This is a genomic window from Parafrankia irregularis, assembly GCF_001536285.1.
Taxonomy (GTDB): domain Bacteria; phylum Actinomycetota; class Actinomycetes; order Frankiales; family Frankiaceae; genus Parafrankia; species Parafrankia irregularis.
Window position 1 is genome coordinate 151,118 of sequence record NZ_FAOZ01000008.1, and the last position, 57,671, is coordinate 208,788.

Here is a 57,671-nt window from a genome sequence, read left to right on the forward strand (position 1 = left end):
GACCACGTCCTCCCCACGCCCGTGGGGGTGATCCGTACCTGATCAAGACTGGTTCGCGGCTCGGGATGTCCTCCCCACACCTGTGGGGGTGATCCGATCGAACCGATCAACAGGCCACACAACAAGGCGCTGGCTCTGCTCGTGAGATCCGACTGCAGTTGGTCGTGAGCGCTGACTGCACCGCATCGGGACCGGCGGCTTGTGCTCACGACTTCTGGATGAACCCCTCGTTGCCGCTCTTGACCGCTGCCAGCAGGCACTTCGCCCCGGCGCTGGAGGCACTGCAGTTCGCTCTCGCGAACATCGATCGGCAATCTTGATCGTGAGATGCGGTCGGATGGCGCGAACATCTGCAGCCCGTTCTCACGAACAGGCCAAAGGCGTCCTCCCCACGTCCGTGGGGGTGATCCGGCTTTGATGGCGGCCCGAGTATCTGCCTCATCGTCCTCCCCACGCCTGTTGGGTGATCCGAACATTGAGGTGGACAACACCATTTTCCGCCGGTGACGCAAATCGCAAGTACCCCGAGGGGTCGGCCTGGTTGCCATGTAGAGGATCAGAACGGGTCGATCCCGGGACCCGGGGGAACGATGTCCGCCGGGTTCCAGCCATAACTTGCGAGATCGACGGTGTCGGCCGTGTCCGCGTAACCGGGCCCGTCTGCGGCTTCCCCGGGATCCGGGGATTCGTCCGGGCGACCGGGGACGTGAGGCGTGCTCGGAGCAGGGGCTGCGGGGTCTGGCGGGGACCCTGGAAACGGAGTTGGCGCGCCTGGCGGACGGCGCGGTGAAACTGGCGTCGGCCCAGAAGCGTCAAGCGGGTCGCCGACTCCGGCGGTGGGGCCGGTCGCCGTGAAAGGTGCGGTGGGTGAGGCGCCTTCTCGGACCGGTGGTTCCTCCGGCCCGGCCGGTGTGGGGTCGGGATGCTCCGGGATGTCCACGAAGACCGGCGTTGCGCTCGGAGGGTCAAGCAAGCCGGGGAGCTGGTGGGGGATGTGGCGGGCGGCGAGGGCCGCGACGGTGACCTGGGGTTCGCGGCCGTTGAGGTGAGGGACGTGGCGGCGCAGGTGCTGGAGGAGTTCGTGGCGGGGCAGCATCAGGGCGCTGGCGAGGTCGCGGCTGTGGACGGTGATCCAGCCGTGGTAGGGGTCTCCGACGGTGGCGGAGTCGCCGTGGTAGTCGAGGCTGACGGCGGCTGGCGGTGCGGCCGGGTGGAGCGGTTCGGCGTGATGCGCGGGCTCGCGGGTGGTGTCGGTGCGGGCGAGGTCGATCTGGAGGGCTCGTTGCGCGGCGTGGTAAGCGGCTTCGGGTGTCTGGTAGGGGCCGCGGACGATCAGTGAGGTGCGGGTGATGCCGTGGAGATACCCGAACCAGGAATGCACCGTCTGTGGCTGCTGGGTGTCAGGCGGCCCTGGCGCAGACCAGACGTTCGCGGTCAGCTCGCGCTGCGGCGTCGGGGATTCGGCGGCGAACTGCAGGACGTCGCCGACGTCGGTCAGGCCGGGGACGAAGCCGCGCCCGCCGGGTCCGATCGCCCAGTGGTCTGCTCCCCAGCCGTGCGCGGAACGGGAGTCCGGCCACAGGGTGGCGGCGCGGACGTTCCAGCCGGGCGGCGGACGGAACGGCAGGTCGAGGACGACCGATCCGGCGGCCACCCGGAAGGAGTGGAACGGGGTGTTGTCCGGTGCGGTCGGCGAGGGCAGGCTCACCAGAGCCGCCGGTGGCCCCGGGGCCGTTTCCGACGCGCCCGGCCGCCACTCGGATCACGATCTTGCTGGGGCGGTGGCGGAAGCCCGGCGGCAGGCCTCGACCATTCCCGGAATACGTCCCACGGTGCTTCCCCGGCCAGGTCACCCGTCGGGAACGTCGTCCCCTGGCCGGCCCGGGCGGTCGGGAATCCCGGCGGGGTGTCACGGTCGTCGGTGCTGATCCGGCCGCGGGCGGCGGCCTGGCGGGCGAGGTCACCGTGGGAGAGCCGGCGGCCGGTCGCGAGGGCGTGGAGGTCCTCGTCCAGGTACCAGTAGCGGCCGAACAGGTGGGCGGGCGGCAGGGTGTTGTGGACGAGCAGCGCCTGGCCGGGGGCGACCTGGCGCAGCAGCGCGGAGGGCAGCAGTTCCACCCGGGTCGGGCTGCGTGAGACCCCGCGCCGGCCGGCCGGACCGCCCAGCCCGGTGCTGTCGACGGAGGTGGACGTCTGCAGGATGTGCTCCTGGCCGAGCAGACCCGCGGCGTAGTCGAGGGTGGAGCGGTCGGAGAGGCCGGCGAAGAACACCTTGGTGACCGCGTTGGAGATGACGACGTCGGCCTTCGGGCCGTAGGCGGCGTCGATCTGGGCCTTGCTCTGGTAGATCAGCAGCAGTTGGATGCCGATGCCGGCGCAGGTGGAGATCCGCCCGGGCAGGTTACGCATCGGCCAGTTGCCGGCCTCGTCGACGACGACGAGCAGCGGCGGGTCCAGCGGGGTGCCGGTGTGGCCGACGTGGCTGTAGGCCTGGCGCATCAGGTCGTCGAGCAGGCCACCGAGGACGGGGGCGAGGCGTTCGGCGTCGTCGAGGTCCGCGCTCAGGTACAGGGTGTTCGCCGCCCGGCCGTCGGGGCCGCGGTCGAGCAGCCAGTCGAGATCGATCTGGGACACCGCGGCGGAGGCGGCGATCCGCGGCTCCTGCCAGGGCTGGATCATCTGGCGGGCGACGAGGTAGGTGGACGAGACCTGCTTGCGGTCGTTCGCCCAGATCCCTTCGAAACCGGCGAAAACCTGCGCGCCGTCGGTGGCGATGGCCTGGTCTCGGTGGGACGCCAGCGGGTTCAGCAGGCCGCGGACGGTGTCCCGGTCCATCCTGACGACCCAGCCGACAACCGTGTCCATGCCGAGGTCGACGGTGGCCGCGGTCCAGAACAGCTGGCCGAGCAGGTCTTCGGCCGCGGACGTCCAGAAGCTCATATCGCCGGAGGAGGTGGACGTCCACGAGGTGGCGTTCGCGATCGAGCGGGCGGCGCGGCGCGCACCGGCCAGGGTGCGGGCCGCGCCGAGCGGGGACCAGGACGCACCGAGCTCACCGGTGGCCCCGGCGGGGTCGAACACGGCGACGTCGCCGAGCTGGCGGCGCCGGGCGATCGTGGCGCCGAGCAGGTCGTTCTTCACGCTCAGGGCGATCAGTGGACCGTCCCATTCCAGGATGGCGGGGATCGCCAGGGCGGCGGTCTTGCCGCACTGGGACGGGCCGAGGACGATCACGCTGCCGCGCGGGCCGCGGCGGCGCTGCGCGCGTCGCACCAGCCAACCTGGCACCGCCGGGTCCAGCGGGCTGTGGGAGTCCTCGGTGGCGACGAGCCGTCCACGGGGGCTGCCGACCCGGCCGATGATCATCCGTCCGCGGCGAGGGGCACCCACCCACAGCGCGGCCAGATCCGCCGGGCGGGCCAGCCGGGCTTCGGGATCGATCCCGAGCCGGCGCCGGTCCGCCACCCCCGCCCGGTCGCGGACCATCACCAGCGCCGCCAGCCCACACAGCAGGGCCAACACCACCAGCGGCAGGACGGTTGCCGCCCAGGAGCCCAACGGTCCTGGACTCATGCCGCACGTCCGTCCGGCCGGGCCTGCCGACTGCCGGGCCGGTGGTGTGGGTACGCCTTTGCACCGGCGCCGGCGGCCCGCGGCGATGCGCTTCCGGTGCTGTCGCGCAGACCGAGCAGGGTGGCGAGTTCCGTGACGGCCCGCTGCCTGCGCAGCCGAACCGCCCGGTCGGTCACGCCGTCGCGGGCGGCCACCTGATGCGAGCTCAGGCCGTCGATGCCGAACTCGACCAGGATGTTCAGCGCGGCGTCCGACAGCCCGAGGCGACGTCCCGCGGCCAGCAGGTCCACCAGCTCCAGCAGCGGGTCCCCGACTCGGTCGTCGTGGGAAGCGGACGCGGTCCGGTGGATCGTCAGGTGTTCGGCGAGCACCGGTGGCGGGACCAGAGTCGTCAGCCGATCCACGAGCCGCTGGCGACCGAAGACCGCGCGCTCGGTGTCGAGAACGATGTTGATCCAGGTCTTCTCGGGTCGGCGCTCCACCGGGTAGGTCGTGACGACGATCCACGCCGAGGCCAACAACTCGTCGAAGACCGTGTCGAAACCGCGGCCGGCGGTCCGGCAGTGCGCCGCGGTCTTCATGACCAGTGCCGGGACCACCCGGGCAACGGCGACCCTGGCGGCGGCGACGTCCCCCTGCGTTGCACGGCACAGCAGGAACAGCAGCCGGCCGTTCGCCACGACGTCGGGGACCGACCGGTCACGGCCGCAGCCGTCGACTACCTCCTCAGCCCCGGTGAGCCCGGCCATCAACGGGGATGCCTCCTGCCACCGGCGCACCGCATCGATCGAGTCCGCGCTGTCCGTCCAAGCGGCCCAGTCACGCCGCCACCGCGCCAGGCACGGCGACACAGACCGGTTCTGGGTCCCATGAGCGGTATTCGCGCCCGTGGAGATTCTTTTCGTCATGACCGCGCAGGCTCGCGACCGGTGTCCCCGCGCCGTTCCCGGACGAGCTCCCCGCCACCGTCCGCTCGGCTTTCTCCACCGGTGTTCTCGTCGCCCCCACGACACCCGTGCCGGGATCCTTCCCCATCAAGGCCTCGAGCGACGTCCGGGCGTTCGTGACTTCGTGGCGTCGTTCGCTTCCAGCGGGGCTCCCGCAGGCGCTTCCTCCTGCGTGCGTGTCCCGCGCACCACTCCCGCGGCTCACCGACGCCTACCTGCGCGGGGAAGGACCCGAGACATCGTGGTGAACAACGATGCCAGCCAGCCCGGCCAGCGCCCCCCAGGTACGGCGCACGTCGAGATCCAGGTACCCGCGGGCGGATGGCGGTTCCGCCGCTCCCCCGGTAACACCGGCCGCATCACCGCGGAACTCGTCATCCGAGGCGAGAACCCGGCGGACAGAATTTCCGTCTACGGCGCCGAATCAACCCCGTGGGGCATCGAGACACAGCTCGGGTTCCCCATTCCCGCCACCGTCCGGGAGGCGCTACGGCTCATACCTCCCGCGGCCACGAACCCAGGGCTCAGGATCTCGGCACCCGCGCCTTGGATAGGCGCGAGCGACTATCAGCCCACACGCGCCAGCATGGTCCACCTCCCCGACACGTTCAACGTCTTCACCTACGGAACACTCCTCCACATAAAACCGCCGATACGCACCTGGGAAGAGGGGCCGTACCGCATCGACGTAGTCGGCACCGAGCTAACCTTCGAAAACCGGGATAGCCCGACTCTGCAGGTCGCGTACCGTATCTGGCACGACCAGCGCGTCGTCTTCGCCTCCGGTGATCTTCCAGTGCCCATCGGCTCCGGCATCCAGGCAGACGCCACCCTGCGAAGCATCGCCGACCATGCGCTCACAGCAGGAACCGGTCGGGAGCCAACCGACCTGCAACGAGAATTTCTCGCGAAACACAGCGCCGAGCTCCGCTCCGTGCTCACCCCACCGACTGCGCCATACCCGATCGGAACACGGGTGAAGGTCCGAGGCCTGGCCGGTGCCACACCTGCCAGTGGCATCATCACCGACGCGATCGTCGACGACGACGGCTCGCTGCACTACGGCTGGCGCCCCGACGTCGCACGCCTTCCCGGCCACCCCATGGGGCAACACCTCGATCAGCAGCTCGTCGCCCCGGCGCAGAACGTCCAACCCACTTTGCACTCCCCCGACGCGGGCCTCAGCAGCACCCAGGAAGCCGAAGTCCTCGTCTACGGCGCCAGGGTCCGTGCCATCGACGACCCCCGATTCGCCACCGGAACCGTCCTGCGCGCCATCCTCAAACCCGGCGGTCAGCCGACCTACGACATCCAGCCCGACCAGAGCTCGTACGCGCCGATCCGCATCCACGCCGCCGACGTCGAACCAATCGCCGGAACCGCCTGGCCCACCCTCCAGGCCCTCCTCGACGCCCGCGCCGACGCCGGCATCTCCCTCGAATCCGGCGAGCTCCTCATCACCCTGCGCGAAGCCACCTTCGTCCGCGACGGACCCACCGGCCCGCTGCCCGCCTTCCCCCCGCAGGAATGGCCGTCCCAGGACCCAATTCTTGACCCCGAATCACCCGACATTCCCATCTCAGCCCCGCCGCACCGCGGGCACCCGACCCCCACCCCGGCGCCCAGAATCGTCATCGAGGATGACTACACCCGTGTCTACGACCCCCGCCACGAACTCCTCATCGCCCACAAACAGCCATTCGAAATCGCCATTTCCCAGCCTCGAGAAAAACTTGTCGAACTCCTCAACACCCTCCCAGATCTTCACCTCGGCGGGGACGAATCTCTCGTCACCCTCGCAGCCCTGGCCGCCCAGCACATGCCCGACGAAGTCAACTCCATCTTCACGGCAGGACCAGTAGCGGACACGAGAAACCCGGGCCAGGTCCCCGCTGCCGATCCAGACTTCGACGATATTCACCCTCCATCGGCAGGCGATACAGAGCCACCCGACATAGATCTTGACCTGTAGAGCTACTGTAGAGCGGCCAAGGTTTCTGACCGCACACCCGACGCCAACCGGACCCACGTTCGCGTTTCTCACGCGCGGGCCGCCACAAAAATCCGTGCAGCCTTCCAGTTCGATACCAGGCCGAGAGCCACGGCCACCCGCACTCAGACGCCTTCCTGTCCCGATCCGATCTTTCGGCGAGGAATGGGGGTCAAACCATTTGCCACAACCGAACCATACCGCCACTGCTCGCGATAGCGAGGAGGCGGCCGTCTGGCGAGAATGCCACCGATTGCGCACTGCCGGGCAATGGCCGACCGAGTAAGCGAGGAGCCTCCGGGTCGCCCACATCCCACACCCCCGTCCCATCACCGCCGCCACCTGCGAGGGTGCGGCCGTCCGGGGAGAATGCCACCGACAGTATTCTGCGAGTTTGGCCGTTCACGAGTGGCTGACCGAGAGAACGCGGGTTGGCCGGATCGGTAACATCCCACAACCGCACCACCTCGTCCGCGATGGCAAGGACACCACCCTCTGTGGAGAATGCCATCGACATGACCGGCCACTCGGTGCCATTGCGGCCGTTCAGTATCGAGCCGAGGCAGCTGGGGGAGGTCGGATCGGTGGTGTCCCACAACCACACCGCGCCGTCATCGCTGCCACTGGCCAGAATGTGGTCGGTCGGAGAGAACGCCACCGGCCGCATTCCGCGAGTTTGGCCGTTCATGAGTGGCTGACCGAGAGAACGCGGGTTGGCCGGGTCGGTAACATCCCACAAGCGCACCATCTTGTCCGCAGTGACAAGGACACCGCCGTCCATGGAGAAAGCGGCCATCAGCGAGTGGGAAGTGCCCACAAATAGTCGGAACATCGTTGCCGGCTTGCTGTGGTGGGTCAGCGTCCCACCAATCCGACGCGGGGATGCCGGGTCCGTCACATCCCACAGCCGCAGGCTGAGATCGTTAGCGATAGCCAGAATCGTGTCATCTGGGGAGAATGCCACCAACGCCTGGGTGGCGAAGCCGGAAGCGCTGCCGAGCGAGTCACCGAGCTTGCGGGGAGCCTCCGGATCCGTCACATCCCACAGTTGCACCTTCCCGTCGTTATTGCTGGCGCTGGCAAGGGTGCGGCTATCCGGGGTGAATGCCACGCCGTGGCCGGCGAGCGGCTGACCAAGTGGACGGGGCCTGGGTGGCCTGTGAACGGCGAGTCCTGCTGCCCGCGGCTCCTGTGCCGCCGGGGGAAAGATCGGTTCTGCTGCCGGTTTCACACGGCCTGCAAGGGCTGTCGCGATCGTATCGAGGAGATGTTGGCGGGCGACGTCGGCTGAGCGGCCGAACAGGTCGATCGATACGATTTGGCTGAGTAGCCCCGGGCGAGGGCAGTCCTCTAGCCGGATCGGTAGCAGCTTACGGGCGAAACCGAGAGGATCTGCCGCGTGGGCGGCCTGCCACTCACTCTGCCCGTAGACCGACTTCAAGTATTCGGTCGACAGCAGGGCGATGGTACGCTGCGCGTGGACGACACCCTGCTGCATGCGGACCGCCCAGTTCGATCCGGGAACGAAATCCCAGGCCTGGACGAGCACCCGGTAGTCGGCGGCCTCCAGTTGCCAGGAGATCCATTCGGCCCAGCGCTTGTCGGCAGCAGTGTAGGAGACGAAGAAGTCCCACCGCGGTGCGGGGTCGCTGCCGTCTTCACTTCCGAGGACGTCCCCGGCCCGATCCCCTGTGCTACCCATATCTCCTTAGCTTGCCATCCGCACCTCGGGCTCCGGTCATCAGTCCGTGACTCCAGCGCCAGCGGTGACCTCGAGGCGCCGTTGACGGCTTCTCCGCTGGTGTGAACTACGCGAGCCAGGTCGGATTTGCACGCACAAACGCGGCGCGTAGCCGCAGCTCGCGGACCTTCTCCCACGCCGGTCCGGGCGGCAGCTCGGTTCCACCTTCGATGGTGACTAAATGTGATCTAACCGGGTCCCGCCCGCGGAGATCCGTAGTCACATGGAGGTCGTCCGAGACGACGTTGTCACCGCGAGGCGTCGTCGCTCGCGGCTCGATGGGGCAGCAAGGGCGCGAAGAGCGATCCCGATCTAGTGTCCTGCGCCTGAAGTTTCAGGGTCTTCCTTTTCCTTGTTGTCGTTGCTGGTCGGCAGGGCGATCTTGTTGAGGTAGTCGGCGAGGGAGGTGAGGATCTCGTCGGCGGTCTTGGTCCAGGTGAAGGGCCGGGGGTCGCGGTTCCAGGTGTCGATCCAGGCGCGGATGTCGGCTTCGAGGGCCTGGACGGAGGTGTGGACACCGCGGCGGATGAGTTTGTCGGTGAGCAGGCCGAACCAGCGTTCGACCTGGTTGAGCCAGGACGAGCCGGTCGGTGTGAAGTGGACGTGGAAGCGGGGGTGGCGTTCCAGCCAGGTCCTGATCTCGGCGGTGTTGTGGGTGGCGTAGTTGTCGCAGACCAGGTGGACGTCGAGATCGACCGGGACGGCCTTGTCGATGCAGGTCAGGAAGCGGCGGTACTCGATCGCGCGGTGGCGGCGGTGGAGTTCGCTGATGACGGTGCCGTCGGCGATGTTGAAGGCGGCGAACAGGCTGGTGATACCCCGGCGCAGGTAGTCGTGGGTGCGTCGTTCGGGCATGCCGGGCATCATCGGGAGCACCGGTTGGGAGCGGTCGAGGGCCTGGATCTGGCTTTTCTCATCCACGCAGAGCACGACCGCCTTCTCCGGCGGGTTGTGATACAGGCCGACGACGTCGACGACCTTCGCGACGAACTGCGGGTCGGTGGAGAGCTTGAAGCTGTCCTGCAGGTGCGGTTTGAGGTCGAACCGTCTCCAGATCCGCCCGATCGTCGAGGGTGACAGGCCGGTGCGTCTGGCCATCGATGCTCGGGACCAGTGCGTGTCCGCGCCGGGGGCGGATTCCAGGGTCGCGACGATGACGTCCTCGACCTGGTCGAGCAGGATCGAGGGTGGCCGGCCGGTCCGCGGCTCGTCGGACAGGCCGGGGAGACGCTGCTCGGTGAACCGGGTCCGCCAGCGCAGCACGGTCGACTCGTCGACACCGAGTTCGTCGGCGACCCGCCGGTCGGTTCCTCCCTCGGCGCAGCGCAGCACGATCCGTGCCCGCAGCGCGAGGAACTGCGCGGTCTTCGCCCTGCGCGTCAGCCGCTCGAGCTCGACACGCTCGGCCTCGGACAGCACAAGCTCGGTGGCCTTTGAACGGCCGGACGGGGCGGCGTCGTCCAGGCCGGCCAGCCGGTCGCGGGCGAACGACCGCCGCCACCGGCCCGCTGTCCGCAACGACACCCCGACCGCCGCGGCGACCTGCACGTTCGACAGGCCCTCCGCTGCTGCCAGCACGATCCGAGCCCGCTCGGCCGCACGGCGGTCGACATCCTCGACCCGCCGGTCCAGCTCGACACGCTCATCCTCGGACAGCACGATCGGTACGGCGGCAGGGCCAGAATGCGCCATACCAGACAGGGTACTATTCACCTGCGAAACTTCAGGCGCAGGACACTAGTGCCGCATCAGGCAACGTTCGCCCGGTCGACGATCCGCTTGAGTTGCTGATCGTGGGAGTGGTTGTTCCGCCAGATGATGTACCGGTGGATCATGCTGGCCTGGGCACGGTGGTTGCTGTGGTCGGTTCCGTCCAACGCAAAGTAGCGCAGGGCGGTGAACTGGGCCTCGCAATGGTTGAGCCAGGAACTGTCGGGGCGTAGGCGATCTCGACGTTGTTCGCCGTGGCCCAGTCCCGCCCCGACTGTCGACGCGGGTCGTCAGGTGCGGGCTGTAGATGCCCCTATGACGTGTCAAGCGGCTTGCAGTGTGGCAGACGGGTCCGCTCGGATGTGCCGGTAGGTCTCACGAGCGACATAGCGTTCAAGGCAGCGGACGATCTCACGTTTGGACTTACCTTCGGCCGCGCGTCGTTCCAGGTAGACACGGGAGTGGCAATCCCAGCGGAGCCGGCTGGTGACAATGCGGTAGAGCGCGGCGTTCGCCTGTCAGTCGCCGCGATCTTCACCGGGGTCATGCCTGCGTCGAGAGCTGGACCATCTACGCTCGTCCAGCAGAGCACCGACGTGTTGCTACGCTACGCCGGCCCGCACCGAGCCGAACACCGACCGCCCCGCCCGCCGTGGGGCGTGACATGACCATCCGTCGCCGCAGCTGACTGCCGGGGCGACGATGTGGCGATGCTACGAGGTGCGTAGCATCGCCGCATGCGCGATAGGTCGACCGAATATCCCTCGACGGTGTTGGCCTCTCGGACCGCGCCGGCGATCAGGCTGTCACCGGCTATGCGGACGCGCTGACCTATGTGCTGCAGGCCGCGAGCGATCCGCCCGCGTCTCGATCACCAGCCAGCCGCTCCGCGAGGGCGGCTCACTCACCCACTTTCCGGGTCAGTTGATTCTTTGATCGTCCAGAAATCAGAGCTGCGGGGAGGCGCCGGGCGCACGTTCCAGGACGACCGGTCCGCGCTGCGACTCCAATCTCGGACATCTTCATCAAAATAGATGAAGAGAGCCCAGTAGTAACTGTCCTCGTGGAGTATTATTTCGCTGCCCTCGAGAAATTCTTGATTTTCCCACTGTGCGTTTATGCGCGCAACAGCTTCAGCTCTGCCGATATCGAAAAGTTTCGTCATTTCAATTGCAGTCTCGCGAAGCAGATCAATTACTTCGTCGGTAGCTCTCGCGAGAAATTCAGGCAATTGACACCTCACTGCAATCCGGCATCTAGAATCCATCCCGTATCGTCGAAGAAGACAACCTGATTGCCACCCCAATCCGGGCGAGCCCCCTTTATGAATTTTCCCGGATTCATGAGCATCGGACCTTCGCCAATATCATACGGAGTGTCGGAGCGACCACGGCGGTATCCGCGAGATGAATGTCGCGCGAGTAGCGGGAAGGCTCTACTCGGACGCCCGGAGGCCCCACTGGAAGCAGTTCAGTGGGGCCTCATGCTTTAGAGAAAGGTGCTAGTTCCGGAGGCCAACACTGTCCTGTTGACTCCAGACGCTGGAATTCTCCAACGTCATCGCTTGGACCTCCTGAGCCCCAGCCACGAAGACTGCCCACCATAGTTCTTCACACGGAATGTGCGCCTCACCCTCTGTGTCGACCCAGATGCAGACGACCTCGTCGTCGACAACGGTAATATCCCACCACGACCATTTTCTAAGATCGGGATCGAAGCGATAGATCCACTCCCCGGCATCCCAGGCGCGGTCATCCCTTACCTCTAGGTATCGACTCTTCCCAGCACTGCCGACAGCATCGCCATATGCCCTATCCTCACTGCCATCCGACAGCTTCAAGAACCACGATGGGAGCCCATCCTCCGAGACGTCGTCGCGCTCAAAGTCAGCAGCCATGCAAATCTTGATGGCCGCAGCGAGCAGACTCCGGAGACGCCCCGAATACGCGTCGGCATCCGCTACAGGCCTAACTACCAGCAAGCCAAGGAGGCTGATCGGATCCTCGGAGGGACGCTGCGCAAGGCGTCGCCCCTCATTCTCAAGATCGGAGAGTGTCCGATGACCGGTGGATCGGGTCGTGGCGGTTGGTGATGGGTTAGTTGGTGGTGGTCGGGGTGAGGCGGCCCTCGAAGGTGATCGCGAGGGCGTTCAGCGCGGGCTTCCATCTGATCATCCAGCGGGCCCGGCCACGGCCGGTGGGGTCCAGGGCCCGGGTGACCAGGTACAGGCACTTCAACGCGGCTTCCTCGCTGGGGAAGTGACCGCGGGCACGGACAGCACGCCGGTAGCGGGCGTTCAGCGACTCGATCGCGTTCGTCGTGCAGATCACCTTCCGGATCTCCACGTCGTAGTCGAGGAACGGGATGAATTCTTCCCAGGCGTTGCGCCACAGCCGGATGATGGCCGGGTAGCGGTCGCCCCAGGTCTCGGTGAAATCAGCGAAACGTGCCTCGGCTGAGGCCACGGTCGGTGCAGTGTAGACCGGCTTGAGGTCCTTCGAGATTTTCTCCCAGTCCTGTCGGCCGGCGTAACGAAAAGAATTCCTGAGAAGGTGGATGACGCAGGCCTGGACGGTGACCTGCGGCCACACCGTGGTGATGGATTCTGGGAGGCCTTTCAATCCGTCACAGACGGCGATGCACACGTCCTCGACACCCCGGTTGCGGATCTCGGTGAGGACCTGGAGCCAGTACTTCGCGCCTTCGTGGCCGTCGCCGGCCCACAGGCCCAGGATGTCCCGCTCGCCGTGCACGGTCACCCCCACGACGGCGTAGAACGGCCGGTTGGCCACCTGGCCGTCGCGGACCTTGACCACCACCGCATCAACGAAGATCACCGGGTAGACGCGGTCGAGGGGCCGGTTACGCCACTCGGTCATCTCGGCGACGACCTTGTCGGTGATCCGAGAGATCGTGTCCTTCGACACCGACGCGCCGTAGACCTCGGCGAAATGCGCCGCGATCTCACCGGTGGTCAGCCCGCGGGCGGACAGGGACAACACGATCTGATCGATACCGTTCAACCGGCGCTGCCTTTTACGCACGATCACCGGCTCGAAACTGGCGTCCCGGTCCCGAGGAACATCGATCTCGACCGGGCCGATCTCGGTGAGGACCGTCTTCGTGCGGATCCCGTTCCGGGAGTTCCCGTTGTCACGGCCGGCCGGGTCTCGTTTGTCGTAGCCCAGGTGCGCGCTCATCTCCGCTTCCAAAGCGGCTTCGAGCACGGTCTTCGTCAGCCCGGTCAGCAGGCCCCCGGGTCCGACGAGGTCCACACCCTCGGTCCGGGCTCGTTCCACGAGCTCGGCGGCCAGCTGCTGGTGATCGATCGGGGTCGGCATGGGATCGAGCGTCCCGCTCATGATCGTCCCTTCGCGCCGAGTCAGCCTCGGCGGCACGGGCCAGACCACACCCACCGTTGATCGGACACTCTCCACGGCGACGCGGCCAGGCCTTGCAGGCGGTTCTGACGCAAAATCTGCGGACAAGAGAACTGATCTTTAAGGATCGAGGGGGCCGCGTTCGCGGAGCAGGCCGCCGCCGAGTTCAACGTGCGGCCCGCAAGGTCCTCGACGGAGAGCTGGAAGGCGGGCGCCCGTAATCGCCTCGTCAGTATCGGCAAAGGTGGCCCACTCCCAGGGGGCGACGATGTGGTCGACTACGGCTGCCCTGCTTCCGATCTTCCACAGGGCCTGGAGTGGGTCGAGGTGGCGCAACAGGGTGGTCTCGGTGCTGGTGAGGCCGAGGTCGGCCAGGAGCCTGCGCGCCTGTTCGGGTTCTGGTGCATAAAGACCCGGGCCGAGGTGGTGGTGAGCAGCCCTTCGGCGATCTTGCCTGCGGCGGCACCGTCGTCGACCTGGGAGCTCAGGTCGGCCAGGGCGTGAGTGATGAGGATGTTGGCGGTGCCCCACTGTCGGCCCAGGCGCCACTGGTCCTGCAGGAAGCGGGTGATGGCCAGGTCTTCGAGCGCGATCCAGCCTTCGTCGAGGATCACGAGCTTCGGCCGGTCGGGCTGCTGGTACATGACGCCCTGCAGCCAGCCCGCGGCCGCCGCGAGAACGAGCTTGAGGGTGCGGCGGCGCGTGAGGAGCGCCGACAGGTCGAGCACGAGCCCGGGGCTGTCTGTCCAGCCGAGATCGACGCTGGTGGCTGTATCACAGATGCCGCGTAGGTCGTGTTCGACGAGCATCGCGCAGGCGTCCAGCAGGGGGCGCCGGCGTTCGGCGAGGTCCGCGGGTGTGGTGTCCAGCGCCGTGGCGAGGGCCGCGGGCGGATCGGCCAGCAGGTGTCGCAGGTCGGTCAGGGTCGGGCTCGCGGCCGAGGCCGGGATAGTGCTGGCGAGGTGACGCAGTGCCTCGTGGAGGAGACGCTGCTCGCCTGCGGCCAGTTCCGTCCTCGCGAGCGCGATCGCGAACAGGGTGTTCGCGACGGTCACCCGCTGCGCGAGCAGCTCGGTGACGGTGAGGGTGTGCTGGGCAGGGCCACGGTCGAACGGGTTGACGATCAGGTCCCCGCCGGGGCGCAGGCGCAGGGAGGACCAGCCCAGCGCCGTGCCCAGGGCCGTCCACTCGCCTTTCGGGTCGATGACGGCGACGAACCGGTTCGGGGTGAGCGCGGTCGAGCGGTAGACGTAGGTCTTGGCGATGGCGGACTTGCCGTAGGCGCCGGCGCCGCAGATGACCATGTTGGGGCCGTGGAGCAGGCCGGCGGCGTAGGCGTCGTGGAGGTCGAAGAAGAAGCCGCCGCCTGCCAGGCGGTTCGCGCCCAGGAAGGCGCCCGTCGCGCCGGTGTCGGCTTCCACGGTGAACGGGTAGGCCGAGCACAGGTGGGCTGTGGTGGCCAGGTCGCGGGGCAGGGTGAGCCGGCGGTCTCGGAGGTGCGCCGGCAACAGGGCACGGTTCGTCCGCGGCAGGCTCAGTGGTCGCCGGGCGCCGGCGCGGTGACGCTGGTGCCGGCGCCCGACCCCGGTCACGGCAGCTCCGCGACGATCTGGGACGGGATGTCGGGGCCGGCGCGACGGATCGCGGGCAGCAGGAACGTCGCCTGGGCGCCGGGCAGGTTCTGAGCGTGGGTGAACACCAGCTCCGACACCAGCGGTTCGTGGGCGTCGACGCAGACGACCCACTGCGCGGGGTCGGCCCGGCGGCCACCGCTGGTGCGGCCCCAGACCTGCCATCCCATGTACACGGGGTTCGTCACGATCCGGCGCACGGAGTCGGGCGTCCACAGCCGTGACCGGTCGGTGCCGTTTCCCTGCGGGGTCAGGGCGGCGGTGATGAGCTGGTGGGCAATCAGCGCATAACTGCGGAACTGGCACGCACGCAGATGGAAGATCAGGGTGATGGTGGGTGCGGTGACCGGGTCGCGGTGGAGACGGCGGCGTAGATGCGCTCGCCCAGCCCCGTCCAGAATCGGCACCGGCAGCGCACGGTAGCCGAAGGGGACCGGGCCGAGGTGATAGCCGGCACGGACCAGGTCGGCCTGTGCCCGCTGCCCCGCCCGGCCCAGCTCCGCGTGGTACTCGGAGATGATCGTCTCGCGACGAGAGGCGCGCCGGGAGGCGATCGGGTGTGCCCATCGCCGTCCGCGTGGACCGTTGCCCGGCCGGGACGTCGTCGCCGGGAGGCTGGTGGTGTCGTGGGGACCCATCCGAACTGTCTCCTGTCTGTCGACCTGTCGAACCGTCGAAGGATGCGAAGCCCGCGGACCGGACAGCGCCGGGCCGCAGGGGGCAGCGGGAACCCTGCTCAGCGGTCAGGGCGTGTGCGCGCAGTCAGAACGAGCCGCGAAGGAGGCTGGGGGCCGGCCCTCGTCCGGTGGGTAGCGTCGCGGCCCAGGCAAGGTCGTGACGGCCGTGCAGGGGGCGGATCTCGCCGATGCCCGCGAACGCCGCGGCGTTGACGAGCTGGCGGCTGGCGTCGTCGAGCTCGTCCCGGGTGGGTGCGGCGACGTCGACGAGCGCGAGGAAGCCGTACTCCGCGTGGCCGGCGTGCAGCTCGGCTTCCCGTTCGTCCACCTGCTGCTGAGCCCCCGTCAGATGGGTCGGCACCCGGAAGCCGTGCCTTTCGCGCACCGTTATCCGGCTTTCGACGTCCACCGCATCGGTGTTGATCCGCCGGCGGGAGGAACGCGCGGAGAGCGGTTCCAGCAGGAAGGCGACGGTGCGCGCGCAGGTCGGCTCGAACAGCAGCGGATCCAGCCAGCCGGGGCGCAGGCTGGTCACCGGCCACTGCGCCACCCAGAAGGCCCGATGCCACACGTCGTCGACACGCACGGCGTCCCAACGGGTGTGTATCGACAGTGGTCCGGCGTGGACGCCCTCCAGGACGCTGGCGGTGCCCGTGTGCTGGGCGAGAGTGCGTCGCAGACCGGCGAGCGTGCCGGCCACGGACGGATCGGCGCGCAGGCGCAGCGCCTCGGCGATCTCGACTGGCGAGGCGGGCTCGCTGACGACGAGGCCGGCCGCGCGGCATCGATCGGCCAACGTGCTCGCGGACTCCAGCGCGGCGCCGGTCGCCTCCGCTCCCCCGCGGCCAGGCAGCCGGCGGATGTCGAGTGACAGCCACAGCCGCAGGTCGTGGCGGGTGAGTGTGGGCGCGGCGGTCTCGAGCAGCTGCTGGTAGTCCTCCGCGGCGCGGGTGGGCCCGGGGCCCGCCGAGGCCAGGTCGGGACGCCGGTCACGCAGCCAGTGCAGATGCTCCGACGGTGGCGCCGGGCCGGACCAGAGCGACCAGCCGAGCCGCAGCATGCCGCGGTCTCTCGCCGTATGGGCGAGGACCTGAGCCCAGGCCGACAGGCGACGGTGCTGGTCCGCGGGTTCGAGCAGCCCGAACTCGCTGCCACGGCAGGTCAGCACGACGGTGAGTGTGCCGGCCCGCCGGTCGTGGATCAGGCCGACCGGGGCGACGCTGTCGGTAGTTCCCCGGCCGGCATCGCGGGGTGCGGTGACGATTCCCAGGCCGCGCAGCGGCGGCGGAAGAAGCCGGCCGGCGTCGTCGTCCGCTCGCGTCTCGGCCGCCGGAGCTCCGGCAAGGAGCGGCAGCGGGGCGGTCCAGCGGTCGCGGGCCGTGCCCCGGCGTGCGAGGTGCCGCACGGCCAGCGGAACGGCTTCGTGGATGGAGCCGCCTCCCGGCGCGGGCGCGAAGGCGACCAGCCCGCATCCGGCGGCGACGGCGATCCCGGCGACCACGCTGCCGGTCAGCAGCGGCAGCACGATCAAAGCGGTGAAGCCACCTGCGGTCAGCAGCAGCGGCACCGTTGCGATGCCGAAGTGGGTCCCGCCGGCGCGGCGGCGACCGAGCCGGAACAGCGGCGGGGCGGTCACGACCGGGTCCTCGGGCCCGCAGGGCCGCGCCGGCCGCCAGGTCCTTGCCGATCAGGGCGTGGCGGTGGCGGTGGCGGCGGATCATCGGCCGGGGCGGCACGCCCGCCCGGTGGCCGATCGCCCAGCACACGCTCCGCCAGCACCGGCCCGCTCTGGCGATTCACCGACCCGGGTATGCCGGCCTGGCCCGCCCCCCGCCGTTGATCGCCCAAACCGTCGCTCTCGCGGGTCATCGGACGAGTGGACCGGCTCGAGGAGGACCCTGGACCGGCCAGCGTCCGAGGAGGGCCCAGCCCACCCTCACGGTTGCCCCCACTGCCGGGCTTGCTCCCCGATCCGCCGGACCCGCTCCGAGCGCGACCGGCCAGCGCGGAGCCGAAGTACGCAAGCTGCATGGCCTGCATACCGGCGCGGAACGGCGCGCGGGAAAGCCCCTGCGCGATCATCGCCTGTTCCGCCATCGGCACCAGACGCCAGATGATCCACGGCACGAACGCGGCGATCAGGACGATCGCCAGCCCGACGAACGTCTCGCCCCACACGCTCTCGTCGGGTGACGGTCGGCCAAGGCCGGGGCGGCCGAGGTCGAAGCCGACCCGGAGCGCGACGAACACCCCCGGCTTGATCAGGATCACCGCGACGACCAGTTCCACGGACTTGCGCGCCGCCGCCTTCGCCGCGGGCATCGTCATTGCCATAAAGGACAGTGGTGCAAGCGCGACCACAACATAGATCAGGCTGTTGCGGACCACGAGCTCGAGATAGATCAGCGCGATTCCGAGGTAGACGATAACGACAGGAATCAGGCGGCCGATGGTCCCACCTATCCCCCCGTCGAACGGCACCAGGAAGTCACTCGCCAAATCCGGGTCGCGCAGCTCGCCACCGAGAACCCAGTCCGCCATCACATCGGAAATCGCGATGAGCTGGTCAACAATCCACGGGAAACCCAGAATGGTAATGACAGCGACATCGCCATTTGAAGTTCGTGTTCCCCACGCACGTGGGGAGGATGAGAATTGGACGACGCTCCGACGCACCGAATAGGCGGCCGGTTCGACGCACCCGGGTGGGGTGCCGACCGGAGGGAGGCAGGGCCCCATCCCGGTGCGCGGTCGGGCCGGACGGGGTCCCGTTCGGCGCGGCGTGTGCGGCGCTCTCGGTCTCGATGTCCGGCCTGGTCGGGCTTGGGGTTGCCGCTGGGCGGGGATCGCACTGGGGCCGCCAGCGCGGGCGCGACCCCGGGCTGTACGGGCTTAGACTCTTCGGCCGCCCCGGAAGGGACCGTGTCTGGGCCTGGCGGTTCGGCGGCCACCACATCTCCCTGAACTACTTGGTCATCGACGGACGACTCGTTGCGACAACCCCCTTGCTTCATCGGTGCCGACCCGGCAAGGAGCGAGCTCCTGGGAAGCACCCTGTGCCCTCTTCAAGGTGCCGAAGATGCAGGACACCAACCGATACGGATATTTAGGACACACCAATTCCATCGAGCGCTGCTCCATCCGTCGGCCATGTCCAACATCGTCTCCGTGACAATTCTGTTCTCTGGATCATCGGCCGGTGGTGATGGGGCCTCTCCGCGGGGCCTGCATTGGGCGCCGCCGGACCCGTGTGAATCGCGCTGGGTGACCAATATGGCCGCATCGCATGGCCCGTAGCTACGGTGCCGGTCGATCTCGCGCTGATGAAGCTCAACGTGGTGCTCTGGCATGCGAGGCAGGCGCCCGGCGGCGCACGCGCCTGCCCGCCCTGATCTCGAATCCGCGCGCTGGTCGATGAGGGCGCAGGCTTCCCGAGGGACGGCCCGGCCTGGCCGGGGAGACCGCGGATGTGGTGGATCTGCGGGCTGGTGACTACCGATGCGACGCTGGCATGCACAGCAATCGCACAGCTGGCGCACAGTGCGGGCACGGTGCATCGGGTCACGCTGAACAGCAGGATCAGCCGGTCTCCGAGGGAGTGCACATGGTGGGCAAGCGGAAGGCGAGCCGAATCCGGACGTACGAGGGGCGTGCCTTGGCCCGGCCCGAGGAGGACATTGTCGATCAGGGGCTGGGGTTCGATGTCGGGACGTTGGTAAGTCGGCGGCGGATGCTTACCTTTCTCGGTGTGGGTGCCGCGGCAGCGGGTCTGGCTGCCTGCACACCGGGTGAGGTCGGGTCCTTGGGGTCGTCAGGCACGACGACTACCGCTACGGCTACCGCGGCGGCGAATGCGGCCGTCGGGGAGATTCCCGAGGAGACAGCAGGCCCCTACCCGGGCGACGGGTCGAACGGGCCAGACGTGCTGGAACAGAGCGGTGTGGTCCGCAGCGACATCCGGTCCAGTTTCGGCGGGGCGACAGGCACCGCCGAGGGCGTTCCCATGACTCTGGTGCTCACGGTCACCGATCTTGCGAACGGTGGCACGCCTTTCGCCGGAGTGGCCGTGTACGTGTGGCACTGTGACCGCGAGGGTCGCTACTCCCTGTACTCCGAGGGCATCACCGACCAGAACTACCTGCGCGGGGTCCAGGTCACCGACGCCACCGGCACGGTCCGCTTCACCAGCATCTTCCCGGCCTGTTACTCGGGGCGCTGGCCGCATATCCACTTCGAGGTCTATCCCGACCAGGCCAGCATCACCGACTCCACCGCGGCGATCGCCACCTCCCAGGTCGCGCTGCCCCAAGGCGTCTGCGCCACGGTCTACGCCGAGCAGGGCTATGAGGCGTCGGTGACGAACCTGGCGCAGGTCAGCCTCTCCAGCGACAACGTCTTCGGTGACGACTCGGGCGCCAGCCAGCTCGCGACCGTGACCGGCGACGTCACCAGTGGCTACACGGTCGCCCTCGCCGTCGGTGTCGACACCACAACCACCCCAGGTAGCAGCGGGGCATCCGGCGGCCAGCCCCCGTCCGGCGCGCCCGGAGGGCAGCCTCCGGCCACGGCGAGCTGACCGACCCACCGAAACAGAGGAGAACACCGATGAACCTCGGAGCCGCGGAAATCGGCCTAATTCGATGGCCATGAGTGTGCCATGGTGGCTCACTCATGGCGACGGTCCAGGCGGTGTGGTTGGCGAGCTGGTGTTTGACGTGCGCCCAGCCTCCTTCGCTCGGGTTGAGTTCAGGGGCGTAGGCGGATAGCGCTACGACGGTCAGCCAGGCCGTGTGGGCGGTGAGGAACTGCCGCATGGTCTGGCTGCGGTGGGTGTTGAGGTTGTCCCAGCACAGGCTGATCGGGGCACGGAGCTGGTGGTGCGCGGCGGTGATCAGCGTGGCGTAGTCGTTCTCGGCGAAGCTGCGGCGTTCCCCGGGCCGGACCCAGGGTTCTGGTCAGGTCCAGGTCCCCGATGTGCCGGTCCTTGACCTCGACGAGGCCAAGGACCGGCTCGGGCCCGACCTCGACGCGAAGAAACGTTCAGCGGACCGTCCTTCCTCGCGGCCCACTTCCTCCGTGTCGACGTGGCGGGTTCGGCGAAACTCACCCACTCCGTGGGCGCCGGTCATGTAGTGCCGCGTCTTCACCTGTGCCTCTGCTGGACATAGGCCGCATCCGGGCCAGCCCCCGTACTCATGAGGCCGTGTCGCGGCCGGGCGGGCACGCCAGGTTCGGGGCTGCCGTTCCCTGCCACGCCCGCCCGGTATCCGAGGTGGCTACTCGCGGCCGAACGGCTGGCCCTGCCGCCCCTGATCAGCCTGCTCACCGCCGAAACGCTCGCCGGACTGCCCGCTCTGGCCAACACCGACGCCGACGCCGACCAGTTCTCGCAGCCGGTTCTCGACGTACCGCTCGCTGTGGTTGGACTTGTCGGCGATCCGCGCGATCAGGTCATTGACACCCGTCGCGGCATCCACATCCGATGCGCTGATCTGGCCGAACTGGTCGAGCAGACGGTAGCGAAGCTGCCGCCAGTTCTGACGCAGCTGCTGCTCCACCTGCCGACGCTGCTGCTGCTCCTGCTGCTCCTGCTGAGTCATCGCACTCCTCTTTCGCCTCAACATTTATTCTCTGGAAACGACCCGGGGGGAACGCTACCCAGCGGTTCACTGATTCGCGAGCCCGACCGTAGCAGCGGCGTGGCTACCGCCATCGCGCGCAACGGGAGCGTCTCACACTACAATCCCACATAGGACCATGAAATCGATGGGCATGCTGCCCGTAAAGAATAGTCCTGTCCGAGCTCAGGCGATCCCCCGGCGGCGGGGCCACGATCACACATATACTTCGTTCCGCTCGTCTGCGATATACCATGCCACGGAGGCCGCCGCTGCGATCATGGTAACGGCGGCAGGAGGCGAAGGACCGGCACAAGTCGCCAGCACCGGTCTAGACCCACGGAAGACACGAATCTCGAGCGCCCGGCCGGGAACAGGGGAATTCTTATCCGGAGCCGTCAAGGAGGGGGCGCGGAGAACAGGTGTGGGGCCGCCGGAGCGGGTTCACATACCGGGAGATCGACCTCTCGGAATAAAGCACGACCTCCGTGGGATCAGCTTCCAAAAGACCGCCATTTCTCCCTTCCGGCTCGCAGCTTTACCCGAGGATAACTTCCATTATTTTCAGCGCGCCCCCCGAGCCCTTCGTGGACAGCCTTCGACCATCACTCGGGATGACAGCTAGGATTCCGCTTCCTCCTAGAAGTCGGAGAGTCCACCCGCTCCGACGCCGGCCCCGCCAAGGTTGGCCTGCCCAGCCCTGGCGGGGTGGGCCTGAAACCATCACATTTGACATCGCCAGAGCAGGCGGACGTTGCCGAGAGCGGCACTAGCGATGTCAAATATGCTGATCATCGGTCCGCATCGTCACTGTTTTCAAGGTGGGGCGTTGTTTGGGTCAATGGACGAGGCGCTGCCCGGTTGTACGCGCAGGATCGTGCGGCTCCCCACCCCGGTCTGCCACGGTTCCTGGCGCCGCGCAGCCCCTCTCGACACAGACGTCGCCGACAGTCCCCTCCCCCGCGACAGCGGATCCCTCGCCCCGACAAGCCGGCGTGGCCCGCCGATCCTCGCCGACCGGCAGCATCCGCCGACCAGCAACCGACGAACGCACCCGCAATACCCTGACGCAGTCTCACCTTCTACGCGCCGCATAGTTGACATGCCAGGGTCCCGGCAGGCCCCTTTATCCGGGTCCTTCCGCCCATCGTTCAGGTAACCCACACGCACAAATCGCGTCTATGCAGCGCATGCATCAACCGTCCACCGCCATGGCGCGGGAGACCACACGCGGCCACGATGTGCACCGCGTCACCGCTCGAGACCTTTAGCCTCGTTCTCCGACTCCTGCCGGCCGCCCCGACGGCGTTGCCTACTCAGACCTCGACAAGGCGGGCATCATGCCTGCCCGGACCAGTCCGGATCATCACGTGGCCCGCTACAGTTGCGCTTCTCCAGGGCAGCCACGTCACGCGGGATCGCCGCATCCCTGCGGCTGCGGCACATCATCCAGCCGGGTCGGATGCAGCACCGACAACCCGCACGCTGGTCGTGGCGGTCAACGATGGAAAGCCGATAGCCTCCATGACATTTTTTCAACCCCCAGAATATTGAAGTCGCAAAATAGTCCGAGGCTACTATCGACTTGTTAATTCGTACACCAGGCGCCGTTGCGAACGATTCACTGCGCCCGCCGCCCCCTGGAACCAGAAGTAACAGAGGGCAGCCTTGTCGAATTTGGGGACTACTCCTCGACCGCTACCTCAGCGCTTCTGCTACAAGCGGCTACAATTCTGGTCGGACCGCAGGCCACGGTCATGACACTGAACCCTGTGCACGCATACGGCTACCTGACACTTGACGTACAGGGGCCGGAATGACGCTCGCTGTGCGGGCCAGCAGAGGCGTCCAGCCGGTGCACCTACCACCGGGCCAGCGACAACGTCGGCAGACACGTGCGACGGCCGCTGTCCATCCGCCCCGGCGATGGCCGATGGAGATCACCACGGCCGCATCGGCGACTCCTCCCGCTGGCAGTTGTCGCCGATCCGGTGTCAGTTGCTGACAGCACGCACCCGTCGCCAGATCCCCCACGACAGCTAGTTGCTGAATTCTGCAACTTCTAAGATAGTACTGTCTTGACGTTGCCGGGCGGTCGCGCACGGGGGGCGGCCGGGCGGGCTTGGCGTCATGGACGGTGAACGTGGCTGTACTGGCTGAAAGGGGTGCCCTGGTGGTGGTTCCACTGCATCAGGTGAAGGCGGAGTTCTTCCGCATGTTGGGGCATCCCGTTCGAATCCGGGTGCTGGAGTTGCTGGTGGACGGGCCGATGCCGGTGCGGGATCTGCTGGCGAAGATCGAGGTGGAGCCGCCGAACCTGTCACAGCACCTCGCGGTGTTGCGCCGCTCGGGCCTTGTGACGGCGACCCGCGAGGGGCCGACCGTGGTGTATGCGCTGGCGGGTGGGGATGTGGCCGATCTGATGGGGGCCGCACGCCGGATCCTGACGGAGGTGGCGGCGGGGCAGGTCGGTTTGTTGGAACAGCTGCGCGAGGCCGAAGCCGGCCGGTCATGAGAGGGCCACGGAGGCGGCGACCGATGCCGCCGGCTCGGCGGCCTGGCGCCGTGGGGACGGTCTCGTGACGTCCCGCGGATCGGCCCGGGTGAATCCGGCGTTCGGTCTCGCGGTGTACGTGTCCGCGCAGGCTCGGCCGGCTCTCGAGACGGTTCTCGCGCGGGCCCCGGGCATGGTGGTGGTGCAGACCGATGATCCTGGCCCGGATAGCTGCCGGCGGATCACCGTGGACGCGGACAGCGGGTCGACCCCGTTGTGGCTGGTACACGCACTGCAGGAGACATTGGGGTCCGAGCTTCTCCATACCGAGGATCCGGTGTTCGCGGTCGCGTCCACGGGGAAGCTCGGCCAGTCGCTGCGGGCGTCGATCGCCACGGGGCGGGACCTGGCGTTGTTGGACGTGGACGCGGACCGTCGCGTGGTCCGCCATCTGTCCACCCATCCGGGGCAGACCGACAGGTTCAGCGGCCGGACCCGCAGAGTGGCCCTGCTCAGCGACGCCAGCGCGGTGCTGGACTTCGAGCCGTTGCCGGCCGGGGCCTCGTTGCCGGCGGTGGAATCCCAGGCCGTCCACCTGCACCGGGAAACCGGTTTCGATGTTGTTCCGATCCCGATCACGGTCGATGGTCCCGACGAGCTCGCCTCTGCGATCCGCATGATCGATGCGGGGTTCGGTGCCTCGGTGCTGGTGCACACGCATGTCCGCCACATCGACGCGGTGCGCGCCGCCCTGCGGCCCGGTCCCGCGCCGCATCCGGTACTCCTCGACACCATCAACGATGGTTTCGCCGTGGCGGCCGCGGCAGCCGCCTTGAACCATCTGCGGCTTCGGGACATCGGACCGGGGCAGGCTCGGGTGGCCGTCGTGGACCCGCACCGCGGTGGGGATCTCGCCGGTCTCCTGCTGGCCGCCGGCATCGGCGATCTGATGTTGTACGACCCGGTCATCTACGGTGTGCAGCTGCTGCACCAGCTCGCGGACCGTCTCGATCTCATTGTCGACCTGATCGGTCTGGCGGCACCCCCCGTAGGTCCCGCGGTGTTACGCGCCCGGCCCGAGGCACCACCCCGTCTCACCCAGGCGACCATGCAGCCACGGCCCCTGCACGCGCTGCCGGGCCTGCTGCGCGCCGCCGTGACCGCCCGCCGATCGATCACCATGGCTGCTCGCGTCGCCGCAGTCCATGCCGTCGCGGAGCAGGCTCCCTTCGGCGCCCTGCTTCCACGACCAGACCATCCCCACCTCGTGTCAGCGGTTTCGGACGCCGCCCTGTCAGTGCTGTCCACTCCCTGATCCCGGCGGACCCGCCCAACCGCCCCGCACCCATGTCCATTACTTGCGGATATTAGCAATTCAACATTTCTGGAGGCAGTGACATCATCATGGCTATATGTATGCGGGACGCCGCCCATCCGCAGGTCCGGCCCGGCCGCCCTGCCCCCAAGGCAACATGGTGAACACGGGGCTTACCTCACAGGCGATCTCGCTCCGCGCGTTGCCCTACCGGGATGAGCTGGCCGCGTACCGGTACCGGCCGACCCCGAACCTGCTCGTGGGTGTCATCGTCGCGGTCGTCACGCTCCCGCCGGCGTGGGGTCTCGGTGTCACCTCCGGAGCGGCAGCCTCGGCGGGGCTCATCGCCGCGATCGTCGCCGGTGCCGTCGCGACGAAGACCGGGACAGGCCGTGGGATGCAACGCCGTGCTCGTGATCGGCGCGGCCGATTCGTCGCTCGCGTTCATGGCCTGGCACCAGCGGACGGAGTCGGCAGGGGCATCGTTGAGAACGCGAGTGGAAGCACGCAGACGGACGTGGGCACCTCGGGGTGTCCAGCGCATCTGCTGTTTGTGGACCACGCGTCCGCCGATGATCTGGTTGGCGGATTCAGCGGTGAACCTGTCTGCCTGCCTGGTGCCGAGACAGCGCCACCAGCGGAGGCTGGGCAGGGTGCTGGGTGCGCAGCGCGATCGCGCGGCTGTTTGTACGTCGGTTGGCGCGGGCGCAGGCCGGGCAGCAGGCCTGGTCGGAGAAGGCGGTGTCGACCTAGCTGGCGAGGACCTGGTGGGCCTCTGCGACCCGCATCCCGGCGCTGACGAAGTGAGAGCGGGCTGCTCACACACGCCGACCTCGACGAGGGCGGCGCCTGGCACAGCACCGGGAACGCCGCGGGTCTGCCACAGCCCTCCAGACCAGCAGCACGCTCCACCGCCGCAGACCGGGCACTGCCGACCCGGGGCTCGCGCGGAAGGCGTGGCTTCGACGATGCAGCATCGGTCGTCGAAGGGCTGTTGCGCGCCCCAAAGTCCGGACGCGATCGCGATGCGCCCTGCTTGGGGCCGTCGACCTACCCGCAACAACACATGGACGACCTTCCCTCTCAACTATCTGACGACTTCATCAGATAGTTGAGATACAGTTCGATCGTCTGACAGTCTGCCGAAGGAGTGGGAGATGCCCGTCACGATCCCGGGCCTGCAAGCGACACCGACGACACATCCGGCGTTGCTGGAGTGGGTCGCCACGATCGCTGATCTCACCCAGCCCGACCGGGTTCACTGGTGCGACGGCAGCGACGCCGAGTACGACCAGCTCTGCGCGGAACTCGTCGACAAGGGCACGTTCCTGCGCCTCGCCGAGGACAAGCGGCCCGGTAGCTACTACGCCGCGAGCGACCCCCGTGATGTCGCTCGTGTCGAGGACCGCACCTTCATCTGCTCGAAGAGCCGGGACGACGCCGGTCCGACGAACAACTGGACCGACCCGGAGGAGATGCGCAGCATCCTGCGGGGCCTGTTCGCCGGGTGCATGCGTGGCCGCACCATGTACGTCGTCCCGTTCTGCATGGGACCGCTCGGGTCACCGATCTCCGCACTCGGCGTCGAGATCACCGACTCGGCCTATGTCGCGGTCTCGATGCGTGTCATGACCCGCATGGGCCGACCGGCTCTCGAGCAGCTCGGCCAGGACGGCTTCTTCGTTCCCGCCGTGCACAGCGTCGGAGCGCCGCGCCAGCCCGGGCAACCCGACGTCGCCTGGCCCTGCAACTCCACCAAGTACATCGTCCACTTCCCCGAGACCCGGGAGATCTGGAGCTACGGCTCCGGCTACGGCGGCAACGCCCTGCTGGGCAAGAAGTGCTACGCGCTACGGATCGCCTCGGTGATGGCCCGTGACGAGGGCTGGCTCGCCGAGCACATGCTGATCCTCAAACTCACCGGGCCCGACGGGAACGTCCACTACATCGCGGCCGGGTTTCCCAGCGCCTGCGGCAAGACCAACCTCGCCATGCTCGTCCCTACCATCCCCGGGTGGAAAGTCGAAACGGTCGGGGACGACATCGCCTGGATGCGCTTCGGAGACGACGGACAGCTCTACGCCGTCAACCCCGAGGCCGGCTTCTTCGGCGTTGCGCCGGGTACCGGCCGGAAGACCAACCCCAACGCCGTCGACACGATCCACAGCAATTCGATCTTCACGAACGTCGCGCGGACCGACGACGGAGATGTGTGGTGGGAAGGGCTGACCGAGAACCCCCCGGCGCATCTCCTCGACTGGCAGGGCCGCGACTGGACACCGCAGTCCGCGACACCGGCCGCGCATCCCAACGCCCGTTTCACCGCCCCCGCCGGCCAATGTCCGACGATCGCCGCGGAGTGGGCCGACCCGGCCGGCGTTCCGATCTCGGCGATCCTGTTCGGTGGCCGTCGGGCCACCGCCGTGCCACTGGTCGTCGAGTCCACCTCCTGGCAGCACGGTGTCTTCCTCGGCGCCACCGTCTCCTCCGAGACCACCGCCGCGGCGGCCGGGACGGTCGGTGAGCTGCGCCGTGACCCGTTCGCCATGCTCCCGTTCTGCGGCTACAACATGGGCGACTACTTCGCCCACTGGCTTGCGGTCGGCAGCCGAGCCGGGGCGCGGCTGCCGCGTATCTACCACGTCAACTGGTTCCGCCGAAACCCCGACAGTGGCGCGTACCTGTGGCCCGGCTACGGCGAGAACAGCCGCGTCCTCGCCTGGATCATCGGCCGGCTCGACGGAACCGCCGAAGGTCGGGTAACACCGCTCGGTGTGGTCCCCACCCCCGAAGCGCTCGACGTCACCGGGCTGGAGGTGACCGCAGACAACATCGACCTGCTCCTGTCTGTGGACCGGGCCGCCTGGGAACACGAAACCGACTCGATCCGGCGATATTTCGTCGGTCTTGGCCCCCGCGTGCCCGACGGCCTCTGGGTCGAACTCGCGGCCCTGGCCGACCGGCTCCGTTGACGGCCATGTCCCCCATGTCCCCCGTCCCATCGCCGCCCCGGGCGTCAACAGGCCCGGTCAGCGTCGCAGCCTGGCGGTGGTGCCCCCGATACCGCCGGCCGCGTCCCGTCAGCAGGACTGGTCCGGCGACACCACCGTCCATCGATGCCCGCTCGATGACTGAACGACGCCGATCCAATCTGATGAAGTTGTAAGGTTGTCGAGTCACGTGACGGGCCGTTGGGCTGATGTCGTTCCTGACAGGCGAATAATGGCTGGAGGGAGAGGTCATATGGCGACGCCGTTGTACAAGCTGAAGGCGGAGTTCTTCCGGACCCTGGGCCACCCGGCACGTATCCGGGCGTTGGAGCTGCTCAGCGAACGGGAGTGGTCGGTGAGCGAGCTGGTGCCCGAGGTCGGGCTGGAGGCCTCGCATCTGTCCCAGCAGCTCGGGGTCCTGCGTCGCGCCGGGCTGGTGACGACCCGCAAGCAGGGCAACACCGTGTTCTACGCGGTGGCGTCGCCGGAGATCGTGACGTTGCTGGCGGTGGCCCGCTCCATCCTGACCGGCGTGCTCCACGAGCAGGCCGACCTCCTGCGGGACCTCCTCGCCACCGAGCACTGACCCTCCTGACGGAACCGCGACCACGCCTGACCACGACCATCGACACGGTGATCCCCTCTCAGGACACCGAGAGGCTGCCTGCCCCATCCCAGCCGACAACAGCGCAAGGAAAGAGCCCGTGATCGGGGGCACCTCACGGACATCGTTACGTTCGCCACGTGGAGAGAGGACCTGCTCAGTGGTCGACACTCTGAGCGCCTCGCGTCTTTCAGGAGTCTACGGGCGCCACGATCCACGTCGGTGGCGCGGACCCGTTCCCAGCTGCGACGCAGGACATCGCCGGGCCTCCCGGAAACATCCGCGGCCTCCGGTACTGGACATGGATGCCGATTGACATGGGTCGTTCTCTTCACGGACAGGTCCAGGCTCCGCCCACGGAGCTGAACGCCTCCGACGGGACCGCGGTGGAAAAGCTCGCAGAATTCATCACCCGGGGTAAGGAGAACGGTTTCGTCACCCCGGAGGACCTCGCCACCGCGCTCCTCGACGCAGAGCTGCCGCCCGAAAGAAGCGACCTCGTCCTACGGCTGCTCGCAGACGACGGTATCGAGGTCCTCGACGAGGCCGACGACGACGCTTCAGACACACCTGGGCGGCGTCGCGACCCGGAGGAACACGCATCCGCGATGCCGACCTCGGATCCGGTGCGGATGTATCTCAAGACCATCGGCCGCGTGCGACTGCTGACCGCGGCGGAAGAGGTCGACCTCGCGAAACGGATCGAGGCGGGCCTGTTCGCCTCCGAGAAGCTCGCCGCCATCCGAAGGATCTCCCCCCAGCTGCGTCAGGACCTGCAGGCGATCGAGCGAGACGGGCAGATCGCCAAGCACAAGCTGGTGGAGGCGAACCTGCGCCTCGTGGTGTCCATCGCCAAGCGGTACCTCGGCCGGGGCATGCTGCTGCTGGACCTGATCCAGGAAGGCAACCTGGGTCTGATCCGGGCGGTGGAGAAGTTCGACTACACAAAAGGCTACAAGTTCTCCACCTACGCCACCTGGTGGATTCGGCAGGCCGTCACGAGGGCCCTCGCGGATCAGGGGCGTACCATCCGGATCCCGGTACACATGGCCGAGATGGTCAACAAGGTGACGCGAATCCAACGGCAGCTCCTGCAGGAATTAGGCCGAGAACCTTCACCGGAAGAGATCGGCACACAGGTCGACCTCGCCCCGGACAGAGTGGAGGAAATTCTCAGGATCGCGCAGACACCGGTCGCCCTGGAGACCCCGATCGGCGCGGAGCAGAACTCCCAGCTCGGAGACTTCATCGAGGACAACGACGCGGTTGTTCCCTTCGAGGCGGCAAGTTCCGTACTCCTGCAGGAGCACATCGCATCGGTCCTCCACACCCTGCCCGCGCGGGAAAGGAAAGTCATCCAACTCCGGTTCGGTCTGGCAGACGGCCAAACCAGGACGCGGGAGGAGGTAGGCCGGGAATTCGGGATATCCCGGGAAAGGGTCCGGCAGATAGAAGCAAGAACCCTGGCGAAGCTGAGCCACCCGGCACGTTCACAACGCTTACGCGACTACCTGGCATAGCTGTCCAGACAGTACCGGGGCGCAGGGTCTGCGTGTTCAGCCGCCGTTGCCGGCAGGAGGAACCTGCGGAGACTGTTGAGGTCTGAGGAAGGCCATATGCCGGGCCCCGTCGGGCGGGCGCTCCGACGGCAACAGCCACGAGTCTGCCGGAGCATTCGCGGCGCGCCTGGACCGCCGCGCACGCCGAGGGGCATAGAAGCCGTTTTATCGCCCCTCTCCGTCTTCTCTGCCGCGTATCACCTCGGCCCGACGGTCGGGTTCGGTGCGATCTCCAACGTCACACCGAACCCGACCGCGGTCTCGCACCCACAGCACCGCGAACTGAAGAAACTATTCCTCTCATCATCTCCACCCGGAAGGGCACGGAGATCCACATCCTGACGATGAATCGGATTGTTCATGTACCCGACCACTCCGCCCGTCCTCAGCACCCCCGCCCTGCCACGATGAATACCGCCTCCCCCCGGTGGATAGCGTCGCTTGGTCGGTTCCTGCCCAGCCGGGCCGACGCGCTGGCCATGCGCCGTCAACCGGGCCGCGATCTGATCGCGGGGATGACCGTCGCGGTGGTCGCCCTACCCCTCGCGCTCGGATTCGGTGTCTCCTCCGGCCTGGGCGCAGCCGCGGGACTCACGACCGCCATCGTCGCGGGCGCCGTCGCGGCCATCTTCGGCGGATCCAACCTGCAGGTTTCCGGACCCACCGGGGCCATGACCGTGGTGCTCGTACCCATCGTGCACGACCACGGTCCGGGTGGGGTACTGACCGTCGGCCTGCTCGCCGGCATGATCCTGCTCGCGCTCGCCGTCCTTCGCGTCGGCCGCGCGATGCGCTACGTACCGGCCCCTGTGGTGGAAGGATTCACCGCGGGTATCGCTGCGGTGATCTTCCTTCAACAGGTTCCCGCCGCCTTGGGAGTACATCCACAGGACCAGGACACGGTGACCGCCGTCGCCTGGGGGGCCATCACCGACTTCGCCCACCGGCCACGCTGGACCGCCCTCGCCCTCGCCGCCGCCGTCGTGGCGTTCATGCTCGCAGGCGCCCGGCTACGACCCACCGTGCCGTTCTCGCTGATCGCCGTCGCCACCGCCTCCATTCTGGTCGCGGCGACCGGGTGGGACGTCGCCACGCTGGGCGCACTGCCCGCGACCCTGCCCAGTCCCTCCCTCGGGTTCCTCGACATCTCCGCCATCCCGACCCTCGCGGCGTCGGCGGTGGCGGTCGCCGCGCTGGCCGCCCTGGAAAGCCTGCTCTCCGCCAGCGTCGCGGACGCGATGACGTCCCAAGAACAGCACGACCCCGACCGCGAGCTGTTCGGCCAAGGCCTGGCCAACCTCATCGTTCCGCTGTTCGGCGGAGTACCCGCCACCGGTGCGATCGCCCGCACCGCCGTCAACGTCCGCTCCGGAGCATCCTCGCGCCTCGCGGCCCTCACCCACGCCCTGCTCCTCGCCGGGATCATGCTCGCAGCGGCGCCCCTCGTCGCGCACATCCCGCTGGCCGCGCTCGCCGGTGTCCTCCTCGCCACCGCCCTTCGGATGGTGGAGATCGCCTCGCTACGTGCCCTCAGCCGCACATCACGCTCCGACGCGGCCGTCATGACACTGACCACAACAGCGACCATCGCTCTCGACCTCGTCGTCGCCGTCCTCCTCGGCCTCGTCACCGCCGGAGCCCTCGCACTACGGCAGATCGCCCGCAGCGCGCGCCTGGAAGAGGTACCCCTGGACACGGCCGATCATCACGACGCCGACCAGGCACTTCTCACCGACCACGCGCTACTCACCGAGCACATCGCCGTCTACCGCATCGACGGACCCATGTTCTTCGCCGCCGCCCACCGCTTCCTTCCCGAACTCACCGCCATCGCAGACGTCAAGATCCTCATCCTCCGGCTTTCCAGAATCAGCGCGATCGACGCCACCGGCGCGATCGTCCTACGCGACATCATCGACCGTCTCGAACACCGCGGCACGACCGTCTACCTTTCCGGCCTGCGCCCCGAACACACAAAGGCCCTGGCTGCCATCGGTCTGCTCGACCGACTGGAAAAACAAGGGCACCTGTTCGACTCCGCCGCAGCAGCCATCCAGACCGCCCGAAACCATCTCCGCCACACCGGCACCATCCCGAAACAAGGACAACCACTCCCGGTGCACGCCATCATCCTCCCCGGACCCGAGGCGTGATCGGGTGAACGGCTGCGACGCTTTTAAGAACTTACCCGCACAGCGCCGGCAGATCGATGCGTTCTCGGGTCGTTAATTCGCTGACAGCAGGCGGCGATGGCATCGAGAATCCCGTCGACGGCCGTGGTCCAGATGAACGACTTAGGGCCATTGTTCCAGATGGTGATCCATGTGTGGATGTTGATTGAGGGCGGCCGCGGCCCGGTGCGCCGAGTGGCGCAGCCCGCGGGTAATCAGCTCGACGCACCAGCGTCCGGCAATGTTGATCAACGATGGGAACACAGGAACTTCTGGTCGGTCCCAAACGCGAACAGAACACGCGAACTTCAGGTATTCGAAGGATTGGGAGGCGTCGTCCATGGGACGCGGTCGAGCGAAAGCGAAGCACACGAAAAACGCCCGCAAACTCAAGTACGCATCCCCCAGCCTGGATCTCGACCGACTCCAGTCAGACCTCAGCAGCGCCCTCGTTTGGGAGCATGACGACCACGACGAACTCCTACCCCCAGACCCGCAGACACCCGACACAGCGGAAGAGCACGGGAAGCCAACCACCTAAAATCCCGAGCCGGCACATCCCACGTCATACACGGCAGTGGGGTCGGATAGGCTCTTCACCCGTTGACGGGACTCGGTGCCGATGGGAAGCGCTGGCCTCATTCGTTTCCTCGGGTCGCCGTTCCGGTGGCCGTGCCACCAGCGGCGGACAGCGCTGCCCGCGCGCCGCCTCGTCGCAGTGCCTTGGGGAGAAGCCTGATCAGCGCGGCGAGCACCGCCCGGTCCGCCCAGTCCCACCGCGGCCTCGGCTGGGTACGGCGCAGCACCGCGACCTCATGCCGCAACACCGGCAACTCGATGTCCTTCGACGCCGACGATCGACCGAGGAGAACCAACCAGCCACACACCCGCACGAAGCTCAGATAGAGCGGGCGTACAGACACAGCTGACCATCATGCAGGCCAAAACAGCGGGTATTGCCAGTGGTTCCCGCACTGCCCGACGATGTCCGCCTCGCCTTCAATGCCGCTCCCTCAACCGCCACCCAGCGGCATCGTCGAGCGTGGACAGGCACGACGTCGACGCATCACTCGATCACGACCAATCGACAGCCGCGGGACAGCGGAATCCGCCGAACAGAGCCGCCGTGACGGCGACCTTCGCGCGAAAGCGACAGCACTATCAGAGGACGGTGTTCGGCCGCCGGTCGAGAGGTGGGGACCGTTGGAGCAGGCAGTGGTTCAGCGCTTCGGAGGGCGCCGCAGCGCCGTCTGTCCACCGCCCGGAACGTCAGCGGCAGGGGCCGAGGGCCGCCATTGGGCCGCAGCGGCTCGGATCGAGCCCCTTCACGGCCCGCCGGGCGGCCCGATCGACCTCAGAAGCACCGCGGAGACCGTTGCCGTTCCCAGGTCTTCCACGCGTCTGACCGCGCCGTGGCTGACGTGGAGGCAAGGTCATACACCGGCCGACCGCCAAGCGTCCTGGCCAACCGCACGGCAACCGACCAACGGCTCCCCGTACCCCGACGAACACCTCCTGGGGTGGAGCGAGATTCCGAGCGCCACGCACCGGGCTCACCCGGGCGCCTGGTCAGGCCGGGTTGGATCCCCAGCTGAACTCTCACCCTGACGGCTTCGGACGTCTCCTCATACTCAGCTGCGGCAACCACTTCGCCTTCTGATCCAGCGCCGGAAAGTCGCAGCTCATGACCATCAATGCTGATGGTACAGCCATGTATGGGAGTATCCCAGGCGGGTAGCGCCTCCGGGTTCGGCGCTACCACGTCTCCCTCCTCGGCCATAAGTGCCCTTGCCAGCCAAGCGGGCTCCGGGACGAGGGCGGCGAGTTCCCCCAGGTGTTCCCAGAGCCCTCCTGCCGTATCGGACACGATTTCCGTTGGCATGCCAGGATGCATTAGTGCGGCCCGTGGAAGTCGCCCAGTGACTGCATAGGCTGCCTCGTCTACCGAGAGCGGATCCCCCGCCACGCCGCTCGTCTCCGGAGACCAGGATGAGATCCACACTCGCAGGATCTGTGGTGGCCTCGGCCCGAGGTCTGTCAACTCGGCGAACCGGCACAGCACCTCCGCCTGGGCGGCCACGGCACGTTCCAACCCGGCACGGACGCCCTGCGATGCCGAGGGGGCCAACGCCAAGGTCATGGTGCGCACGTGGAGCGACGGCGCGGTCCGCACCACCAGTCTCCGACCCGTGAACAGCATTCTCACCCCTGCCATGTCAATGTCGGTGACGCTACCCTATGGTATCGGTTCCGATTCCAGAGCGTGCGCGTCTATGGCATTCTCGATGTCGGTGTTGAACGTATAGACAAAGCCGCCCCCGACAACATTCTCGTCGTCGTCCTCGTTCCAGGTCGTGCCACTCTCTATCCCGTACACTCTGAATTCGTCGTCGAAGATATCGTTCACATCTCGGTAGATTGCCGAACCGCTGTCTCCATCGAGCGCGAAGTCTTCGGTGTTCTCATCCCATTGCATGGCTCTGGTCGCATTGTAGAAGATGGTGCCATCCGGCCAGATGACCTCTCCCTGCTCGTAGTTCCTGGCGCACTTCTCGGTGCCGCTTGTCACGCCCGAGAAGCAAACAAGGGTGTCTTCGACGAACTCGTCGGCATCGTCGGTGACGTTACGGAACACCGAGCCACTTTCGGCTATTATTTGGTTCGTCGCGAGTCCACGAGCAGGAATCCATATTGACGCCACGTCGACGTCGTCGTCGTGTCCGTCATACGAGTCCTCGATCGCGCCTATGGTGTTTCCGTTGTCGTCCTCGATCAGAGTCGGTTCGCCCCATATGTTGGTCGGGTCGAAGCAGTGCCCGGCCGTCAGCATATAGTAGTCACCGTTGGACTTCTGGGCCAGATAGCCGCCCGTGCAGCCAGAAAGCCATCCGTCGGCGATGTAGATGCCGCCGTACCAGGAAAGATTCTCGGGGTCGGGGTCGCGGGGCGCAGGGGTGTTCTCCGGGTTGTTCGCCGTGGATGACATCCGGATCTTTACGTCATCAAGAATGATGACATCACCGCCATAGCGGTCGGCAAGCACAGCCGCAGCTTCTGGCGTGGCGGCTGACGCGCGAATCCGAACCTTGTTCTCCTTCAGGGCCAGCGTCACCGCGTTGATCTGGATGCCGACACCCGCCAGATCCGCCCGCTCCCGCACGATCCGATCCTTGATGGCAGTCAGGGCGGATTTCGAGTACTTCACCCGACGGGTTGTGATCAATCCAGCCTGGTTGATCTTCTGGACCTTTGCTACCTGCTGCTCATAGGAGGAGTTGTCGACGAATCCATGAACGACTTTTCCGGTCGCGACATCGATCCAGATCCCCGCGTCGTTGGGATCGTTCTCGCCGGGGATGACGTCGACGGCGGCCTCGACAGCTCTGTCGAGAGCGAGATCGGCTGCGGAGAACGGAGTCGCGCCGGGCGACGTGCTCACCCTGACGGCTTCCGTGGACGAGCGGCCACGGGGAAGCGATGAAGAGTTATCGGAGGTTGTCTCCCCCCTGCCGAGCGGGATCACACTGGCCCAGTACTCGCCCCCATCCTTGACTGAGGGCTCGTCAAAGGTGGCCCAGCTACAGGTGGCGCACACGTCCTGGACGGCGATCTGCCGCGAAGCGGGCTTGTCGCTGCTGGCAGGTTGGCAATCGGCCCCCGCGCAACCGGACACGTAGAGGCTGACACGATAACCGGCCGGTCGAGTCTGGCCGTCTGGGATGTTCCAGACAACCTCGACCAGTTTGCCGGCGGTGAGTAGCGTTGGCCTGACGACCTCGGTCACCGATGAGCGCGGAGTCGCACTGTCGGTCGTAGGCTCGGTCGTCGAGGGCGAAACGGGTATGGATGATGTGAATCGGCCGGTAGTGTGATGTTCCGCCGTGCCGGCCACGGCGGACTGGGCCGCCACCGGATCGGTCGACGCAACCGCCCATCCGACTGGGGTCAGCATAACGATTAAAGCAGTGACTGTTGTTCGAAAGCATTTGGGTCCACGACGGTCGTGTGCGCGAGAATACATTAACCACTCCTCGTTAGATCAGGAGAAGACCCAGGGAACGAGCCGCCCCGACGGCAATGACTACGTGCCGGCGGTGCCACTTATCCGCGAACATTCCTCCAATTCTTCCGCGAGCGAGCCAAGCGTCACCCCAAGGGGGGGCCAACCCTGACGGGCGGTAGTAAATCGAGTTTATCGATCACCATCCGTAGGTGGAAACTAATGAAGAGTAAATCATTGGCGGCCTTTATTGTCCGCCGCGATCGACATATTTGTTGACCAACCCTCATCAGCGTCTGCCATATCTGCAGGTGGAAGCATCTATCCGAGACTCGGAATGTGCCCTAAATCACAGGACCGACCCTGTCTGGTACGCCCAACGATTCTTCGACATTGATCTTCAGCTTACTGAAGGCACCTGCGGGATACGCCAGAACGAAAGAGTTCGTGACTGCGGGAATACGCTGGTCAGCGGGATGGGCGGGTGATCTCGACAGCGCACACGGGGCCGTCTCCTGGGCCGGGCGGGAAGGGTAGGAGGGTGTCCGTACAATCAGGGCACTCTTTGCCAGCGCCCGGCTTGGCCCGCCCCTCGACGGCAGGGCCTCGAAACCTATCAACCAGTTTGAGGCAGGGTGTTGCGGAAATTAGCCAGCTGCGGCGTCTGGCTGGTCCTCCTCGCCCTCGACGGGCCGGTTGATCTACGCAGGTGGGCCTGGTGGTCGGCGGACGAACCGTTCGGGGTGCGCGGAATAGGCCGCGTCCAGGACGGCAGTGCGGGCCTGGTGGACCGCGGCGGCCTGCCCGTGGTTGACCACGGCCGGGGTGAGCAGGCTGATCCCGAGTGCCGGTGATTCTCTGGGGGTCGGACGCTGGTCACGGGCGCCCGATCTCTGCGTTTGCGCAGCTCAGAGGCCGTCTGGCTTGAAGGTATTGCTTGCTGCTGGATGACGTCTCCTCGGTCCTCGCCGCCGCCAATGCAGAACGCCGCTTCCAGCTGTGCCTGGAGATCACCGAGGAATCACTGATCCGATACCTCCCATCCACGGTGGCGACCCTGCACTCCCTCCGAGATCTCGGGGTCCGGGTGTACCTGGACGACTTTGGCGTCGAGAATTCCTTCCTCGGCCATCTGCGGGGCCTCCCGATCGACGGAGTCAAGATCGACCATCGGCTCGTCGCCGGGCTCACCACGGACCGGGCCGACCGAGCCGTCATTGATGCCGTCATCCGCCTCGCCCACGCGCTCGATCTCATCGTCATCGCCGAAGGTGTCGAGGCCTCCGACCAGGCCAGCGAACTCGGCCGCCTTCACTGCGATCTCATGCAGGGCCGTTACCTGGCCTGTCCACAGGACCGACTGCCGGACCTGGACACCATCGCGGGGCTGTAGAAGCAACATGGCCTCTCCCGACCCGCCCGGGTCCGTATGACGGTGGACGTCGCCTGTCTCGCACGCACGCACGCTCAAACGAGGCGAACTCCGGTCTGTCTCCCTCCGCCTACCGCCCCGTTGGCTGCAGACGGGTGCCACACCACTGGCTCGATCCATCACCGTCGTGCATGACGTCGAAGCCGGTGGCGTTGGCGTTGACGCGAACGAACGCATAGCAGGTGCTGACACTGCCTCGGTTCGTGGACAGGTCGATCGTGCCGGGGACGAGGCCGCCTGCGTCGTAGTCCTTTACTGCGCGCAGATTCGTGATGAAGGACTCCCGGGTCGGGCAGGGGCCCGCGGCCTGCAGACCGCGGAGAAAAAGATCGGCGCTGATGTAGGAGGCGACGGCGACCTCCTGGTCAGGCGTTTCCAGCCCGGGCCCGTACAGGGCCATCGCATTCTCGTACTGGCCGATGGCAGGTGACCGTGACTCGAAGGGGGTGTAGTTGAGCCAGATGGACAGGCCGGCGAGTGCCGCCCCCTTCTCCTGCAGCAGTCGGGCATTGTAGCCGGTGGGGCTGATGATGACTCTCGGCTTGCCGCCACGCACGCGGACCGCTTCCAGGACTTCGGCGAGACTGTCCATCGACACGGTGGAGACGATGATATCGGCCTTGCTCGCGATAATCTGGTCAGCGGTACGCGTGGCGCTACTGATTCCAGTCGTGAAACCAACACGTCCGACGGTTTCGATGTACTGGCTGCCGAGGCTGACTATCAGCTGATCGGCGATCTCCGTCGAGCTTCCAGGATCTTCTTGCTGAAGTACGACAGCCCTGGTACCGCCCTGTGCTCTCGCATACCGGCCGAAGGTGGTTACTGCTGCACCCTTGGCCGAGACGTAGGAGAACGAGAACATGTTGTCGTGGTCGTTCCACAGCGACTCGGCCGTCAGCCCTGTCACCGGAACACCTGCCTGGTCGAGGTAGTCCGCGGACCCGGAGACCGCCGCGCTCAGCTGGACGAGCCCGAGGGCCCTCTCCTTCTCGACGAGGTCTTTCGCGACCCGGGCGTTGACGGCTGGTGCGTCCGAGTCATCACGCCAGACGAGCTCGATCTCACGGCCGTTCACACCGCCGGTCGCGTTGGCGAGACCGATTCGGGCCTCGACAGCGCTACGTGCCGGCCTGAACGCATCCGCGAGTCCTCCGGTGTCCGGATAGATCAGGCCTACCTTGATCGATTCCGGAGTCACTCCGGGAGCTTCGCAGCTCGCGATCCGACCAGCGTCCCCCTTGCCGGCGGAACAACCGGCGAGCAGCCCGACCGCCACGGCGGACGTCACCGCCTTGCGCCGCCAAGGAGATGAGCGTCGACGGGTTCCAGCCCGAAGCTCCTTCGCGGCCGCGAGCATGACGACTAATCGTGAGACACCCATCGGATACTCCCTAGCAGGTGCCACGGCCCCCGTGGTGACGCGTGGCGGAATGTGCGAACGCTCCGCCGGGGCGCCACGTGGCTGCGTGACTCCCGGGCGGCCCCACCCACTCAAGCGGGTAAGCCAAAATTGGATATTGGATATTTTAGTACATCCGGCCGGATCGGCTTCGGCGACATCGAGTCGGCGAGCTGCCTCGGCGAGCGTGCCGCTCGTTCAAGATGACCGGCGGTGGCAGACCGTGCCGTTCGGGCCGAGTTGGACCCGACCGTCGACGGAGAGCCACGGAGGGCGTCCGACCGCCGCGTCCCGGCTGGGGCAGATCAGCGTGGAATCAACGCTCGCCCCTCGGCTCACACGCTACCGCCCGTGGGTCGCAGGCGGCGATGACTGCATCGCTTCACGTATCGCTGAGCCATGTTGAAGCGGCCTTCCACTCGGAGGACCGTGGCGGTGGGCCGAGACCGAAGACCTTTCGAAAGATTCATCAGCATTCCCCGTGCCAGGATTCGGTTGGACGGCCGGCACTGGCAGGGCTGGCCTCCGAGCAGCGCCGGCCGGACGATCGGGCCGGACACGCCCACCACCTGCACCTTCTCTCTTCGACCTCTGAGCCGGTGGGGTGACCATAGGGTAGATACAGTGTCCAGTCAACGGCCTGCCTGTCCGCCTAGTTCGCCGGGTCAGCGCTTCGGGTCTCACGCACACGGCCGGTGTCGCCGGCGGCGGCCAGCACGCCCCGCAGCACGGCGAACCCGGCCGCCGTCGAGATTCCGTGGTGTATCAGCAGGCCGTAGGAGCAGGCCGATGGATCGAGGCCCAGGGTTCAACGACTGGTTGTTCGCAATGCGCGGCCTTGGCTTTCGAATCGGCCGCTGGAGCCGAGGTAGGGCGCCCTGAGCTCGCGGAGCAGCCAGCCGGGGTGCTGCCTGTCGATGATCTCGATGTCGTCATCCCGGTAACGGTCCGGCTGTGTGCGTTCGGTGGTGTTGACAGGCACCGCGCCGATGTCCGGCCGCGGTCCGCCGGCGATCTCGGTCCCGGCCTGGTCAAGTGCACGCCGGGCCGCCGTAAGCGCGCGATCCCACCAGCTGTCCTTGGCCGGCAGCGGCCAGGGATACACGGAGGCGACCATCTCGTGGACGCGCCAGACCTCCTCCGCCTCGGCCTCCGACTGCTCGGGCTCGGCGTTGGCGAGTCGCCGAAGCCTCCGCAGCACCTCCTCTCGATAGCGCGCCCGGACGTCCGGGTCGCACAGCGGCCGGTCGGGCCCCCGCTCCCAGGCGCACCGCACCAGTTCGGCCGGGTCATCGAGTTCGGAGATACGCAACAGGTCGCTGACCGCCACCGCGAGTACGCCGAAGCGCTCGGCTTTCGTTCCCAGCGCGTCGACGGCCTCCTGAAGTGGTTTGCCCAGGCCGAGGCTGTCCGCGGACGGCACCGGCGCATGGCCGTGGCCGGCCATCCCGGCCGCCAGGCAGTCGTGCTCGTGCTGGGCGACGTCGACGGGGAACGCCAGCAGTACCAGGCCGACCCAGGAGGCGAGGATCTCCGGGGCGGCGATGTCCGGCGCACGCAGCGCGGGTGACGCGGCCGGAACCAGACCACGGCTGCGCGCGGGATGGCCGGCGAGCCGACTCGCTGCCTCCCGCAGCACCTCGCCGCGGGAGGCAGCGGCAACCGCGACGGACATCTGGACATCGACAACGTCCGCGTCATCGCTGGGCGGCTCGTCCGCCGCGGTCGCGCGAGTGCCAACAGCGCTGGTAGCGCCAACAGCGCTGGTGGCGCTCGCGGCAGGCGGCAGAGGCCGAAGGGCTGTCCCAGACCGGGTGGTTTCCACGTGCCCGGGATGCGAACTGCCTGCTACGGCGCCGTCGGCCCCCGCGCCAGGTGGCCCGTCGCCGACATAGACCGGCGCTGGGTTGAGTTCGCCGTAGGGCATCGGCCCGGCGTTACGGCTGACGAGACGCGCCAGTGCGTCGCCGCCGGTCCGCAGCGGGCCGCGCGCCTCCGGCGCCGCCGAGGATGGGTCGATCCAGTCCGCCGCGAGGCGGAGAAGGTCGCTGCGGGCGCGGGAGGTCGAACCAGGTTCGCGCAGCGCGCCCAGTACGGCGCCGAAGTCCGTCAGGTCCTCGGCGGACAGGGAAATTCCTGGTCCCGCCGTGGTTACGAACGCTCCTTGCGACCGCGGTGCGCTGGTCGCGGACGAGGACAGCGAGGGGTCGTGCAGTGGTGCCTGGGGGGTGGCTGGATGACCGTCGGCCGCCTCGGGCAGTGACACGGCGGTGTCCGTCGCGGGCTCGGCTGGCTCGCTGGTTCCAGTGGTCGTTGTCATTGCTCTCAGTGCTCACCTGTGAAGGGGATCCAGTCGGGGTCGAGGTCGGGCACACCGGGCCTCATCTCCTTGCGCAGCACGCTTCCCGGGTTCCGGAGAAGGTCGGTGAAGGAACGCGCCGGCCAATAACGCGGCCGGCCGAGGTGGAGGCGGAGCCGGCCGTCCTCGCTCAGTGACGCGAACCAGGAAGCGCCTTCTTCGACCTGCCACTCCGGCTTCGGTACTGGTCCGAACACTGGGGAGTCGCCGTCGAGCGTGCGGGCGAGAAACGTCCAGGTGCCGCCGTCGGGGATTTCCGGCAGAGGGACGATCGAAACCCGGGCCCGGAACTCCTGCGGCTGTCCGTCGGTAGCGGCGGGGCGGACGAACATGTCGGGATACGACTCGGCCACCGTCCCGTTCGGCAGCGCGGGGAACACCTCGACAGCGCGCTCTGGTCCACTCTGATCAGGCACGGCGAACACCGCCGCGGTCGCCGTCCCGTCGGTGAGCGCCTGCTGCCGCAGCTCGTAGCCCTCGTCCTCGGCGACCAGGTATGGCACCCTGCCGAGGCAGAGATTGACAAACGGGTTGAGGCGCTGGTCGACCTCGACCTGCATCTGGACCTTCGGCTGCCCGGGCGCGAGCGGTTTCCACCTGTTGTCCGATTCGGTCGAGACGTGTTCCAGGGCGGCCTCTCGCGCGGGCACGAACTGGCCCCAGACGATGTCCTCGGAGGCGTCGATCATCCGGTAGAGGTCGGCACTCCCCCAGACCGCCCCCCAGGGGCCCCGGGCCGTGCCCAGCTCACCCTTGTGACCGATGACGAACGGGTCACCGGCACGGAGCACGTCGTCGGCGACGTCGTCGTTGCCCCGCAGCCGGAAGTCGCAGGGCAGGCGGAGCATCAGGCCGCCGGTCTGGAAGGCGATCCGGCTGTCCCCCTTCTGCGCCCGCTCGTCGACTCCGACACCGGCGACTGTCGCCGCCCAGGCGGCGCCCATGGATGCCACCTCCTTGGCGCGCTTCTTCTCCACGACAAGGTTGGTCGGGTTCCAGGTGAGCGGCCGGCCTCGGACGGACAGGTCCGCGAGGCGGGCTCGGATGGTCTCGGCGACCAGCGGCATCTCGACGGTGCGGCCGGACAGCGCCACTTCGTCGAGCCTGGCGTCGGGGTCACCGCGGAAGGAGGCGCTCACCTGCGCCGCGGCCAGGCCGGCCGCCCGCCGGATGAGCGGCCGGACGAGGCGCTCGAAGTCCTCCGACCCGAGAGTCACCTTGAACGTCATCTCGGCGCCGCTGTTCCCGCTGCCCGACGAATCGTTCCCGCCCGGATTGGCCGACGTCTTCACCGATGCGCTGAGAAACTTGCTCAGGTCGCCGTCCTCCCAGGCCCGGCGACCGCCGAGCTGCTGCTTGGCCTTGTCCGCCTTGTGCCATAGCTCGAGGAATTCGGTGGCCTTTCCCTCCCCTCGGGTGGGTACCAGCTCGTCGAGACGGGCCCTGACCGTGGCGGGCACGGGCTTACGCGCGCCGCTGGTGACCACCTGCCTGGCCAGGTTCTCGGCCGGCTGGCCGGCGGCGAGCAGGTAGGCGTCGGCGATCGCGGCCTTCAACCAGTAGAAGACCCTCAGCGTGAGGTTGTCACCGCCGAGCTGCGGGTGACCGGTGGTGCCGAGCACCTCGGGCGTGAGCCGGTAGCGGCGCCCGATCAGCCGGTCGTCGTCCGCACCGACGGGTATCTCGGTGAGCCGGACGCCGATGAGGGCGATGTCGGTCGTGCCACCGCCGATGTCGACGACGAGGATGGTTCGCTGCCACCGCTTCTCGCCGTTCGGGCCGTCGGGCAGCCGTCGGGAACGGCCGCGCAGTGCCTCGACGCCGATCCCGGAGGCCGAGCCGATCCCGAGCATGACGAAGTACAGTGCCGCCGCGATCCCCTCGTCGACGTCGATCGGTGGGATCTCGACGTCTGGCATCGCCTTCAGGGCAAGCTCGCGGAGCCGTTCGCGGGCGGCCGGCGGAGTCACCGTCGGGCACAGCAGAAACACCCGGCGCAGGGCCAGTGGTTCGCCGGTGTCGGGATTCTCCTCGAGGCGCTGCTGGGCCTCGCCGTAGAGGTGTTTGAAGACCTGGCCGAGCAGATCGTCCGTCTGCGCCGTCCTCGCGGCCTCCGGCAGGTCGCCGCGCGCGCGGAACTCCCGGAGTGTGGACAGGGGCCGAGGCACGGTGATGCTCGGGAACTCGCGCTTGAGGCTGCGGACGCTGCCTTCGATCTTCCCTCCGTCTTTGGGCGGCTGGTCTCGGAGCTCCATCCGCACTGTGAGTGGATCGAACGTGACGACGTGGACCATGCTGGAAAGCGCGGTGACCGAGCTCTCCTCCGGGGCGCTGAACCGCACCGACTGGAGGCCGTTCGCTTGCAGGGGCGGGACGGCGTAGGCGTCGCGCAGGGCCTGGTCGAGCCGCCGGTGCAGCTCACGCGGAGCCCGGCGCCCGTGGCAGGCGACCTCCAACGGGCCGAGAACCGCGTGGAGCACCTCCAGGTTGCCGCTGTCCAGCTGGGCCGCGATCTCGTCGAGGGTGCGCTGGTCTCCGGTCCGCCGGAACACCTCGGCGGGCACGCCGCCGAGCAGTTTGGCCCATTCGTCCTGGGTATCGGTGAGCGGCACACGCAACAGGCCGGCCAGCGCCCTGGCGAGCGCACGGGCCTGCTCGGGGTCCAGCGGGTCCTGCAGATCGACCCTTGGCTTGTAACGGAGCGTGATCGCAGTGGTCGTCGTGCCGAAGTCGAAAACGGCGAAGCCGGTGTACTCCCTGGCCGGCGGGTCCGCGGTCGCGGCGCTCGGCTCCAGCGTGACCAGCAGGACCGTCTCGTTCACGGCCGGGGAGGACCACGTCACGGCGACCGTCGCCGCCGCGGTGATCAGCTCGCCGGGGACCCGAATTCCCGGGTTGGTCAGCACGGTGACGGCGGCCGCGGGATGGCCGGCGTCGACGAGCCGCAACCAGTTGCCGCGCAACCACTCTGCGAGCGGCTCGGCCTGCGGGTCGTCGACGGACAGCTCGGCCTGGATTTTCGGCAGTGCCCGCCCGGGCACCAGCAGCTGCATGGTGACCTCGGGCAGGCCGTAGGTGCCGCCGAGGATCGGGTCAGGAGAGGCCGTGTAGGTGTTCGCGCCCTGCAGTGTGACGCGCGGATCAGTGCTCCGCGTGATGAGCTCGAAGTCAGCCATGGTCCGGTTCCGTTCCGTCCGTGGGGGTTCAGCGGTAGTCGTCGTCGGGGTCGTCCCCGGGGGCGGCGGCGAGCTCGTGCTCGGTCGGGAGCGCCCGGATCAACTTGTCGATCTCCAGGGTGAGCTGTTGGGAGATCTCCGCGGCGAGCTCGATCACCTCGCCCTGGACGATGTCGCGGACGGCCGTGATGGCCTCGGTCCGGCGCCGGAGCACGGTTGTGAGGTGGCGGCGTGTCGCGCTGCCGGCCGGGTCACCCTCGTACCCCGGGTTCCAGGGCAGGGCATGGGGGCCTGGTGGGAAGGGAGCCGCGTCGGCCGGCTCCCTTCCCGCCGGCGTGACCGGGCCGGTGCCCGCGAGCCGGGCGCGTGCCGCGTCGGTCAGGCCTGACGGCGGCCCCGCGGCCGGGTCGTGACCGACGAGGCGCGTGCCGGTGAGCCGCTCGAGCTGGCCGAGCCGCTCGGGGCTGAGCGCCGTGGCGAGGACACCCAGGATGCCGGGGTCGGCGAGGGCCGCGGCGAGCGGGGTGAACAACCGGCTTCGTTCGGCCCGTTCCCACCCGTCCACGGCGTCGAAGACCTCCTTGTGGTACCGCTCGACAAGCCTGCTGGCCGACAGGCCGAACCGTCTGGTCAACGCCTGGGTGGACAGCGCGATCGCCGGCCGTTCGCCGGGCGGGGTCTCCTGTTGCGCGCGCACCGCGAAGCCCGTGTCCTCCCAGCTCAGTTCCTGGGCGAACTCGGGCCAGAAGGGCCAGCGGCGCACCTCCTCGAGGGCGTCCTCGGCGGCCCGGTCGAGCAGCGCCGCCAGCGGCGCCGTGGCGGTGCCCGGCGCCGAGGGCTCTGACCGACCGGCGTATCGGAGGCTGTCGGCACCGCCACGGAGTTCCCTCGCGGCGTCGCGCAGTTCCTCGACCAGGGTGAGCACAGCCTCCTGGGCGGCGTTGGCATCCGGGCTGCCCTGGGCGTCGAGGCGAGCGACCTCCCAGTCGTGCTCGGTGAGCGCCGCATGCACGGCGGCGGCCGCGGTGTTCAGCTGGTCGAGCCGGTTCGCCAGCCCGTTCGTGCGCACATGGCTGGTCACCAGGCTGCGCAGCGCCGAGATGCCGCAGTCACGGGCGTACTCGGTCAGGGCTTCGCGCACATCGCGGGCCGCGGCGCTGTAGGGATCGCCGTCCGCGAGCCGTTCGGCCACGACCGCCCAGGCACCTGGTTCCGCCTGTGGCACCTTCTCGAGGTGCCGGCCCACAGACTGCATGGCTGGCAGCGTGGAGACGAGCGCCAACCGGTCCAGTCGGTGGCCCTTGTCGATCCGGGCTCCGGTCAGGCTCTCCGCGACGACGCACACCCCGTGCAGCCGGCTGACTCCGCCGAAGAGCGTCTGCAGCGTCAGCGGGCCGTCACCCGCCGGGGCCTTGACGTCCTCGAACCAGGTCGCCACGACGATGGGCGCACGCGCGACCTGGCCCGCGGGCATACCCAGCTTGCGCAGAAGCGCGTAGAACTCCAGCGACGCCGGCGCCGCCGGCTTGCGGGTGTCGACGAAGTTCAGGAAGGTCTCGATCCCCTCGCCGCCCAGCCCGCTGACGAACAGGTCGCGGTGCTGGGTGTGCTGGGCGTTGAACCCGGGGAAGTCCCGGATCTGCAGATCCACCGCGCCGAGCAGGCCGGGCAGCGGCCAGTTCTCCGGATCGGCCTCGACGGTCGCCCGCAGCTCACGGACCAGCGAGAACGCCTCCAGCAGATGGTTCTCCTGGAGGTCCGCGACCGGGTCGGCCAGGTTGCTCGCCGGGGTGGCCGGGGCCGGCGCCGGCTCGGGGAAGTCCAGCGGTGGGGCCGCGGGCAGCGGCAGGCGGACCCCGGCGCTGACCAGTCCGGGCTTGATGGTGCGCCGCCGGCCCAGCAGGTTGGCCGCCCGCGCCTGCGCGTCGCGCAGCATGACCAGTTCCATGGCGATCTGCTTGATCGTCACATCGCCGGCCTGGTCGGCCCAGAGCCGCTTGCGGCACCAGGCGTTGAACCGCCCCCACCCGTCGGTGACCGGGCAGTAGTCGGCGAGTTCCTGCTGGGCGCCCAGCGCCGGGTTCTCCTCGGTCGCCCGCGTGACGAGCTTGCCGAGTACGTGGTCGGCGCAGCGCACGAACTCGTCGTGGCTCATGAAATGGACCTCGGCATGGACGATCCGGGTCGACGAACCGGCCGGCGCGGCGTGGAGGCGCAGGACGGTCACGTTGCCGGTCGTCGGATTCTCACTGCTCTCCAGCAGCAGCGGGACGCCGAGCAGCACGCTGAGGACCGTCGACTTCAACGAGTTGTACTCGCCGACCGCACCCAGCACGATCGGCGCGTCGATCTTCCCGGTGAGCGTGTTCAGCTGGCCGAGCAGCCGGCTCCGGATCTCCGCGAGCGCGGGCGATGATCGATCGAGGCAGGCGTCGTGCCGGGCCTTCGCCTTCTCCGCCTCACCGCGCAACCGCGCGATTTCGTCCTCGTACACGATGCGTGTTCTCCCCCCAGAGGTCGGCGCCGCGACCGGGCGCAGAGTGTTGGTTGTGCGTTCATTGCGGCGGTGGCGGTGGCGGTGGCGTGCCGCCGCCGGCGTTCGCCTTCTGGCCGTTCGACGCCGAGTGACCGGAGCCGAACGACGAAGCGCCCGCAGACGGGTTCGAACCGTTTCCGCCCGGATGGTTGGATCCGTTGGAGCCGTTGGAGCCGTTCGACCGGATCCACCGGGACGAGAACTCAGGGGAATCGCCGCGCAGCCAGAGCGCGAGCCGGTCGCGGCCCATCGCCACCGAGACCCGGGCCCACGCATGGCGCAGGTCACGAGTCAGGCCGTCGCGGTAGCGGCGTTCCTTGTCCTCTTCGACGTCGCGCCAGCTGGCCCGCGCCTCACGACGCTCGACGATCTCGTCGTAGGTGGATCGGCGTGTGACCAGCTTCGTGAGCAGCGGCAGCAGGTCCGCGCCAAGCAGCACCCCGCGCAGCACCCACGGCCACTGCCGGACCTCGGGATGCGCGGCCAGCACCCGCCTGAGCGCGACCTCCCGGGCAGTGAAGCCACGGTCGTCGCGGATCGCGTCCGCTTCGGCCTGGGTGAGCGTCGGCAGGTTCTCCGGCTTCAGGGCCTCGGCCTTGCGGGTCTGTGCTGCCACCAGGCTGCCGTTGAGCGGCTCGTAGACGTCTTTCGCCGCGTCGTAGACCGCCCAGTCCGCGGCTGCCTTGTCACCGGGAGGGGTGTTGTGGTCGGCGGTGGTGAGCTTGTCGTTCTGGTCTTTCCAGGTCTGGAAGGCGTCTTCCATGCGCTTCTTGGCGTCCGCGACCGGCCGATTGAGCGCCGTGATCTCTTTGTCGATCTTCTCGACCTCGAGGTCGCGCTTGTGCACGCGCGCTTCGTCCAGGTGCAGCTCGACGACCGACACCAGCTCACGTTTGATCTCCGGGGCGAAGACCAGCATGAGCATCGCTTCCGCGACCAGGTAGGCCATGCCGAGGGCGATGGCCAGCCGAAGGCCATAGCGGACAATCCGCCTCCACAGGGCCGAGAATCCGCCACCGGTCCGCTTCACCTCGGAGACGATCATCCGGTCGAGCAGGAAGACGAACGTGCCCCAGCCGAGGCTCACGGGTAACAGCCACAGGTGGAACGCGAGCACCGTTGACAGGAAGGCGAGGCAGACGGCCGCGGCGACGGCTCCGACCATGAGCAGCATCAGGCCGTAACCCGCGTAGCGCGTGCGCAACTCCGGCGTGACGAGCGCTGCCGGATCTGCGCCCGCGCACCAGAGCAGTGCCCGCGTCGGCCATTTCGGCGGTGGCAGGTCATCGTCGCCGCCTGGCGGCATCGCACCGCCAGGCGGTGATTCAGTCACCGGTGCCGCCTCGCGGTCCACCGGATGGCGCGCGAAAATCGCCACCTGAACCGGGCCATGGTCTACCCCCCGTATTCCGAGGCCCATCAGAGGTTTCGTGTCGACCGTATCGACCTCTGTTCATTGCGTCTAGCATCCTTCGAGCTTTCACAACGGAATGCGGAACGGGGCACAATGGCCGCCCCAGATGTTCGCCTGAGGGGGCGCGATGTTCAGCAGATCATCGGTGGCCGGACCGTCCGCCGATGAAACGAAGGGGGACGCCGCCGCGGTGGTCCTGTTGGCTGCTGCGGGGTTTGATCCTGCGATCCGTCTGGGGTGGAGGCCACACCAGGTCCGTGCGGGTCCGGGTTTCGCGCCTCGTCGGCTCTTCTTGTTGCAGCCACCCTAGAGAGACGGTGGCGACGTGGTATAGCGTTGCCCGTCTCCAGTTGAGGAAATTACGGAGGGCGACAATCAATCACGCGGCGTCGTCCCGGATCGGCGCGGGCGGGCGGTCACGGCGCCCGGCCTTTCACTTGCTCTTTGTCCAATGGAGTGGGGCCGCGCCAGCCTTGAATCGTCTCAACGGCCAGCAAAAATGCACTGATCTACCCAAGTGCGACCGTATGCTCATTTCTGTGAGCCAACCGGATCTTGAATGGTCCACCCCGCTGGGCGGCGAGCTGCGCGCGCGGCGGGAGGCTGCCGGCCTGAGCCTGCAGGGCCTCGCCGTGCGCAGTGGTTACAGCCGGTCGTACCTGAGTCGCGTCGAGACCAGCAGACGGGCGGCGACGCCCGCTGTCACCCGGACCTACACCGAGCTGGTCCCGGCCGGTCCGGCCCCGACGCCGCGGCACGCCTCGCAGTCACCCCCGGGGCGTGCGGCCGGCCCGGAACTCGGTGTCACCTGGTTCGGCTCCGAGGTGCGTCGCCTGCGCATGGCGACGGGCAAGTCCCTGACGGCCCTCGGATCCGAGGTCTACCTGTCGCGTTCCCATCTCAGCAAGATCGAGCAGGGCGACCGCCGTGCGAGCTATCCGCTCGCGCGCTCCCTCGACACGGCTCTTGCCGCCCAGGGCCGGCTGACGAGGCTCTACCTCGAGGAATGCGCGCGGACCGTCCCGGTCGCCCCGGACACGGACATTCTCACCCGCAGCGGACGGGACCGCGTAGAGGCTGGAGATCCGGACCCTGCCGAGCGCGCGGCAGCGGCGGCGGAGCGACTGGAGACCCTGCGGACACGCAGCCACCAGGTGGGTCCGTACTCCGTCCTGCACGACCTCGGCGCCGGCGTCATCGACCTGCACGCCGCTGCCGGAGACGGCCGGGGCGCGGCCAGCCCGGTGTGGGCGGTGCTGCTTCGCTACGCCGAACTGCTCGGCTGGACGGCTCAGGAGACCGGGCACGACGCGACGGCTCTGCGCTGGACGCGAACGGTCGCGGACTGGGCGCGCGCCCTGGGCGACGCCGACGCGCTCGGGTACGCCCTGATCCGGCAGTCACAGGTCGCTCGGCGACGCGGCGACGCGGAAGCGGCCGTCGGCCTCGCTCGACGGGCGGGCGCGCTGCCCGGGATCTCGCCACGCGTCATGCTGTTCGCCACGCAGCGCGAGGCGCAGGCCTGCGCGCTCGCTCGGGACGACGCCGCTTTCCACCAGGCTCTCGACCGTTACTACGCGCTGGTCGACATGCCTTCACTCGACGCGCCCGCCCTGGATCCGGCGACGCGGTGGGGACCCGCGCCGGATCCGTTGTTCGAGCGCTCCCAGCTGTTCGAGGCGACGTGCCTGGTGGACCTCGCCGACTTCCGCACGGCGGCGGCACTGTTCGACCGAGGCATGGCCACGCTCGGCCCGCTGCGCTCGGGTTACGCCCGCCTGGCAGTCCGGCAGGCCATCGCCTACGCGCATCTCGGCGAACCCGACCATGCCAGCGACGTCATGCACGGCGCCCTGCCGACGCTGGCCCGGCAGGGATCGGCATCGCTGCGCGGCGACCTCAGGCTGTTGATCCGCGCACTGAACCGGCACCGCCGTTGTTCTGCCGTGGTCGCCCTCCTGCCGGACCTGACGTCCGTGGCACGCTCCGCCGGCGGCGTGGCCCCGAGCATCCACAGGCCCTCCGGTACACCGACGCTGAAGGAGAAGTAGCTGTTCATGGCCGAGCAGAGATATTTGATCTTCATCAGCTATCGCGGTTCCGATCAGAACTGGGCTACCGAGTTCGTCTACGCACGGATGACCGAGGCGTTCGGCGCCGACACGGTGTTCAAGGCAGGGAACGCACTTCGCGCAGGCGAGAGCTATCCACCCGTCCTGCGGCGCCAGGCGGTGGCCTGTCCGGTGATGCTCGTCTGCATCGGGCCTGGTTGGCTCGATGCTGGCACGCCTGACGCCGGCCGGCGCCTGGACTCGCCGGACGACTGGGTGCGCCTGGAGATCACCCTCTCGCTCCACGCCGGGAACCACGTGGTGCCATTGCTGATCGGCAACCACGATGAGGTGCGAATCCCGACGAAGGACCAGATACCGGAAGACCTCAGAGATCTGATCGACCGCCAGGCCCACCGGCTCACGCCAGGAGCAGGTCTCGACGTCACCGTGCCGATGCTCGTCGAGCGGCTGGTTGAGCTCGTGCCGGAACTGGGCGAACGTCGTACCGGCGCCGCCGCGCGGCGAGATGCGACCACGCCGACACCCGCGCCCGCTCCCGCACCCGCGCCCGCGCCCGCGCCCGGAAACGCCACTCCCGTTTCGCTGAGTTCGGCGCTCGACGCCGCCGGTCGACCCGATCTCTGGTGACACTCCACGCAGAACACCTGCCCGTCTGGTGACCGGCCGCTCTGGAGCCGGGAGGACCACGTCACCCCATGGCGCATGGAATCGATCGGATCGCGTCCGGACAAACCAGACCTGCCCGGTGGGAGGAGACACGCATGGCCGACGACGAAACTCATCGGCTCCCCGACGATCTGCGGTCGTTTCTCGATAACGATTCGAGTGTCGACGACCGGGAATCGGGCCTTGCCCACCGGGCCTTCTTCGTCGAGGAGCAGGTTCTCGGCAGGAACACATCGCGATTCGTCGCCGAAGGCGGCGTGCAGTTCAACAGCGTGCAGGTCTACGCATTGACTCCGGAGAACCTCCCGCCGATGGCGAGCCTGCGTCGTGGGCTCGCCGATCGACAGCTGGAACTGCTGAAGTTCCGGTTCACGATCGATCTGCTGCCGCCCGGTCGCAGTTACGTGTCGATCAGCGTCCGCATCACCGTCCAGTCGCCGGTGACCGTGCTGATGCTGCAGCCGCATCTGGACACGGCCGACACCGACCTGGAAAAGACGTCGAACTCCGAAGCGGCCCTCGAGGTGGCGCGTCTGGTTCAGGTTCACCTCACCAGGTCGCACGGCAACACAGCTCGGCGAACCGAGCACCTTCCGGTCACGACCGCCCTTGATCTGGGCCCCAGAGGTTTCGGCTGGACCTTCGAGGCGCGTGAGGGCGCGCCCCTGTTCTCCCGGACGGTCCTCACCCACGCGATGATCGAGGTGTCGCGCGGCACACCCAGCCTGTCCGGGCTGTTCGATGCCGAGGCGCTCATCATCCGCCGGGTGCTGAACACCTCCATCAGACGGCCCGCGAAGCCGGCCAACTCGGCGGCCCCGTTCTCCGTCGATCTCACGGCCGCGCCTTATCAGAGCCGGCCCTGATCGTGCCGAGCCCCGCCTCGATGCCACCACCTGACCCGTCCTCCGGGAGGCGAATCCCATGAGCGTCGTTCGCCAGGTTTCCGCGGTCGTGGCACTGTTGCGAGCCCGGCGCCTGGTGCGAGCCGGCAACCCCGACAGAGTGCTGGACCTGGCCGCGTCCGCTGTCGGCCTGACCAGGGACGATTTCGCGTCGCCGGACCGGCTGGGCACGAAGCTCCGGTCCTACCTCGATGGCCTGCCGAACCTGCTGGCGGCGAGCTACGTCCTGATGCTGGCCGGTGCACTCGGGATGGTCCGCAGGAATCTCGACGGCCTGCACGTGTTCGAGATATTCCTGGACGTCGTTCCAGGCGACTACGCGGATACCGATGCGTTACGGCAGAAGCTCCGACGGCGCTGCAGTGGGCTCCCGGCTGAGGTCGAGATGCTCATCGTCCTCGGTCTGGCCGGCAGCCTGGGCGTTCTGGGCCGGGATTCGGAGGCCGTCGCGCTGATCCGGGCCGATCTCGCTCTCGACCCCCTCGCTCCCGACCCCCTCGCCCTCGACCCCCTCGCTCTCGACCCCCTCGGACCGGACCGGAGCGGACCGGCCCTCCCTCACGACCTCGACGCCAGGCTCGAGCGGCGGCTGGCCGGGATTTCGCCCGACGCGGTCGCGGCCTACCTCACCATGCTGGTTCCGTATCTGGACAGCCTGGGAGCAGGGGCCCACGGTGCCGCGATCCTCGAAGCCCGGCTGGGCCTGAAGCCGGACGACTACCAGTCCCCGCGGCGCCTGGGAGCCCGGCTCGACCCGCTGCTGCACTCCCTGACCACCCGCGAAGCGCCGACCTTCCTGCTGCTGTCGCTGACGATGCTGCTCGGCGAAGCCGATCAGGCGGCGAAGGCTCTCGCACTGGTCGAGTGGTATGTCGGCGCCAACCCCGCCGACTACCGCGACCCGGACGAGCTTGGCCGCAAGTGGCGGGCCTTCTGCGACGCGAACTACCCGGATCTGGGCCCGACGCTCTGGCGGGTCTGGACTGACCTGCTGGTCGAGACCGAGCGGCCGGACGACGTGCTGGCGGTCATCGAGGCGGACACCGGCCTGAGACTGGCCGACCTGAGTACCAGCGAGAGGTTCGGCCCCCGGTTGACACAGCGGTTGCGCCGGGCCCAGGGAGACACGGCGGCGGCCTACCTCGTCTCGCTCACCTTCCAGCTGAACAGTCTCGGCTACGCCGAGCAGGCGGGCCTGATCATCGACTGGTACCTGCGGGGATATCAGAACCTGTGGCAGGTCCCGGACGACGGTGATCCCGGCGTCACCCATGTGATCCCGCTCGTCAGGCTCTGGCTCGAGCTGCGATCAGCGAGCGAGCCGGACTTCGCCTGGCAGCTGTCCGGGCAGGCGGTGGCTTACCTTCGCCGGAGCCTGCTGCTCGGCGATCTCAAGCTGGCCGACCGGCGGGAGTTCATCGGGTATCTGGAAGGGCTGCGGGGCCAGATCAGGTCGGTCGGCTACTCCTGGACGACGCCGAGCGCCGCCGCCCGCCCTGACCCGGCCCGTGTCCTGTCCGCGCAGCTGTGGGACGCCGAACTCGGCCAACGCGCGCTGTTCGAGGAGTTCCTCCTCACGAGGGTCGAAGCGGTCACGCCCGGCACCCCACCGCAGGACGGCTGGCCGTATCCCGACCACGAGCCGATCGACCTGGGGCCGCCTCAGTTTCTCCGGGCCAGCCCCGAAGATCTCCTGCGGCTGCTCGGCGAGGAGGACGAGAACCACTCGCTCCCGCCCACCGCCCCGATCACCGGAGTCGACAACGCGGCGTCGGGCGCCGCCGACCGAGCGCACCGGGCGGCCGGCCCAGCCACCGACTGGGCCGCCGACCAGGCCAAGGAGGCCTGGCTCGGCGAGGCCGAGGAGCTCGTGCGCCAAGGCGTGACCGAAGAACTTCTCGCTGAGACCCTCGGTCCAGGCACGATGCTGGTCCGGGCCGGGTTCCGGCCGAACGACGGCGCGCTGATCTGGGCGGCGCTGCGGGTCGGTGATGACGGGGCAGTGCTGGTGGTCGCGGCCGGCGTCGGTGAACCCGCTGATCAGCTACGTGCCCGCTGGGCGTCGCTCCGGCACGACCTCGGTCTGCAGATGGCCACCGTCACGGGAGCTGAGGAGCCCGCGGCCGACGCCCGCACGTCTCCCAGCGGCCGCGCCGAGTCTCAGGGCGACAGGCTGGCCGCGGTCCTCATCGAGACCCTGACCGCCGTCACCACCACGCTCGACGAGGTCGTCGAGATCGGGTGGGGATCCGGGGAGTGGCTCGGGAGCATCGCCAGGCAGCTCGCCGTGCTCGGATCCGGACGCTCGTCAATCGCGTCGCACGGTCACCTCGGAGACCGACTCCGCGAAATGCTGGCCCTCCCGCCGAACACCGGCGTGGCGGACCAGGAAATGCGGGAATCGTCGGTGCACCTCGCCCGGCTCGAACTCGGCCGGCTCCTGGCCGCGGCGCAACGCCATCAGCGTCGAGCGGCCGGCCACGGCGATATGCCGGACGAGGTCGACGAGGTGACCCGCGGCTACCTGGCCGAGATGGCGGAGATCTGGCCGCTCGGTGCGCTGTCGAACCACCTCGATCGCGACACCGACATGGTGTTCCAGCTGGAGGACGCACTCCAGCAGGTACCGGTCGCGCATTACCCGTTCGAGGGGGGAACCCCGCTGTACTCGCTGGTCCGCTCGACCCGGATATCGCTCTCCGTGCTCGTCACCATCATGCAGTCCCGGGCTGAACGACGGTTCGCCACGGACGCACGCCGGGTGTTGGCACTGTCCCATTTCGGCAAACAGGACCAGTCGGGTCAGATTGCCCGGTTGCTGCACTACGGTCATCGGTGGCTGGCTCGGCAGTCACCGGACCATCAGCTCACCAGCCTGAACGCAGCCGAGATCCCTCCGGGCGGCCTGGGCAACCTACGGGCGGCGCTGGAGTCGGGTCCGGGCTTCCAGACCGTGACCGTGTGCGGCCACGGCTTTCTGGACGAGGACTACCCGCCCGGGTCCGGCGGCGCCCGCTGGGGTATCCAGCTGCACGACGGTCCGTGGCGCGGCGTCGGCTGTGACCTGCGCTCCGTCAACTTCCTGCTGTTGCCGAGCTGCTCCATGGGGCGGCTCCGACAGGCTGGCGACACGGACGTGACCGGGATGTGCGCGCTGCTCGCGCTGAACAGGGCCCGATCAGTACTCGCCTGCCGCTGGCCCGTACTGGCCGATCAGGCCATCGCATTCACCCACGAGGTCGCCGCCACCTATCTGACCCTCAGCGTGCAGGCGGAGGATCGTGAGCGCGGAAGTCTGCGAGCCCGGGCGGTGAACATCGCGAGACACCACTTTCTGGACGCCTTCCAGGACGGCTCCCAGAACGACGCCGCCAGCCCGGCCGCCACCCCCGTCCTCCTCAACACGGTGGCAGCCTTCGAGCTCTATGGACTGGCCTGACAACCAGACCCGTCCGCACGCTCAGCGCTCGGGATACCGAGCCTCGGGCCGTCAGGGACCGATCTGCTTATACCCGGCGAGGATCCCGGCGGCTCGGCACCCGCCGAACTGATCGGCCGTCTTGCGTTGTCAGTCCTCACCGGGGACCGCCCTGCGCCACCGCCGAAAGTGGGCTGGCACCGATAGTCGGACACTCCGGTTCGCACGCCGCGAGGCCCTCTGGTTCGTCCACGTGTGATCGCCTTGGCCGGGTCACGGTAACGGATATCAGTCAAGTGGATGTCCAGAACACTGTCCGAGGGCAGATTCCACCGACCTCGCCCTGCGCCGAAGCTCGCCGCCGCGTTTCTCGCGGCGCGTTCGAAACGTGCGAGGGAGACATCCGTGGCAGGCGATGCGCGGGACAACGGTTCCGATGGTTGTGCGGACGGCCCCTCCATGGGTCGTGACGTTGCGGACGACAGGATTTCCGGTGATGCCGGCCATGCCGGTGCCGGCCCGGCGCTGGGTGGCGAGCGGGACCCGGAGAGAAACGTCGGCGCCGGTCCGACAGAGGCTGACCGGCAGGCAGCCGACCATCGCTATGACTTCGCCGATGATCTCGATGCCATGTACGAGGAGTACGGAGACTCGACCGAATATCCAGAGCTGGCCGAGCGCCTCGAACGAATCCGAGCGCAGCACGCGGAGTACGGCGATGTGTTCCAGAAGGTGCTCGACGGCCTTTTGGCTGAGCTGCAGGCCGCGGCTGCGGAGCTCTATCCAGAACGCTCACGGGATATCTCAGGCGTCCAGGCGGTCGCGGCCAAGGAGGCGGCTGTTGTGGCGCGATACGAGCCCCAGAGTGACGACACGGGCATAATCATCATCCCGACTGGGTTAGGAGTGCTGCTCCAGCAGCTCATTCCGCCGCTGCTTGGGCTGATTGGTCGCCGCAGTGATAGCTTCGCCGGCCTCCTGCGTACTACCCGTCGAATCTCCCGAGGCGACGCTGTGTCGGAAGATGACGCCTTGGCGAGGGCCGCCCTGCTGCGCTTCAACCTGATCCACCGCAGGTTGTGGGGCCGTACCGCCACGCTTGGTTTCAGCTTGGACGATCGTGACACGGAGAGGATGGCCACCTTCTCGACCCTCGCGTGGAACTTCGCGCTGGCCCACGAACTGGCTCATCACATACTCGGCCACGGCCGACACGGGGCGGAAACGGGCGCTGCCGGCTGCGGGGGCAGCCCGGAGATGGAGTACGAGGCAGACGCGGTCGCGACCAGGCTGGTGACGTACGGGGCTCGCCGCGATCAGCTCGTGATGCCGGTGCTTGGCGCCTACTTCGTTTTTGCCGCGATCGACGTGCACGAGCGCGCGATCCTGGTACGCGACCCGCTCAGTCATCCTCCAGCGGCGCTGCGGCTGCGGCGTGTACGCAAGCAGTTCGCCGCGCCGTTCGGTCGCGGCTTCGAAAGACTGACCGGAAACCTGACACCGGCTGTGGAGAAGGCACTGAATTTCGGCGCTCCCCTGGGCGGTGCGGCCTGGTATCGGGCCTACGAGCACCCGCAGGTGAGCATAGCGCCGCGGACGCCCACCTACCTTGAGCAGATCAGCAAGCTCGACCTGATCCTCGCCGGCCCGCTTGACCGGGCCGAAGCTGTTCTCCGAGAGGAGGACACGCGGCGTGGGACCGACCTGGGTGCTGGCCTCGCGCTCCTCCGCGCCGGACGGACCGGTGACGGCCTTCGCGCCTGGCGGATCAGCGAGAAACAGATCACCGCGCTGATCGACCCGACCCGGGCTGCCTCGTACCCGCAGCTTGTCCGCGCCCTCACCGACGGTCTGCAAAAATGCGGATTCGCGAAAGGAGAAACGCTGT

The 57,671-nt window shown here is 68.0% G+C and carries 38 protein-coding genes and 1 pseudogene (2 of these 39 running past the window's edge); 18 read left to right on the plus strand and 21 right to left on the minus strand.

The genetic code is table 11. The annotated features are described in order from the left end of the window. Positions 1 to 556: 556 nt before the first annotated feature. Genes AWX74_RS42045 through AWX74_RS15420 form a run of 3 tightly spaced genes read right to left on the minus strand, consistent with a single transcriptional unit; the run spans position 557 to position 4,322 of the window. On the minus strand, positions 557 to 1,708 hold the full coding sequence (locus AWX74_RS42045) for a hypothetical protein (RefSeq protein ID WP_091277189.1): 1,152 nt from the start codon (positions 1,706 to 1,708) through the stop codon (positions 557 to 559). After that, complete coding sequence (locus tag AWX74_RS15415) at positions 1,705 to 3,573, minus strand: type IV secretory system conjugative DNA transfer family protein (RefSeq protein WP_091277191.1); 1,869 nt, start codon at positions 3,571 to 3,573, stop codon at positions 1,705 to 1,707. The genes AWX74_RS42045 and AWX74_RS15415 overlap by 4 nt, the downstream gene beginning before the upstream one ends. Further along, positions 3,570 to 4,322 (minus strand): RNA polymerase subunit sigma-24, encoded by a 753-nt coding sequence (locus AWX74_RS15420; RefSeq protein ID WP_091277193.1) that lies wholly within the window; start codon positions 4,320 to 4,322, stop codon positions 3,570 to 3,572. Before AWX74_RS15420 ends, AWX74_RS15415 begins: the two co-directional genes overlap by 4 nt. A 439-nt stretch (positions 4,323 to 4,761) precedes the next feature. Here AWX74_RS15420 and AWX74_RS15425 point away from each other — a divergent pair, with 439 nt between their 5' ends. Then, positions 4,762 to 6,492, plus strand: a complete 1,731-nt coding sequence (locus AWX74_RS15425) for a hypothetical protein (protein ID WP_091277195.1) — start codon at positions 4,762 to 4,764, stop codon at positions 6,490 to 6,492. A 190-nt stretch (positions 6,493 to 6,682) separates the two neighbouring features. On the opposite strand, the gene AWX74_RS15430 is transcribed toward AWX74_RS15425, so the two are convergent. From AWX74_RS15430 to AWX74_RS15475, 9 genes are all read right to left on the minus strand, one after another. Beyond that, on the minus strand, positions 6,683 to 8,212 hold the full coding sequence (locus AWX74_RS15430) for a toll/interleukin-1 receptor domain-containing protein (RefSeq protein ID WP_091277197.1): 1,530 nt from the start codon (positions 8,210 to 8,212) through the stop codon (positions 6,683 to 6,685). Between the two features lie 351 nt (positions 8,213 to 8,563). Next, positions 8,564 to 9,943, minus strand: coding sequence for an IS630 family transposase (locus tag AWX74_RS15435; RefSeq protein ID WP_193209640.1), 1,380 nt, complete (start codon positions 9,941 to 9,943; stop codon positions 8,564 to 8,566). Between the two features lie 922 nt (positions 9,944 to 10,865). Then, positions 10,866 to 11,192 carry a hypothetical protein gene (locus AWX74_RS39500; protein ID WP_131799468.1) on the minus strand — a complete coding sequence of 109 codons (327 nt, stop codon included), beginning with the start codon at positions 11,190 to 11,192 and terminating at the stop codon, positions 10,866 to 10,868. Between the two features lie 270 nt (positions 11,193 to 11,462). Further along, on the minus strand, positions 11,463 to 11,858 hold the full coding sequence (locus AWX74_RS15450; protein WP_131799469.1) for a hypothetical protein: 396 nt from the start codon (positions 11,856 to 11,858) through the stop codon (positions 11,463 to 11,465). Positions 11,859 to 12,057: 199 nt separating this feature from the next. Continuing rightward, a complete protein-coding gene (locus tag AWX74_RS15455) occupies positions 12,058 to 13,323 on the minus strand; it encodes an IS256 family transposase (protein ID WP_091277201.1) in 1,266 nt (421 codons plus the stop codon). A gap of 296 nt (positions 13,324 to 13,619) precedes the next feature. After that, positions 13,620 to 14,933 carry an ATP-binding protein gene (locus tag AWX74_RS15460; protein WP_226930784.1) on the minus strand — a complete coding sequence of 438 codons (1,314 nt, stop codon included), beginning with the start codon at positions 14,931 to 14,933 and terminating at the stop codon, positions 13,620 to 13,622. Beyond that, complete coding sequence (locus AWX74_RS15465) at positions 14,930 to 15,610, minus strand: recombinase family protein (RefSeq protein WP_091277203.1); 681 nt, start codon at positions 15,608 to 15,610, stop codon at positions 14,930 to 14,932. Before AWX74_RS15465 ends, AWX74_RS15460 begins: the two co-directional genes overlap by 4 nt. 124 nt (positions 15,611 to 15,734) lie before the next feature. Beyond that, positions 15,735 to 17,285 (minus strand): SCO6880 family protein, encoded by a 1,551-nt coding sequence (locus AWX74_RS15470; RefSeq protein ID WP_091277205.1) that lies wholly within the window; start codon positions 17,283 to 17,285, stop codon positions 15,735 to 15,737. After that, positions 17,282 to 18,325: a TrbL/VirB6 family protein gene (locus tag AWX74_RS15475; RefSeq protein ID WP_131799470.1), complete on the minus strand. Its 1,044-nt coding sequence runs from the start codon at positions 18,323 to 18,325 to the stop codon at positions 17,282 to 17,284. The genes AWX74_RS15470 and AWX74_RS15475 overlap by 4 nt, the downstream gene beginning before the upstream one ends. 128 nt (positions 18,326 to 18,453) lie before the next feature. Between AWX74_RS15475 and AWX74_RS42540 the strand changes: the two genes are divergently transcribed. Both AWX74_RS42540 and AWX74_RS15485 read left to right on the plus strand, forming a co-directional pair. Next, on the plus strand, positions 18,454 to 18,759 hold the full coding sequence (locus AWX74_RS42540) for a DUF3500 domain-containing protein (RefSeq protein WP_207550337.1): 306 nt from the start codon (positions 18,454 to 18,456) through the stop codon (positions 18,757 to 18,759). Positions 18,760 to 19,253: 494 nt separating this feature from the next. After that, entirely contained in the window at positions 19,254 to 20,225 is a 972-nt protein-coding gene (locus AWX74_RS15485) for an intradiol ring-cleavage dioxygenase (protein WP_091277209.1), read from the plus strand. Between the two features lie 124 nt (positions 20,226 to 20,349). Here AWX74_RS15485 and AWX74_RS42050 read toward each other — a convergent pair. After that, positions 20,350 to 20,544 (minus strand): annotated as a pseudogene (locus tag AWX74_RS42050) (transposase); the annotation flags it as partial. Positions 20,545 to 20,925: 381 nt separating this feature from the next. Further along, positions 20,926 to 21,249 carry a hypothetical protein gene (locus AWX74_RS15495; protein WP_091277210.1) on the minus strand — a complete coding sequence of 108 codons (324 nt, stop codon included), beginning with the start codon at positions 21,247 to 21,249 and terminating at the stop codon, positions 20,926 to 20,928. A gap of 2,191 nt (positions 21,250 to 23,440) precedes the next feature. On the opposite strand from AWX74_RS15495, the gene AWX74_RS15500 reads away from it, so the two are divergent. From AWX74_RS15500 to AWX74_RS15535, 7 genes are all read left to right on the plus strand, one after another. Then, a complete protein-coding gene (locus AWX74_RS15500; RefSeq protein WP_091277212.1) occupies positions 23,441 to 23,782 on the plus strand; it encodes an ArsR/SmtB family transcription factor in 342 nt (113 codons plus the stop codon). A 64-nt stretch (positions 23,783 to 23,846) separates the two neighbouring features. Further along, on the plus strand, positions 23,847 to 25,076 hold the full coding sequence (locus AWX74_RS15505) for a malic enzyme-like protein (protein ID WP_165615644.1): 1,230 nt from the start codon (positions 23,847 to 23,849) through the stop codon (positions 25,074 to 25,076). A gap of 1,157 nt (positions 25,077 to 26,233) precedes the next feature. Continuing rightward, positions 26,234 to 28,048: a phosphoenolpyruvate carboxykinase (GTP) gene (locus AWX74_RS15515; protein ID WP_091277217.1), complete on the plus strand. Its 1,815-nt coding sequence runs from the start codon at positions 26,234 to 26,236 to the stop codon at positions 28,046 to 28,048. Positions 28,049 to 28,319: 271 nt separating this feature from the next. Further along, a complete protein-coding gene (locus AWX74_RS15520; protein ID WP_006544955.1) occupies positions 28,320 to 28,652 on the plus strand; it encodes an ArsR/SmtB family transcription factor in 333 nt (110 codons plus the stop codon). A gap of 335 nt (positions 28,653 to 28,987) precedes the next feature. Next, positions 28,988 to 30,190 (plus strand): RNA polymerase sigma factor RpoD, encoded by a 1,203-nt coding sequence (gene rpoD / locus AWX74_RS15525; RefSeq protein ID WP_091277219.1) that lies wholly within the window; start codon positions 28,988 to 28,990, stop codon positions 30,188 to 30,190. A 518-nt stretch (positions 30,191 to 30,708) separates the two neighbouring features. Further along, positions 30,709 to 32,382: a SulP family inorganic anion transporter gene (locus tag AWX74_RS15530; protein WP_226930783.1), complete on the plus strand. Its 1,674-nt coding sequence runs from the start codon at positions 30,709 to 30,711 to the stop codon at positions 32,380 to 32,382. 358 nt (positions 32,383 to 32,740) lie between these two features. Continuing rightward, positions 32,741 to 32,941 carry a DUF3073 family protein gene (locus AWX74_RS15535; protein WP_091277223.1) on the plus strand — a complete coding sequence of 67 codons (201 nt, stop codon included), beginning with the start codon at positions 32,741 to 32,743 and terminating at the stop codon, positions 32,939 to 32,941. Between the two features lie 97 nt (positions 32,942 to 33,038). On the opposite strand, the gene AWX74_RS15540 is transcribed toward AWX74_RS15535, so the two are convergent. Together AWX74_RS15540 and AWX74_RS15545 are read right to left on the minus strand one after the other, a co-directional pair. Further along, positions 33,039 to 33,323: a hypothetical protein gene (locus AWX74_RS15540; RefSeq protein WP_226930782.1), complete on the minus strand. Its 285-nt coding sequence runs from the start codon at positions 33,321 to 33,323 to the stop codon at positions 33,039 to 33,041. Positions 33,324 to 34,636: 1,313 nt separating this feature from the next. After that, positions 34,637 to 36,184: a chymotrypsin family serine protease gene (locus AWX74_RS15545; RefSeq protein ID WP_131799471.1), complete on the minus strand. Its 1,548-nt coding sequence runs from the start codon at positions 36,182 to 36,184 to the stop codon at positions 34,637 to 34,639. Positions 36,185 to 37,035: 851 nt separating this feature from the next. On the opposite strand from AWX74_RS15545, the gene AWX74_RS42545 reads away from it, so the two are divergent. Then, the gene (locus AWX74_RS42545) at positions 37,036 to 37,254 is read left to right on the plus strand and encodes a hypothetical protein (RefSeq protein ID WP_091277227.1); all 219 of its coding nucleotides are present in this window, start codon (positions 37,036 to 37,038) and stop codon (positions 37,252 to 37,254) included. 83 nt (positions 37,255 to 37,337) lie between these two features. Next, positions 37,338 to 37,793: an EAL domain-containing protein gene (locus AWX74_RS15555; RefSeq protein WP_091277229.1), complete on the plus strand. Its 456-nt coding sequence runs from the start codon at positions 37,338 to 37,340 to the stop codon at positions 37,791 to 37,793. A gap of 109 nt (positions 37,794 to 37,902) precedes the next feature. On the opposite strand, the gene AWX74_RS15560 is transcribed toward AWX74_RS15555, so the two are convergent. From AWX74_RS15560 to AWX74_RS15580, 5 genes are all read right to left on the minus strand, one after another. Continuing rightward, complete coding sequence (locus tag AWX74_RS15560; RefSeq protein ID WP_226930781.1) at positions 37,903 to 39,216, minus strand: ABC transporter substrate-binding protein; 1,314 nt, start codon at positions 39,214 to 39,216, stop codon at positions 37,903 to 37,905. 826 nt (positions 39,217 to 40,042) lie between these two features. Beyond that, positions 40,043 to 41,554, minus strand: coding sequence for a hypothetical protein (locus AWX74_RS15565; protein ID WP_091277233.1), 1,512 nt, complete (start codon positions 41,552 to 41,554; stop codon positions 40,043 to 40,045). A gap of 5 nt (positions 41,555 to 41,559) precedes the next feature. Then, positions 41,560 to 44,769 (minus strand): acetate and sugar kinases/Hsc70/actin family protein, encoded by a 3,210-nt coding sequence (locus AWX74_RS15570; RefSeq protein WP_091277236.1) that lies wholly within the window; start codon positions 44,767 to 44,769, stop codon positions 41,560 to 41,562. A gap of 28 nt (positions 44,770 to 44,797) precedes the next feature. Then, entirely contained in the window at positions 44,798 to 47,263 is a 2,466-nt protein-coding gene (locus AWX74_RS15575) for a P-loop NTPase family protein (protein ID WP_091277238.1), read from the minus strand. A 61-nt stretch (positions 47,264 to 47,324) separates the two neighbouring features. After that, entirely contained in the window at positions 47,325 to 48,638 is a 1,314-nt protein-coding gene (locus tag AWX74_RS15580) for a DUF4407 domain-containing protein (protein ID WP_165615645.1), read from the minus strand. 608 nt (positions 48,639 to 49,246) lie between these two features. On the opposite strand from AWX74_RS15580, the gene AWX74_RS15585 reads away from it, so the two are divergent. Then, entirely contained in the window at positions 49,247 to 50,770 is a 1,524-nt protein-coding gene (locus AWX74_RS15585) for a helix-turn-helix domain-containing protein (protein WP_114476389.1), read from the plus strand. A 6-nt stretch (positions 50,771 to 50,776) separates the two neighbouring features. Next, the gene (locus AWX74_RS15590) at positions 50,777 to 51,421 is read left to right on the plus strand and encodes a TIR domain-containing protein (RefSeq protein WP_091277243.1); all 645 of its coding nucleotides are present in this window, start codon (positions 50,777 to 50,779) and stop codon (positions 51,419 to 51,421) included. Positions 51,422 to 51,555: 134 nt separating this feature from the next. After that, positions 51,556 to 52,326, plus strand: a complete 771-nt coding sequence (locus AWX74_RS15595; protein ID WP_091277245.1) for a hypothetical protein — start codon at positions 51,556 to 51,558, stop codon at positions 52,324 to 52,326. Between the two features lie 58 nt (positions 52,327 to 52,384). Further along, complete coding sequence (locus AWX74_RS15600) at positions 52,385 to 55,804, plus strand: hypothetical protein (protein ID WP_091277247.1); 3,420 nt, start codon at positions 52,385 to 52,387, stop codon at positions 55,802 to 55,804. A gap of 384 nt (positions 55,805 to 56,188) precedes the next feature. Continuing rightward, positions 56,189 to 57,671: the 5' portion of a M48 family metalloprotease gene (locus AWX74_RS15605; RefSeq protein ID WP_131799472.1), read on the plus strand. Its footprint extends 62 nt past the window's final position; only the first 1,483 of its 1,545 coding nucleotides appear in the window; it begins with the start codon at positions 56,189 to 56,191; its stop codon lies beyond the right edge, outside the window. Then, a protein-coding gene (locus AWX74_RS39505) for a hypothetical protein (RefSeq protein ID WP_131799473.1) crosses the window boundary here: on the plus strand, positions 57,670 to 57,671 show a 2-nt sliver of it. The gene runs 451 nt beyond the window's last position; just 2 of its 453 coding nucleotides fall inside the window; its start codon straddles the right edge of the window (only 2 of its three bases are visible, at positions 57,670 to 57,671); the stop codon falls past the right edge of the window. The genes AWX74_RS15605 and AWX74_RS39505 overlap by 64 nt, the downstream gene beginning before the upstream one ends.

Excerpts from the sequence above, each read along its gene's own strand:
- AWX74_RS15590 (WP_091277243.1), top strand. The coding sequence starts at position 50,777 with ATGGCCGAGCAGAGATATTTGATCTTCATCAGCTATCGCGGTTCCGAT.
- AWX74_RS15530 (WP_226930783.1), top strand. The coding sequence starts at position 30,709 with ATGCGCCGTCAACCGGGCCGCGATCTGATCGCGGGGATGACCGTCGCG.
- AWX74_RS15495 (WP_091277210.1), bottom strand. The coding sequence starts at position 21,249 with ATGACTCAGCAGGAGCAGCAGGAGCAGCAGCAGCGTCGGCAGGTGGAG.
- AWX74_RS15535 (WP_091277223.1), top strand. The coding sequence starts at position 32,741 with ATGGGACGCGGTCGAGCGAAAGCGAAGCACACGAAAAACGCCCGCAAA.
- AWX74_RS15435 (WP_193209640.1), bottom strand. The coding sequence starts at position 9,943 with ATGGCGCATTCTGGCCCTGCCGCCGTACCGATCGTGCTGTCCGAGGAT.
- AWX74_RS15560 (WP_226930781.1), bottom strand. The coding sequence starts at position 39,216 with ATGGGTGTCTCACGATTAGTCGTCATGCTCGCGGCCGCGAAGGAGCTT.
- AWX74_RS15415 (WP_091277191.1), bottom strand. The coding sequence starts at position 3,573 with ATGAGTCCAGGACCGTTGGGCTCCTGGGCGGCAACCGTCCTGCCGCTG.
- rpoD (WP_091277219.1), top strand. The coding sequence starts at position 28,988 with ATGGGTCGTTCTCTTCACGGACAGGTCCAGGCTCCGCCCACGGAGCTG.
- AWX74_RS15515 (WP_091277217.1), top strand. The coding sequence starts at position 26,234 with ATGCCCGTCACGATCCCGGGCCTGCAAGCGACACCGACGACACATCCG.
- AWX74_RS15485 (WP_091277209.1), top strand. The coding sequence starts at position 19,254 with ATGGTGGGCAAGCGGAAGGCGAGCCGAATCCGGACGTACGAGGGGCGT.
- AWX74_RS15430 (WP_091277197.1), bottom strand. The coding sequence starts at position 8,212 with ATGGGTAGCACAGGGGATCGGGCCGGGGACGTCCTCGGAAGTGAAGAC.
- AWX74_RS15595 (WP_091277245.1), top strand. The coding sequence starts at position 51,556 with ATGGCCGACGACGAAACTCATCGGCTCCCCGACGATCTGCGGTCGTTT.
- AWX74_RS15420 (WP_091277193.1), bottom strand. The coding sequence starts at position 4,322 with ATGGCCGGGCTCACCGGGGCTGAGGAGGTAGTCGACGGCTGCGGCCGT.
- AWX74_RS42540 (WP_207550337.1), top strand. The coding sequence starts at position 18,454 with ATGTCCGGCCTGGTCGGGCTTGGGGTTGCCGCTGGGCGGGGATCGCAC.
- AWX74_RS15520 (WP_006544955.1), top strand. The coding sequence starts at position 28,320 with ATGGCGACGCCGTTGTACAAGCTGAAGGCGGAGTTCTTCCGGACCCTG.
- AWX74_RS15465 (WP_091277203.1), bottom strand. The coding sequence starts at position 15,610 with ATGGGTCCCCACGACACCACCAGCCTCCCGGCGACGACGTCCCGGCCG.
- AWX74_RS15450 (WP_131799469.1), bottom strand. The coding sequence starts at position 11,858 with ATGGCTGCTGACTTTGAGCGCGACGACGTCTCGGAGGATGGGCTCCCA.
- AWX74_RS15570 (WP_091277236.1), bottom strand. The coding sequence starts at position 44,769 with ATGGCTGACTTCGAGCTCATCACGCGGAGCACTGATCCGCGCGTCACA.
- AWX74_RS15600 (WP_091277247.1), top strand. The coding sequence starts at position 52,385 with ATGAGCGTCGTTCGCCAGGTTTCCGCGGTCGTGGCACTGTTGCGAGCC.
- AWX74_RS15565 (WP_091277233.1), bottom strand. The coding sequence starts at position 41,554 with ATGACAACGACCACTGGAACCAGCGAGCCAGCCGAGCCCGCGACGGAC.
- AWX74_RS15585 (WP_114476389.1), top strand. The coding sequence starts at position 49,247 with ATGCTCATTTCTGTGAGCCAACCGGATCTTGAATGGTCCACCCCGCTG.
- AWX74_RS15455 (WP_091277201.1), bottom strand. The coding sequence starts at position 13,323 with ATGAGCGGGACGCTCGATCCCATGCCGACCCCGATCGATCACCAGCAG.